Here is a 51,390-nt window from a genome sequence, read left to right on the forward strand (position 1 = left end):
AACTAATATTTATTGTTTGTTGACGTTTTTGTTTGTTTAGTTTTCAAAGAACAATTACTTTATCGCTCAAAGGCGACTTTGTTATCATAACAAGTTATCAACCTAAAGTCAACAACTTTTTATAATTTCTTTTTCTTTCGTGTTACTGTTTTGCAGCAACGAATAATAATATACCACCTTCAGAACTTGGATGCAATACCTTTTTTAAAGAAAAAATATTCACGCTACTTTTAATATAACAAATAAAGCACACGATTTTTGAAATACCGTGTGCTTCTTACTTTTATTAATATTAGAACTCTTATTTATGACGCATAAGCGGGAATAATAATACATCGCGGATGGATGGAGCATTCGTTAATAACATGACCAAGCGATCAATACCAATTCCTAATCCACCTGTAGGCGGCATACCATATTCTAAAGCTTCAACAAAGTCTTCATCCATTTGGTGAGCTTCATCATTGCCTTGCTCCCGTTCTTTTAATTGCGCTTCAAACCGCTCTCTTTGATCGATAGGATCGTTAAGCTCTGTAAAGGCATTCGCATGTTCACGCGCAACGATAAACAATTCAAAGCGATCAGTAAAACGTGGATCCTCTTCATTTTTCTTAGCAAGAGGGGAAATCTCCACAGGATGCCCATAAATGAAAGTAGGCTGAATTAATTTTTCTTCGACTCTCTGCTCAAAGAACTCATTCACGATATGACCATATTGCATGTGTTCTGTTATCTCGATATCGTGTTCTTTCGCTAATGCACGAGCTTCTTCAACAGTCATCTCTTTCCAGAAGTCGACTCCAGTATATTCTTTTATAGCATCAACCATATGAAGTCTTTTCCACTCTGGTTGTAAATTCACTTCATATTCACCATATTGAATGGTCGTTGTCCCTAAAACCTCTTGAGCAATATGTGCAATTAAGTTCTCTGTAAGACTCATAATATCCCGGTAATCCGCATAAGCCTCATAAAGTTCAATCATTGTGAATTCCGGATTATGACGAGTAGAAACACCTTCATTTCTGAATACTCGGCCAATCTCATAAACCTTTTCAAGACCACCAACAATTAGTCTCTTTAAATGAAGCTCAATGGCTATTCTCATGTATAACTCCATATCAAGAGCATTGTGGTGTGTTATAAATGGTCTTGCAGAAGCACCGCCCGCAATTGAATGCATCATCGGAGTTTCCACTTCTAAATAACCATGGCCATCCAAATAACGGCGCATCGATTGGATAATCCGGCTTCTCGTAATGAAGGTTTCCTTACTTTCCTGACTCATAATTAAGTCTAAATAACGCTGACGGTAACGCTGTTCTACGTCCTTCAAACCGTGGAATTTATCAGGAAGCGGGCGCAATGCCTTAGTAAGGAATACAAAATCTCCAACTTTAACGGACAATTCCCCTACCTTCGTCTTAAAAAGGGTGCCTGTCACTCCAATGATATCTCCTAGGTCGGCTGAATCAAATACCTTATAGGAGTCTTCTCCAACTGCATCTTGGCGGATATATAGTTGAATTTGACCTGTTAGGTCTTGAATGTGGGCAAATCCTGCTTTTCCTTTTCCGCGCTTTGTCATAATCCGTCCAGCTAGTGAAACAGGAACATTTTTTGCATCAAGCTCTTCTTTTTCCAGTTCCCCATATTGTTCGATTATTTCTTTTGTACTGTGAGTGCGATCAAAACGCTTGCCAAATGGATCTAATCCATTTTCACGCATTGCATTCATTTTTTCACGTCTGACCAAAAACTGGTCGTTTAATTCTTCCTGACTCATGCTTACTTCAACTCCATCACTTTCTGATTTATGTAAAACTCATGAATACTGACCGATTTTCTTGTCCAACTTCCGCTTTTTTACATACTATATTATTTTACACAAACATGACAGTTCAGACATCAAAAAAGTTTTTAAATACATAAAAACTGCCAGTATTGCTACCGGCAGTTAATTCATTAAACAAAATTATTATAGAAAATAGAAGATGACCTGTCAAATTAACCTATGATTAACTGACTCTTTTCCTGCTCCTCTACATCAGCTGCTAAACCATTCAAAAGGGTTACTAAGTCTTCTCGTGTATTGCACTCGTTAACCGCATTACGCACTCTTCCATTACCAGGGACCCCTTTTAAATACCATGCCGCATGCTTACGCATTTCACGAACGGCAATATACTCACTTTTCAAAGCAATCAGTCGATCCAGGTGAAGAATACATACATCCATCTTTTCTCTTACAGATGGCTCACCTAAAAGTTTGCCTGTTTCTAAATACTGGACAGTACGGTATATCATCCACGGATTTCCTAATGCGGCTCTTCCGATCATGACACCATCTGCACCTGTTTCATCAAGCATCCTTTTTGCATCCTGAGGCGTTTGCACGTCCCCATTACCAATAACAGGGATGTTAACAGACTGTTTGACTTCCCGTATAATATCCCAGTTTGCTTTCCCTTCATACATCTGTATCCTTGTGCGGCCATGTAAAGCAACTGCTTTACCGCCTGCGCGTTCAACCATTTGCGCGTTTTTCACAGCAAAAATATGCTCGTCATCCCAGCCCATACGCATTTTAACCGTCACTGGCTTTTCTACGGCATCTACAACAGCAGAAACCATTTCATAGATTTTGTCGGGATCTAACAGCCATCTTGCCCCTGCATCACATTTTGTAATTTTCGGAACAGGGCAGCCCATATTGATATCAATAATATCAGCATTCGTGTTCTTATCTACAAATTTTGCCGCCTCAACAAGGGTTTCTTTTTCACCGCCGAAAATTTGCAGGCTAAGTGGTTTTTCACGCTCATCGATATAAAGCATATTCATTGTTTTCTCATTCTTAAAAACAATCCCTTTATCACTAACCATCTCGGCACATACCAAACCAGCGCCAAACTCTTTTACAGTCAGTCGGAACGCAGAATTACATACACCTGCCATCGGTGCCAGCACAACAGGATTTTTTATCTCAATATCACCTATTTTTAACATCAGTAACCTCCTTTTCTCAATCTATTGGTTTTAAATCTTCTATACTAATTTTTAAAGAACGAGCAATTCTCTCGATTAAATCTTCTGCAGGCAGGCGATTTCCTCTTTCAATCTCGCCTAAAATAGATACTGATACACCTAGTTCCCTCGAAAAGCCTTCTTGTGTATAACCTTTTAGCTTTCGAAAGGCTCGAATACGTCTTCCCCATTTTTCCGCTTCCATAATCGGACCCCTTCTTTATCTGGTAGTTCATTTACTATTATGTTAAGAGGCTTATCCACCCCAGGCAATCTAAGGTTTTGATCAATTTCTACTAATGGAACTACTACAAACGACCGTTCTATCATCCTCGGATGCGGTACAGTAAGTTTTTCTGATTCAATATTTTCTTGGTTAAAAGTAAGAATGTCAAGGTCTATCGTTCTAGGCCCCCACTTAATTTCCCTTTTTCTCCCAAGTTCTTTTTCTATATTTAAACAAGTATCTAATAATTCCATTGCAGTCAGACTAGTTTGTACCTTGATTACCATGTTTAAAAATAAATCCTGATCTTCATACCCAACCGGATCTGTTTCATAAATAGATGAAAAATTTACCACCTTAACGGTTGAATATCCTATTAATTGGTTTATTGCATTTACGATATTATCATAACGGTTTCCTATATTTGAGCCAAGGGAAATATATGCTGTATTTTCCAATATTATCTTCCCCTCGTTATTTCTACGGCAACAGACTTGTAATGACCAGGTATTGGAGGGTCTGGTTTTATCACTTTAACAGTTACATCTTGTACAAACGGAAAAGTCTTCAAGATATTCGCTGAAATTGTTTCAGCGACCGCCTCAAGGAGATTAAAAGGCTGCCCTTCAACCACTTCCTTGCAAACTTGATACAATTCACCGTAATTAACAGAAAACGCAAGGTTGTCTGTCTCCCCCGCTTTCTTCACATCTACTGAAACTGTTAAATCCACCACGAACCGCTGACCGAGCCGGTTCTCTTCCGGAAACACACCGTGATAACCATAGAACTCCATTCTATTTACATATATCTTATCCACTGATTACATCCTTTCCTAACAAAACATCCATCATTCTTGCCATTCTGCTCATTTCTTTTACGTCGTGCACCCTGATTATTTGGCAGCCTTTTTGGATGCCATAACAAACAGTTGCCCCTGTCCCTTCCATCCTTTCCTGTACAGGAAGATCCAACGCTTGTCCAATCATTGACTTTCTGGAAGTCCCTAATAAGACAGGATAGCCGAGCATGGCGAACTTTTCCAGGTTTTGCATGGTTAAGATGTTTTCCTGATAATCCCTTGCAAAGCCAATACCAGGGTCAAGGATGATATTTTCATCCTTGACACCAGCCTTTTTTACAATAGCGATACTCTCATATAGATCGTTTAATACATCCCGAATAAAGAAATCATAATTACGATCATGCCGATTATGCATAAGGATGATTGGAACGTCATATTCAGCCGCCACTTGCGCCATTCTTCCGTCCGCTTTCGCCCCCCAGATATCGTTAATAATATGTGCCCCCGCTTCGAGTGCCTGCTTGGCTACCTCAGCTTTATAGGTGTCAATTGATATGGGGATGGGAACCTGTTCGGAAATGGCCTTAATGACTGGAACGACCCGCTCTATCTCTTCCTCATCGGATATTACCGTATAACCCGGTCTGGTTGATTCACCACCGATATCAATAATATCTGCACCATTTGCCGCCATTTCCCTTGCATGCTCAACTGCACACTCTATGTGGTTAAATTCCCCTCCATCTGAGAAGGAATCAGGGGTAACATTTAAAATTCCCATAACAAGAGTCTTTTTTGAATAATCCAAGGTATATGGCCCGCATGTGATCTTTCCTGAAGTTGTTTTCATTCCATATTCCCCCACAGCTTGTTTTTTCACATTTTATCATATATTTAACAAAAAAAAGAGGCACCGGCAAAAATGCCGGCGCCTCAACTAATTTTTACTCAGCATCATATTGGTAAAGCGGAGTACTTAAGTAACGTTCACCGTTATCCGGAATAATCGCAAGTACTTTTTTACCTTTTCCTAGTTGCTTTGCTACCTTTAGAGCCGCAGAAATAGCAGCACCTGAAGAAATTCCTCCAAGGATTCCTTCTTCTCTAGCAGCACGGCGAGATGCTTCGAATGCTTCTTCTGTGTTAATTTGAATTACTTCATCATAGATTTCTGTGTTTAATGTATCAGGAACAAATCCTGCGCCAAGTCCTTGAAGTTTGTGCGGACCAGGGTTACCGCCTGATAGTACAGGTGAATCCTTAGGTTCAACAGCCACAATCTTCACTTCTGGGAACTTTTCACGAATCACACTGCCTGCTCCTGAGATCGTTCCGCCTGTTCCAATACCGGAAACAAACGCATCTAGCTGATCCATTTGTTCAACAATTTCTTTACCTGTCGTTTTTCTATGTACTTCAGGATTTGCTTGGTTTTTAAATTGTTGCGGCAAGAAATAACCGTGTTCCTTTACTAGCTCTTCTGCTTTAGCAATAGCACCCTTCATACCTGCAGGACCAGGTGTTAAAACAAGCTCTGCTCCATAGGCACGAAGAAGGTTTCTTCTTTCTAAGCTCATTGTTTCAGGCATAACGAAAATCGCTTTGTAACCTTTAGCTGCAGCAATCATCGCTAGACCAATACCTGTGTTACCACTTGTTGGTTCAATGATGGTATCACCTGGTTTAATTAACCCTTGCTCTTCTGCAGCTTCAATCATCGCTAGACCAATACGGTCTTTAACACTGCTGCCTGGGTTAAAGTACTCAAGTTTTAAATAAACTTCTGCACTGTTTTCTTCTACTAATCTGTTTAATTTAACAATTGGTGTTTGGCCGACTAAATCAGCCACTGAATTTGCAACACGAACCATTAGGACACCCCTATTCCGAGTATTTTTATTGGATTTATATTATTAAATTTACCAGTTTTTAAGCTAATTTGTCAATTGTTTTGACCAATATATTTCGAATAAATTGAAAATATTTTTGGGAGATATCTACTAAGTATGAGTCAAAGGTACTAGAGACCGACTTATATGGTTTATTATACTTAATTAATACTAAAAAAACACAGAAAATAGTTCTGTGCTCTTAATTCATTTCATTATTTTTATAAAACCAATCTACTTTTGCTTCATCCCAGAAGATTGATGCTGAGACAGGTGTTTTCATTTGCTCTAGAGCTATTTGCCGGCGGATTTGATCCTTTACCTCGTTATAAGAATAGTTCTTTCCACTAATTTTTCCATCTAGTTTTAAAAGCGCATATCCTTCGTTTATTTTTATCGGCTTACTGACGGCTTTAATCTTTAAAGATTTAACAGTGGTTATATATTGTTTCGGATAACGTTCATCCCCATTACTAATATATCCAATATCTCCGCCTTCATTAGCTGAAAACTCCTCGATTGAGCGTTCCATTGCTAAAGCTGAAAAACTTGATCCGCGTTTAAGCTCTTTAGCAGCCATTTCTGCTTCTTTTTTTGTTTTGACAACGATGTGCGATAAATGATAGGCAGCTGGAACACTAAACTGGTTTTTATTTTTAAGATAATAACTTTTTAGTTCCTGTTCAGAAACAATTACATCTTTTGTCAAGAGTTCTTCCAAAAGCAGGCTGCTGCGGATTTGTTCCTTCCATTCAGCCACGCTTTGATGGTCTTTTTGACTAAATGAATTATAGGTGGTTTGAAGCATGCGATATTCCCGGTTAACATCTTTAGTTGATACCTTTATCTTATACTTACTTGCCATTTCTTCAATTACTTTCTGGTCTACCATTTCTTTCAGCACATCTTCACCATACCTGGCTTCTAGTTCATTAAGCCATGCTTGTCTGGTTATTTCCGACTTTCCAACGGTGGCCACAGCCTCTTCATTTGCGGCAATACCATTTACTCCATTTGCCTTTGTAAGAAAAAGGGCCACTGTCAAACAGTTCAAAAAGATAAGGGCTGCAATGATCATCCAAAGCTGTTTCTTTCCCAACCTTTTCTCCTCCAAATCAAAAAACACGCGCCCGTCAGTCAAATAACTAATTACCGGGCGCAGGTCTGAATATATTAAAAAACTACTTTGCTTTTTCTCTTAACACTTCCAGCTCTTCCTTTGAATACTGGTATCTCTCATTACAGAAATGACAGTGGGCCTCTGCCTGTCCGTCCTCTTCAATCATTGCTGTAATCTCAGCCGTTCCTAATCCAATAATGGCATTAGCAAAACGTTCTTTTGAACAATTACATTCAAATTTAACCGGCATTGTTTCTAGCACCTTTATATGTTCTTTCCCAAACAGCTCTTCAAGGATTTGTTCCGGTGTCAGGCCTCGTTCAACTAATTTTGAAATTGGCTCAATCGTTTTTAACCTCTCTTCTAACTGAGTTATAAGAGCATCTGGTGTACCAGGCATTAATTGAAAAATAAAACCGCCGGCAGCTAAAATTGAATCATCCGGATTGACCAATACACCGACTCCGACTGAAGAAGGTACTTGTTCAGAGGTCGCAAAATAATAGGTAAAGTCTTCGCCTAATTCTCCTGAAACAAGCGGTACCTGTCCAGAGAAAAAGTCACGTAACCCAGTATCCTTCACTACTGCTAGCGTGCCGTCAGTGCCGACCGCACGGCGGACATCAAGCTTGCCATGTTCATTGGATTCAAAATCAACCTCAGGATTGGTTACGTATCCACGGACTTCCCCTTTGGCATTACTATCGACAACAATCGGACCAAGCGGACCGCCTCCATTAATCTTAACAGTCAGTTTGTCCTCCCCTTTTAGCATAGCCCCCATCATGACGCTTGCGGTCATCGTGCGGCCAAGTGCAGCAGATGCAGTGCGCCATGTTTGATGCCGGCGCTGTGCTTCACTGATTGTATCCGTTGTTCGAACAGCATATGCCCGGATATTTCCCTCATAGGCCAAGGCCTTTACTAAATAATCTTTCATTTTAAAACTCCCTTCAAATGCAATAACTATAGGTTATCCCATGTTACGTTTATAGATAAGTGCAAGTCCTTTTAAAGTTAAAAACGGGTCTACGATATCAATAATAGTCGATTCCTGTGAAATCAAACCAGCTAGCCCGCCTGTTGCAATGACGGTTGGTTTTTTTGAGCCTTGATCCATCATCCTTTTGACAATGCCCTCAACTTGTCCCACATATCCATATACAATACCTGCCTGCATAGCGGAAATGGTATTTTTTCCAATAACCCCTTCAGGTCTGGCAATTTCAATTCGCGGTAACTTTGCAGCTCTAGAATAAAGGGCCTCGGTTGAGATGCCTATGCCTGGTGCAATTGCTCCCCCCATGTATTGACGCTCCTCATTCACATAGCAATAAGTAGTTGCCGTCCCAAAATCCACAATGACCAGGGGGCTTCCATATTCGTGGATCGCTGCAACGGCATTGACAATACGGTCTGCCCCTACCTCTCTAGGATTTTCGTATTTAATATTGAGCCCTGTTTTTATTCCAGGCCCAACAACAAGAGGTTTTAAGTGAAAATACTTTTGACACATTCTTTCTAAGGCAAACATAATCGGCGGCACAACAGAAGAAATAATAATGCCATCGATATCAGAGAACTTTAGACCTGAAAAATCAAACAGGGACTTTATATTCATTCCAAACTCATCTTCCGTACGATTGCGGCTGGTTTCTATCCGCCAATGATACTTGAGTTCATCCCCGTCATAAACACCTAAGACAATATTGGTATTTCCCACATCAAATACGAAAATCAAATCTATCACTCGCTTTTATTAATATTCTTATTCCTCATAAGCAACATCATATCATAAATAGTATGTGAGTAAAAAAAAGAGTGCTTCTCTTGAAGCACCCTTTCACTTTATTTACTTATTATCGTTATCATCGGAAGGAGTTTCTGAGGAAGGCTTTTCCTCAATACCGGATTCATCCTTCTTTTTATTGATATTGACCTTTACGTCATCCGTTTTTTTTGGTCCAATTTTAACCGTTTCTAAATGAAGAGACGGTTCTGGCATGTGGCCATTTTCAACTAGATATTTAATTTGTTCTGCAACAAGCGTTTCAACCTCAAGAAGTGTCGTTGCGATGAGGTCAAGCTTATCACGATTTTCAGTAAGGATTTTTCTAGCTCTCTCATAACATTCTTTAATAATGCTTTGAATCTCGAGGTCAATTTCATAGGCAATTGCATCGGAATAATTTTGCTCATTATGGATGTCACGTCCCAAGAAAACCTGACCGCCGGATCCTTGACCAAACTGGAGCGGCCCAAGCTTATCACTCATTCCATATTCCGTAACCATCTTACGAGCAATACCAGTTGCACGTTGGAAGTCATTATGTGCGCCCGTACTTACTTCTCCAAAAACAATTTCCTCTGCGACACGTCCGCCTAATAAACCAACAATTTTATCAAGCAATTCTGGTTTCGTCATAAAGTAACGATCTTCTCTTGGAAGCATAACAGCGTATCCACCGGCTTGCCCACGTGGAACGATGGTAACTTTGTGAACCATATCCGCTTCATCAAGCACCAAGCCAATTACTGTATGACCACCTTCGTGGAATGCGACGATTTTGCGTTCTTTTTCAGAAATAACTCTGCTTTTCTTAGCTGGACCTGCAATAACACGGTCTGTTGCTTCATCGATATCTTCCATATCGATTTTCTTTTTATTACTGCGAGCTGCAACAAGTGCTGCTTCATTTAATAAGTTCTCTAAGTCGGCACCAGAAAAACCAGGTGTACGCATAGCAATATTTTTCAAATTAACAGATTCATCTAATGGTTTATTGCGTGCATGAACTCTCAGAACAGCCTCACGTCCAACTACATCTGGACGGTCAACAGTAATTTGACGATCAAAACGTCCTGGACGTAATAATGCAGGATCGAGAATATCTGCCCGGTTTGTTGCAGCAATAATGATAATACCCTCATTGGCACCGAATCCATCCATTTCAACTAAAAGTTGATTCAATGTTTGTTCACGTTCATCATGTCCCCCGCCAAGTCCAGCTCCACGCTGACGACCAACGGCATCGATTTCATCAATAAAAATAATACATGGGGCATTCTTTTTTGCATTTTCAAATAAATCACGTACACGCGAGGCTCCAACCCCAACAAACATTTCGACGAAATCCGAACCGCTTATTGAGAAGAAAGGTACGCCTGCTTCACCTGCCGTAGCACGTGCTAGTAATGTCTTACCAGTACCCGGAGGTCCTACTAAAAGGACACCTTTTGGAATCCTTGCTCCTAGTTCAGCAAATCTTCTAGGGTCTTTTAGGAATTCAACTACCTCTACTAATTCTGCTTTTTCTTCATCTGCACCAGCTACATCTCTAAAACGAACCTTTTTCTTATCATCGTTATAAAGCTTTGCCTTTGATTTACCAAAGTTCATGACTCGGCTTCCGCCGCCCTGTGCTTGGTTTAGTAAGAAGAAGAATAAAATAAAGATAATCACGAACGGAATAATGGAAGTAAAGAAAGTAACCCAGCCGCTTGTTTCTTTTGCGGGCATTACCTCCACTTTAGAGCCTGATTTATCAATTCGGTCGAGAATCTTTTCACTGTTCGGAATATAGGTAATAAACTTCTTATCATTAGCTTCTAGTACACCCCGAACCTCATAAACACCACGTTCAGGCTGCATGGAAAATGATTTGACCTTATCACTCTCTAGCTGTGTTACAAACTTATCATAAGAGATATGATCTGTCGGTTCATTGCTTCCATTGAAGAAACTAACTACGCCAATAATGACTAAAAATATTAATAAATAAAAGATGGTATTACGGAAAATCCGATTCATCTCTTACCTCCTCCCGCGGATAAAAACTATATTAAATAGTATCATAGAAAATCTTACTAATTCAAGGAATTACTCTCAGTTAACAGGCTGTTTGAAAGAGTAGAGAATAATGTTTTTTGATCATTATTTGCTGTAAACTTCTGGTTTTAATACCCCAATATATGGAAGGTTACGGTATTTCTCAATATAATCCAAACCATATCCTACAACAAACTCATCCGGAACAACAAAACCTACATAATCAGCTTGTATGTCACTCCTACGGCCTGTTGGTTTATCAAGAAGAGTAACGATTTTTATTGATTTTGCTTTACGATACTTGAACAAATCAACCAAATAACTTAGTGTTAAACCACTATCAATAATGTCCTCAATAATTAATATGTCCCTTCCCTCAACAGAAGTATCGAGATCCTTTATAATTTTAACCTCGCCAGAAGATACAAGGGCTGTACCGTAACTGGATACATCCATAAAGTCCATTTCAAGATAACAGTCTATCCCTTTTAACAGGTCAGCCATAAATGGCATGGCACCTTTTAAAACTCCAATAGCCAGTGGAAAACGATCTTGATATTCTTCTGTTAACTTTCCAGCCAATTCTTTAATTTTCGCTTGAATTTCCTCTTCTGAAACTAATACCTTTTCAATATCATCTTTCATCATAAAAATGTGCCTCCTAGAAGATCATTACTTAATGTATGTGAGTTGTATATATTGTTTTGCTGTTGGATCAATACCTTCAAAAGATGACCTTTTTATATTTGGAAGCCAAATAATTAATCCCTCTCTATCAGTAATAACAGGCCATAGATTCCTCTCATGCCGTGGAATTTTTTGATCAATAAAGATATCCTTTAACTTCTTTGATCCTTGAATGCCTTTTAATGTCATTCGGTCGCCTTTTTCCCTAGTACGTACAATCAGTGGTAAATGGAGCAGGTCCGCATTAAAAATGGCACTATTCCATTTCACTTGAGGATTTTCTCCGCCTATATAATCGACTGAAATACTCCCTCCATTTGGGAGCCTAATCAATCCAGGTTCATTGATTTCAATATAGTATGGTTCAGCGTTTATTTGCTCATATTGGATAGAAAGTTGAAAATAAGAGCGAATAACCTTTAAACCATTAGGAAGATCAAGGATTCCTGAAGGCCCGTGCTGGTGAATTAAGGTAAAGATTTGATCAATATGTATGGCAGAAAGAGATGCAGGTTTTTCTTTGTAAAGATAGTTTAATATTAGTTGAAACCCTCTCCTTTGTAAAGGTAAAGGCATTGCAAGGAATAGTTTTATGTCAATAGTAATTTTGTCCTCTTCTCTCTTTGCCAATACTGTGTTCAATCGTTCAGCTGCCAATTCCATCAGAAACTCTTCATCACTTTGCAATTCTTCACTAAACCGTTGAAACTGCTCATGTACATGGCTGTTCTCATTCTTAAGAAAGGGTAGAACCTGTTTTCGAAAGCGATTTCTAACATAAAGTCCCTTTGCGTTGCTCGGATCGATTCTCGGGTTCAGATTATGATGATTACAATAGCTTTGTAACTCATCCTTAGTCAGGCATAGAAACGGCCGAAAGATTGTTCCTTCATAAAATTTCCGTGTAAATGGAATTCCCGCTCTAGCCTTTCCACTGCTTCCTCTTGTCAGCCGCATAAGCATCGTCTCTACTTGGTCGTCACCATGGTGTCCAAGTGCAAGGTAGGGCGATTGAAACTGCTCCATTATTTTATGGTAAAACTGATATCTTACTTCTCTTGCTGCAATTTGTGAGCTTTTCCCTGTTTCATTCATGATTTTAGTTACATCGATTTGAATCATTTCGAAATCGACCTTGTTCTGTTCACAAAAATCTTTTACAAACATGGCGTCAAGATAGGATTCTTCTCCGCGGAACATATGGTCCACATGAGCAACCACTAGAAACAGATTTCTTTTTTGTCTTTCTTTCAGCAAATAATGGAGCAGTGCTAATGAATCGGGTCCTCCTGAAACCCCAACGACGATCCTTTTGTTTTCCAGTGAAAAGGAATGGCGCTGCAAAAAGGACTCTACTTTTGATTCCAACATATAAATTGCACACTTTCTAAAGCAAATTTGTTTTGTCAGCTTTAGCGCCAAGGCGCCTTCGCTTTTCTTTTTGTCTAGCTCCGGCGCCTAGGGGCTCGGGTCACAAGCCAATCCATCAAGAAGGCTAAAATGCAGCCTTCTCGCCGGCTCGTCTTGTGCCTGTCGCCCCTGGTCAAGGCGCCTTCGCTTTTCTTTTTAGCTTACCACTTTTGATGATGAACTATCAAAAATAAAGACACTTCATTATTGTAAAATCTTAGTCACATTTTACTTTGAAAAATAGGGTTTCTTTTTATACGGATGAACTAAAATTTAGTTTCATTTTATTATGGTAAATTATTAAAAGTATACCAAGCATATAGGACACCTAGAACGATAATGATAAATAAAAATTCCATCCTGCCGCTTTTTTTCTTTTTCCGGCGATAGTTAACCCTTGAAAGAGGCATGCTTTGGCCGCTATTTCCGTGCCTTTGTGTCATTTGTTTCTGCTGCAATGGATTTGATTTATTCATTCTTGGTTTAATTTGAGCATTGGCATTATTATCAACCATGATCTCCAATAAGTCCTCTCGCATTTGTTTTGCACGAGTATATTGTCCCTGAAGAGCCTTTAGAATGACTGGCTCAAATTTCATTAACTCTGGTTTTTGAAGAATGGCATTCTTTAGCTGTGTTAATCCACCGGTCGTTTTCAAAAAACGTTTTGGATAAGCGGTATTGATCATTATCATTGCGACTGCAAATAAATCGTAAGATGGTTCAGCCTTTCTCGATCCTAATTCCCAATATCCCCGGTCATAAAACTCAGTGAATTCCTTAATCGCTCTTCCTTGAATCGTCGTACCGCCTACATCTATACACCTTATTTTCGGAGGCGGTCCTGTTACAAGTAAATTCTCTGGTTTAAGATCACCAAAGACCCATCCATTTTGATGAAGCTGCTCTAAATCATTTAACAGTTGTAAAAATAAAACACTTGTCCAAGAGGGTCCTTTCGATTGTAGAAAAGACAAAAAGTCCGGACCTTGAATAAATTCCATTGCATAAAAAGAGATACGATTATTATTCCAATGCCAATCATCGACATCAAGCAAACAAGGCCCGAGGGAATGCCCCTGGACCTTTGCAAAGGATTTTAAAACATTAACCTCTGAGGTGATTGACATGCCATTATCACTCATCTTCAAAGCCACCTGAGTGTCATTATGTCTGGCAAGATAAACCACACCATTTGCACCAAATCCTAGTTCCTTTATGATTGTATATTTCTGTGAATGCCACTTACCTGTAATGATCGTCCCTGGGCTTACCTTATATTGACTCTTCAAAGTATGATTCATCATCGCGAGACAGCAGGCTCCTTAATGATTGTTTTTTCTCTGTAAAAGCAGATAATGCGGTCTTTAATGCCGGACCAGTTGGTGTGATGCCTCCAGTCGATAGCTGCGAAAAGACACTTGTCAAAACTTGCAGCTTTGGAGTCCAATCAAGCAATTTTTCGACATCATTCTTTTTCCCGGGAAATACATAAACAGAAAACAAATTATCTCCCGTTCGGGCGTTCAAGCTTAGAGAAAGATCAAGGAGCGCTTCTTTTACTGTCGGGAGCTTATGTTTCATGCTTGCACTTGTATCGACAAGAATCAACACCTCTAATTCGACAGTTTCCCCTAATTCGTCCACTACTTCCATGACCTCACCGCGTTTTTCCGGCGGCAGGTCTTCCATTGTTTGTGAACGTCCCAATATTTCCTGAAGCTGACGGTTTACTACTCCCTGAATGGTTTGATTCATCGCTTTCCTAGTAACCATCTGGACCGTTTGTGAAAGTCTTTCTGCATAAACAATCTGACTGACCCCGCCGCCTGACAAGGCAATCCCCTCAATCTCGGTAATACCCTTTTCGTCAATCACATCCTGTTCCATTACACCAATAACATTCACAGTTATTCCTTGTTCGTTCGCTAGCGCTGCCATTGCAATGGGGTCTTCCCCCTGGTTAGAGCATCCATCTGTGATCAGTAATATTTGCCGAATCTTTCCTGTGTACATAACCTTCTCCCCTCCACAAATAGTATTGCTACCATTTTCGACGAGATGGGTTAGATTTATACATATTTTAACGGTGAGTTGGATAAATTAACCCGTTAGGCATGCCGTTTCATTTTATGGAGAGGAATGGTTGCCCATTTTGGGGTATTATGCTTAATCTTGGCCACCGTGACCGTCATATCATCATCAATTAATCCAGACCTTGAGCGGATTACCTCTTCCATAATTAAGTCAGCTACCTCTTGCGGGTCATCGGTTTCTAACTCCTGCACCTTGCGTTTCATCCATAAATCATAATTTTCAACATGCCTTGGCCCCTCAAAGACACCATCGCTCATCATAATCAGCAAGTCCCCCGCTTTTAATTGCTCGCTGACAACATCGACTTCAAATTCCTGAAGAATACCCATTGGCAGGTTGCTCGCCTGAATTTTGATGACCTTGTTTCCTCGTTTGATAAAACTTGGAGTAGAGCCAACTTTTAAGAACTTGGCAGATGCATTTTTTAAATCAATCATTGCTAAATCTAATGTAGAGAAAATTTCATCTGTCGTCCGGAGTGAGAGAATGCTGTTAACCGATTTGATTGCCACCTTTTCTTCGATTCCTGATTGTAATATCTTTTGTAGAAGCTGCAGAGTCTCCTTACTCTCGTAATGCGCCCGTTCTCCATTCCCCATTCCATCACTAATAGCAATAGCGAACTTACCTAATCCAAGCTCAATCGTGGAATAGCTGTCACCTGATACTAAGCCGCCGTCTTTCGCTGCATGGGCAACACCTGTCTCTACCGTATAGGCCTTAGATGATCGAAAGTTTACATTACTTAATTCATCAGGGATGCTGCCGTATTCTTCTTTATTTACGATAATTGTTTCCCCAAGGATATCTGATAGCATCGGGGCAATTAACTTTTCACACTCTCCGTGGCTATTGCCAAACGGAACGGCCATCTCAATATCAACATTGCCTGGTTCCAAACTGTAGATATCAACTTGTTCAATATGGATACCAAAATCCTGGATTGCCTCCATGATTTGTTCCTCTTGTTTGTAGTGATTCTCTCTTTCTCGCTGGATTTCTTTTGCAAAGTTATCCATAACTTCGGATACGCCTAATAATTGCTCTGCTACCAGCTTGCGGCTCTCCCTTACCTGCTTCTTCAGTTTTATATTTGCTTGGAAGAAGGTTAACTGCTGGCCGATCGTTTCATATACCTTCTTAGAACGGGAGCATATCTTATCCCATTCTCTTGATAGTCTCGGTGAAACCGAGCCATCGTTTTGGTCCATTTCACGAATAACTTCTTCCATCGCTGCATAGGTTGTATTAAAATTCTTTGCCCAGCATTGTTCTTTTTTGAAGCAGGTTTGGCAGGTCCGTTCCGTCACATTGCTCATGAAATAATCCATTTCCCGGTTCTGCTCTTCGTCCTCCTGCATCACTTCCATTTGAGAGAAGCTCTTTGAAAGGGCATCGAATACACTTGAGAATTGGGACACCCGTTGTGCCGTAACATCACGCATTTTCCGCATATATTTTTGCTGTTCAGCGGTGTGTTCCGGCGTTCCTGGAATATATTTTGCTAGTCTTGAAGTAAAGGCTTGTGGTGTTAAGAGGAATAAGAGAACGGCAGAACATGTCTCTAATACGGTTTGTAAGATGGAACCTTCTCCCTCTCCGTACATACCGATCAGTAGGGTAGCAATAAATAAGCCGAGGGAGACCCCAATTTTTTTCCCTTCCTTCAGCAATCCTCCAAGTACGCCTGAAAATGCTAATAAACTCATATGATAGAAGCTGGAAACACTCGCAAGACTAAATATCAATCCCGTGACCACGCCTACGGTGGAACCTACTGTTGCCCCGGCTACAAAGGAAAATACCAAAACCAGGTATCTCGACATGATGTGTTCAATCGACATATCATATACCTTCCAGCCAATCGTGCCTGACATAATGGAAGCCAGCATGATAATTAAACAGACGATTTCTTCGGTTTTTAAAAGCTGTCTTCGTTTATTTAAGGTTATTAATGGAATACTTTGTAAAAAAATGAGAGTTAGAATAAGGGCAAGGCTTGTCTGGACCCCTACCATCATTAAATCGTACATAGTCAATTGTCTTGATAGAATGAAGGTTTCGGCTAATTTCCCAAAGCCTAGAATCCCCCCGACAAAAAATGGCAGGGACTTTACTTCATTTGTCAGCCATTTTTCACTTATTCGATAGATTATAAGGAACAGTACCGTAACAGCAAAGGTAAATACCGCATTTCCTAATGAAATGGTGGCAGCTCCGACGATTAATCCAATCAATGCAAGCGGGGCCCGATCCCTTTTGATTAAGTAAACAGAAGCAAAAAATGGCAGACAGAATGGGGTTAATTTTGCCAAAATCAGTGCCCGTCCAAGCAAGAATCCTACTAATATTAAAATGTAACCCTTTTTTATAAAGAAGGATTCGAGCATTAATTGGACTTTCCGTAATCCTTTTCCCAAATCCAATTTAGATGAATGAAGGTTGACTTCTCCGACTGGTTCTATCAAAGTAACATTAGTCTTTTCCATAAATCACACTCCCCTATTCTTTCATCGTTGCAAACTATTATAAAATTAATAGATTTAAAAGTTTGTCAAAATAGTGAACGAGATTCAATAATCGTTCGACGGTTTCTACTATATTCATTCAAATAATATATTTATGTCGTTTAAAGTAGAAAAGGTGCCTGTCACCATGTGAATTCTTCACATGGTGACAGGCACCAAGAAAAGCGGAAGCGCCTTGACCAGGGGCGACAGGCATAAGACAAGCCGGCGAGGAGGCTGCTTTTTAGCCTTCTTGACGGATTGGCTTATGACCCCGAGCCCCTAGGCGCTGCAGCTGGACAATAATGTAAAGCAAAAAAGACAAGCTGCCGATGCTTGCCTTTTTTCTAATAAGTGAAACCTGCCTTATCCCCAGTAAGTATGCAGCAAGTTAACCGCGTCTAGCTCCTCTTCCTCCACGCTTAGACTCCGTGTTGCGCTTCAAGGAAGATAAACGATCTTCGCTATCCTTTAGGAATTTGGACATTTTGGACTCAAAAGTTTCCCCTTTATTGTTGTTATTACGATCGTTTGAACGGTTTTGACGAGGGCGTTGCGAATGTGAATATTGTTTTTTCTCCGACTCTGGGCGATCTTTTGCCTTTTTAATCGATAAGCCGATTTTTCCATCCTTCTCAACATTAAGAACCTTTACTTCAACTTGGTCACCGACCTTTAAGTGGTCATTGATATCCTTTACATAATTATCAGCAACCTCACTAATGTGTACAAGTCCTGTTGATCCATCTGGCAGTCCCACAAACGCTCCGAATTTTGTTATCCCTGTTACCTTCCCTTGTAGCTTGCTGCCTACTTCAATTGACATATAAAGAATGTTCCTCCTTAGATTTTAAAAAGTCAAACTTTCTATATATTATACAGAAACTAAAAAATCAGTGTCAATATCTCGTAAAACTGGCTCAATTTTCTTCTTTCTCATCAGGAATATTAAAAATAACCTCATTCTTTTCGGAGAAAAAGTACTCTTTTCTCGCCAGCTTTCCAATATAATCATCATCATTTAATTTAACGATATCTTCCCGAAGGAGGGATTCCTGCTTTTTTAAATCAGTAAGCTGATGTTCAAGCTTTTTCTTTTGTGCCAATTTAGCATCGAGTTTGGCGGTTTGGGAGAGGTAATTTGAAATCATCAAATAGGTTAGTAAGCTAGCAAGAACAAAAAATACCGATAAGCGTCTTAACACTAATTTCTTTTTTCGAGCTGAAGCAATCTCGGCGTATTCTTGCTGCTCTACATAGGTTGTCTGAATTCTTGATACATTTCTTTTTAAGTCCGCACCCATTTCCCTAAAAACCTCCTTACTCTTTCTTCCTTTTCCATTTGTCCAGCCATTTATTTATATAATTCCTTATTTCCTTAAAATTTCCTGCCGTTTTATTATATAACTTCTCGACTGTTTTTTTAATACTTTTCGGCAAAAGTTTCCAAAATAATAACAGGATTTTTTGCAATGGAAAAATGATAACTTTTAGGATAAATAGTAAAACCTTATAAACAAGTTTGACAAGGGTTAATAGTCCCCTGCCAATTGCAATAATAATCATAATCAATAGTTGGATAAGACTAACGATCGGTTTATAAATCAGCATTTGAACCATTTTGGTTATAAATTTATAAATTGCGATAACCGTCTGAATCCCAACTTCTAAGAGACGAAGATAAATACCTTTGAACAAAGCTTGATAGGCAGCAAATCCACAAAGCAGTGCGATAAAAATATAAAAACGCAACTCTCCGCTATTCACTAAAAATAACGTATAGAAAATAATTAAAGCTTGAATGATCCAAAATAAAATATCATTTATAAAGACAATCCAAGCTTTTTGTTTTGGCCGGTTTAAAAACCGCTGGTACGTATCAAACATTGCGCCAAACAACGAACCCATACCTATCATAGAAAGCATGGTAAGGAACTGCGTCGAAAGGGTCATTTGAATAACTTGCTAAAGAATCCTTTAGCTTTCTCCCCGTGCTGCTCATCCAGATAAACTAAATCAAAGATTTTTCCTTTAATGGAGACAATCCCTTTTTCAACATCAAGGTTTTTCATTTGCAGATTTTGCCCTTTAATGGCTAAAAAGCCCATAACTGTTTCTAATAAGAATTCCTCATTATCAAAACTTTCTACTTGTTTAACCCCGGTAATATCAAGCAGCTTTCTTCCTCTCATAATCACATCATGGTCTGGAACACTGCTCTTTGACGGATTGTTATCATAATATTGGCTCATCCTTCATCCCTCACAATCATTTGTACAACCCTTTTGTACATTTTTATGTGATGAAGGACATGATTAGAACTCCGAAAAGCGAAAGCGACTTGATCAGCCTAAGGCAAGCACAAGACGAGCCGGCCGAAAGGTTGTTCTTTAACCTTTTGGACGGATTGGCTTGTGACCTCGAGGGGCTAGGCGCTGGAGCTGGACATTAACCAGTGAAATTTAAAAAGGGTCTGGTGAGCCAAGCTTCTCTTCTTTTAAGATGGTATACATCTCAGCGGCCTCCTCCTTGCGGGAAGTCTCCTGAATTCGATCAATTCGAGCCGTTAATTTCCGCTGCCCAAGGCGGATGGTTAACTCATCCCCCACCTTGACAGTGGAACTTGCCTTCGCCTCTTTTCCATTGATTTCAATTCTTCCTTGGTCAGATACTTCCTTTGCCAAAGTTCTTCTTTTAATAATTCTTGAAACCTTTAAAAACTTATCTAAGCGCATGAATACTCCCCCTCAAATTATAATCCTTTTACTTTTGCTTCATCCCAGTATCGATCAAGCTGCTCAAGTGTATGCTCCTCAAAAGACCGTCCGCTCTCTTTCACCTTTTCCTCGACAAACTTAAACCGGCGGATGAACTTTTCATTGGTTTCAAACAACGCTTCCTCTGGATGAATCTTTAGGAATCTTGCTACATTCACAAAAGCAAACAGCAGGTCTCCAAACTCCTTTTTGGCAAGGAGCAAACCTTCCTCTGTCCCATCAAGCTCATTCACAAATTCATCAAGTTCCTCTTTCACTTTCTCCAACGCCGGCCCAATCTCCTGCCAATCAAATCCAACCTTCGCCGCTTTCTTTTGCAGTTCATAGGCCCGAAGAAGGTTAGGCTGATCCTTTGAAACCCCTTCTAATAGAGAGGCTTCCTTCTCCGTCTCTCCCTTTTCCTGCTTTTTAATCTCCTGCCAGTTCGCGACCACTTGTTCTGCATTATCTGCTGTCTTATTGCCAAAAACATGCGGATGCCTGCGAATCATTTTTTCTGATAGGCTTTCAATCACATCATCAATCGAAAAATACCCATCATCTTCGCCAATTTGGGCATGGAGCATGACTTGGAGCAGGACATCCCCAAGCTCTTCAACTAAATGATCAAGATCATCCTGATTAATCGCATCAATCACTTCAAATGTTTCTTCAATTAAATACCTTTTTAATGATTCATGTGTTTGTTCTTTATCCCATGGGCAGCCATTTGGCCCTCTTAAAATAGCAATAATATCACGAAGCTTCGTGAAGGTTTTCAACAATATTTGCTCATCCTTAACCGGCGGTACATAGACTGAAGTTAAATTGTTAAGTGATACATTCCGGTCCAGCTCATACAGGGCTACTTTTTCAATAGACTCTTGACTGCTCCCAGCTGCTGTTACGATAGACACTTCATAATCATCCGGCAATTTCTCCATCAAGGTTAGCTTTACTTCAGATGCAATAAATTGATCATATACTTGGCTGATAAAAATATGCTGTTCCAGCTGCAGCTGGCCGGCAGAAATGTCCGTACCATCAAGAAGCTGAAACCCCTCAACTGGATCAATTTTCAAGGCAGCGAAGATGCTATCCAAAAAGCTCTGCCCACCGCCAATCGTTATATGTACGTCTTCTTTTGAACTATACTCTAACAGGAGCTGAACTGTTCTCTCGGCAACAAGCGGATGTCCAGGAACCGCATAGATTACCGGTCCTGTTTGGGACTCTCTTAATAAGGTTTGCGCAATTTCCTCATAGACAGCCTCAAATTGATCATGTTTTTCATAGACAGAATCGAACGAAACATAGGTTAATCCCTCTTTTTCAAGACTCGAGACAACCGGATGTTCTTTTGTTCGTAAAAAAAGCCGATCTGCCTTCAATAATTTCTTGTATACCCCTACCGGCAGTTGCTCTAACTCTCCAGCCCCTAGTCCGAGCACCTCAATTTCTTTTTTCATATTCACTTCTATCCTTTCGTGCTAATAAATAGATTACTCTACTTCCAAACGGAAATAGTACTAGTTCTTCCTCGAGAAAAACCCTGCCCCGGATAATAATCAATAAAAAGGGAAATCCCCCGCATATGACCGCACTAACTGCCTGCAGAGCCGCCCCTAGCCGGTCCATTTCTAAATAATCAAAGAAATAATCCGTTATGTATAAATAACCCTTTAGAATCAAGACCATACCTAAAGTTGCTATCATCAGAGTTCTTAAGAATCCCTTGACTAACAGAGGACCCATCGACAACTTTCTAAAATACATCCATAAAATGAATGTAACAATTGCTAGTGTAATAAGAGAAGAAGCAGCTGCTCCCATAATCCCTGAGAGCGGGATAAGTATGAGATTTAATATATATTTTAACGGAAAAGCCATCATGACGGCAAAGGCTGGAAACCAGACCTTTCCCATTCCCTGCAAAATGGCAATTATTGTTGAAATAATCGATGTAAAGAATATGACATAACTTAGGGCACCCAATACAGTGGAACCTGAATGATCCTCAAACAGCATGATGTTAGTTGGTTCTATAATCGCCCAAAGGCCCGCAGAAGCCCCAACCCCTACAACGATACTAACCTTTAACGATAATTGAATCTTCCCAAGCAATTCCAAAGGCTTTGATGATAACCGGGCTTTAGTAATCAACGGCACCAGTGCCAGCGACATGGAGGTGGCAGCAACTGTTCCTAATTGAATTAATGGCTGTCCGCGGTCAAACACCCCCTTTATACTCTTAGCCAGTTCCGTTTCCATTCCATTTGCAACTAACAGTGAAAATAGATTTAAGGAATCAGCTAATTGCAGAAAGATCATCAGCATCCCGCTTATACAGACCATCAATCCCTGAAAGAACAAAGCCTTCCAAATGGCCGAAATCTCTCTTTTATAACTAATGAATATCCCTTTAACAGGAAGGATTATCTTCCATTCTTTACGTATCCATAAAAACATAAACAGTATAATAGCAGAAACGATACTGCCCGTAATCGAACCAAACATCGCTCCCCCGCCTACTAAATAAAGGGAGTAGCCTTTTTCCATGAATATCGTGGATAAGACTATAATCGTTATCACGCGGAAGGTTTGTTCTCCTACCTGTGATAAAGCGGTCGGCGTCATATACCCGGAGGCCTGATAATAGCCTCTTAACATTGAGCTAATCGGAAAGGCTAAAAAAACAATGGCTACAACCCGAAGTAAGATGGCTAAATGCGGATCGTTCATCCACCCGGCAATTCCTTCCGCACCCAGATAAAGGATCAAAAAACAGATAATGCCGAAGACTTGTAAAAAGATGAACGAGGCAAACAGGAGCAATCGCCTCTTGAGATCTTCTCCCTGTTCCTTTTGTTCTGCATAAAGCTTTGAAATGACAACAGGAAAACCAGTGGTTGACAATACCACAGCCATTCCATAAAAAGGGTATATTTGCTGATATATATAAAAGCCCACATCTCCGACAATGTTTTGAAAAGGAATTCGGTAAAAGGCGCTTAAAATCTTTGATAGGATTGCCGCAAGGGTTAAAATAAAAGCCCCTTTAAATACGGCTTTAGACGAATTGCTGGACTCTTGCATTTTTTCACCTGCTTATTAAAACTCCAAGGTATTATAGCATAAGAAAGGCAGAAGCGCCTTGAACAGGCGCTGCAGCTAGACATATAAAAAAGACAGCAGAAGCTGTCTTTTTTTAAATGTAAAGTTCTGATTTAAGATTCCATTTGTCTAGCGAGGAACCCAGCTGCTGTTTCAACAGCTTTTTGCTCTACTTCACCAAGGGTTCCTTCTTTAGAGAAGATAATTACAGCACCGATTGGATCACCATTTGCAATGATAGGACCAATAGTATAAGATGAGACCGCTTCATCATTTCCTTCAATTAATGCCATTTCACCCTGCTGCGTATGTAGAACAGAGTTACGCTCTTCCATTGTTTTTTCAATTAAATCACTGATGTTCTTATTTAAATAATCCTTTTTCGAACCACCAGCTACAGCAATATAAGTATCTCTATCACAGATTAACACAGGATTACCGAGGCTATCAAATAGGGCTTCTGCATATTCTTTGGCAAAATCGCTTAACTCGCTGATTGGTGAATACTTTTTCAAAATGACTTCTCCGTCACGATCCACAAAAATCTCTAACGGATCCCCTTCACGGATACGCAAAGTTCTGCGTATTTCTTTGGGAATAACAACACGACCCAAATCATCGATTCGACGAACAATTCCAGTTGCTTTCATCCAATGTTGCCTCACTTTCATCTGATGATTTTACTAACTTGGCAATGATGTTAATCATCACCAGCTTTGAATTTAGTATCTTTCATCTCGAAAGTTCTATTCACGAACATTATATTTTTTCAAATATAAGAGAAATATCACATCAATGGATAATGTTCCCGGTCTATTAAAGTGACCGAAGGAGCAACTGCTTCAGCAAAGGATTAATTGACAGGGTTCTCTTGCCCCCGCTTTGCGAGTGGGATTCCTTTCACCATCTCTCTCACTGCATGAAGCCACTGGGCTGTGTCATACTCTTTTGTCTTTATCATGATTTTTAATTTAGAGCCTTCCATTCCAGGGACAATATTTCTGCCAAACTGATTACCTATATGGAAAATTTTACTTCCATCAATTTGGCCGGTAACCTGTTCGTTCACCAGGATGGTTACTTCCTGTTTCAACTGCTTAATCTGTTCCACACCGTTTAAAAGGGCATAAACTTTCAATTCAGCTACTTGGAAGAGGTAATCTACTTCATCCGGGTATTCGCCAAACCGGTCGAGCATTTCCGACTGAAGTTCCTCAATATCCTCAAGACTTACGGCGCCTCTAAAACGTTTATACATTTCAATCTTCTGATGTCCATCTTTTATATAAGTATCAGGAATATAGGCATCAATTTCTAAATCGATTTCAACAGACTTTTTCACTTCACCAGCAAGGTCGCCTTTGCGCTCTTCAATTGCTTCCTTCAGCATTTGAGAATAAAGGTCAAACCCGACCGAATCGATAAATCCATGCTGCTGGGCACCTAATAAATTCCCTGCGCCGCGAATGGATAAGTCACGCATCGCAATTTTAAATCCAGAGCCTAACTCTGTAAATTCCTTAATTGCCTGAAGCCGCTTTTCTGCAACCTCTGTCAGGACTTTATCCTTTCGATAGGTGAAATAAGCATATGCAACACGATTTGATCTGCCTACCCTGCCGCGCAGCTGATAGAGCGTAGAAAGTCCCATCCGGTCTGCATCAAAGACAATTAAAGTATTTACATTTGGAATATCTACGCCAGTTTCAATTATTGTTGTGCTTACAAGCACATCAAACTCACCAGCCAAGAAACCGAGCATAACAGATTCCAATTCATTTTCTGTCATCTGTCCATGCGCAAAGGTTACACGCGCGTCAGGGACAAGCATGGAAATTTCCTCTGCTTTACGTTCAATATCTTCCACCCGATTATATAAAAAGAATACTTGTCCGTCCCTGGCAAGCTCACGTTCAATCGCTTCTCTTACCAATGAACCATTGTACTCCATGACATAGGTTTGCACTGGAAAACGATTCTCAGGCGGTGTTTCGATAACCGATAGATCCCGCACCCCCAGCATTGACATATGAAGGGTCCTTGGGATTGGTGTAGCTGTTAAGGTTAATACGTCAACATTGGTCTTTAACTTCTTAATCTTTTCTTTATGTGTCACACCAAACCTTTGTTCTTCGTCCACAATTAATAAACCCAAATCACGATAGATAATGTCCTTTGACAGCAGGCGATGGGTTCCAACGACAATATCGACTGTACCTGCTTTTAAGCCTTTCATCGTTTCCGTCTGCTGTTTTTTCGTACGGAATCGGCTTAATAAGCCAATATTAATTGGATAATCCTGAAAACGCTCCCTAAGCGTCTCAAAGTGCTGCTGGGCAAGGATGGTTGTTGGCACCAGGAAGGCAACCTGTTTTCCGTCTGCAATCGCTTTAAAGGCAGCCCGGATCGCTACTTCTGTTTTTCCATAGCCGACATCACCACATAATAGGCGGTCCATCGGCCGCGGCCGTTCCATATCTTTTTTGATTTCATGGATTGAGCGCAGCTGATCCTCTGTTTCCTGATACGCAAATGATGTTTCAAATTCACGCTGCAGGTCCCCGTCGGGCGAAAACGCATATCCCACAGCAGCTTCCCGCTCAGCGTATAGCTTAATAAGGTCATCCGCAATATCTTGTACAGAAGATTCGACTTTCTTTTTAACCTTTTTCCAATCACTGCCTCCGAGTTTATAAACCTTTGGCTCTTTCCCTTCAGAACCCACATATTTTTGAACTAAATCAATTTGTTCGACAGGAACGTAGAGTTTATCTGATCCCTGATATCGAATATGCAGGTAATCCTTATGAATGCCGTTAATAACTAGCGTTTCAATTCCTAAATACTTCCCAATTCCATGATTGACATGGACAACATAATCGCCAATTTTCAACTCAGAATAACTCTTGATCCGTTCAGCATTAGATAATTTTTGACGGCTGGTTGATTTTTTTACCCGTTTATTGAATAATTCTTCTTCCGTAATAATGGCGATCTTTTGAATCGAAAGCTCAAAACCGGCATGCAGGTTCCCACGCATAATTTGAACTTTCCCCGGTATAAGCTGCTGATTCTCTTTTATCGAACTTGCGCTAATTTCATAATCTTCTAAGACTCGTTCTAATTTCTTTACCCTTTCTTCATCAGGGCCCAAAAACAGGATGCAATAATTCCCTTTTTTCCATCGATCGATCTCTGCCTTTAATAAATGCATTTGACCATGGAAGTTTTGCATTTGTTTACAAGTGATATTAATAATATTTTGCGGATTGGTATTAGCTACATGCCGTAAAAATAAAGACATATAAAGCAGTGGAAATTCTTTTCTTTGCAGCATGGTCTGTAAGTCATGGGAGATATGCAGATCATGAATAATCTGTCCTTCTGCAAGCAGGCCTGTATACCATTCAGCCTCTTCTTTCACAAGTGAGTCATTCATTTCTTGCACTCTGCTAATTTCATCTACAAATACTAGACCATTACTTGGCAGATAGTCTAGTAAACTAGCAGGCCTGTCGTAGGCTAATGATAAGTATTTGTAGACTTGGTCTGGCTTTTGGCCATTTTTTAACTGTTCAAGTTCATAACTGATATTTTGGCTAAGCTGCATTTTAGCCTTATCATCCTTTAGTTTTCTTAAGGATAAGGCTAATCCCTCTTCAAGTTTGCCGATGATTCGGCTATAATCCTCGGATTCTAAAAGGATTTCTGTTGCTGGCCCAATGAATACCTCATTCACCTTTTCTTTAGACCGCTGATCCTCAAGGGAGAAATATCGGATGGAGTCAATTTCTGTATCAAATAATTCAATCCTTAGTGGGTCTCTCTCGGTAAGAGGATAAATATCAATGATTCCGCCTCTTACACTAAATTCCCCAGGGGTAGTGACCATTTCAGAGCGGACGTAACCCATTTTTACAAGGGTTGTTAATAACTTCTCTATATTGACATCTTCGCCTAGTTTTAATGACAGCTGGTGTTGCTGCCATGACGATTTAGGAGGAACAATTTTTTTCAAACCAGCAATTGGGACAATGAGAACCCCTTTACTTTGTCTGCTCCAGTAATTTAAAGTGTCAATTCGTTGGGCTTTTAATTCAGGACTGGCAATACCAAGCTCAGCGGCGATTAATTCATTAGCTGGAAATAGGAAGACTTCCTTTTCACTTAATAGATTGACCAAGTCATCATAGAGTTTTTGTGCTTGTAATAGATTATGGGTAACAAGCATGATCGGCCTATTCATCTGTTCATGGACGGCTGCCGTTAAAACAGTCCGTGATGATCCAGAAAGACCTGCAACTAGCTGCTCCTTTAAACCTTCTTCAATACCGGCAATAATGGAGTGAACATCTTCCTGTTTTAAAAATAGCGATTTTAAACCATTCAAGGTTTCTCCTCCCTTCCTGTGAATTAATTATATTAAAACAATATTTATATTCGTAAAATTTTAAACAGAAAAATGCTTTGGAGATCTTCCAAAGCTAAGTAGAATAGCAGAAAAGCCTATTAACGGCACATGCCTAGCCGCTATAAGGAGCTAAGCTAGACTATTATCTAAGTAAAATATTTTAACTCTTAATGAATTAAAAAGTCATATTGATGGTATTCTGGATTTCTTTCCAATGCTTCCTGACAATCTTCACATATGGCTGTGATATTGATATCACCAGAAGACTCATACGAGACCATTTCTTGTCTTTCTTGATCAGTTAATTTATGAAGGCCAATCGTTTCTGCGTGAATGGATGTCTGTTCAATTGAACCAAGTTTCGTACCACAATGTCGGCAATGATAATGAATAGCCACGCAATTCCCTCCCTCATCTAGGATTCCACTACTAGTATTAACCTAGCAGGAGGAACTTATTCAGCTAGACTATGGTCATGAGAGGTAATAGGCGTTTTTCTTCAATGTATGAATGAAAGACTTGTATCATGAACAATTATTATTGATTAAATTCATTCATTACCTGTAAGAATGGCTTCTTAAGCCAGGAAGCACACGCCTCGGCACTTCTAGTGACTGCATCATGAGTCAACGGCCTTTCCTCCGGGCGGAAACGTCCAAGTACATAATCAGGTACGCTCATCCCTGGGGTTGGACGATCAATGCCAATCCGGATACGATTGAACTCCTGTGTCCCTAGATGGGCCACAGTAGACTTGATTCCGTTATGCCCCCCAGGGCTCCCCTTTTGGCGGAGTCTTATTTTACCGACTGGAAGATCCAAGTCGTCATAGATGACTAATATGTCCTCTAACTCGATTTGATAATAATCCATTACTGCCCTGATTGATTCCCCTGATAAGTTCATATAGGTTAATGGTTTTAAAAGTAATACCTTTTCCCCGTTATGCAGCCCGATTCCATATAGCCCCTTAAATTTAGATTGATTTAAAGGAATGGAGAACTGTTCGGAGAGTGCGTCAATTACCTCAAAGCCTATATTATGTCTTGTTTGGTGGTACTGCTTGCCAGGGTTACCTAAACCAACGATTAATCTCATCTGTGTCCCCACCTCTTCCGGTTTAGTCATCCTTTTAAAAATTTTTCGGAACATTGCCATTCTCCCATAATAACATGATTTCCTTAATTATGCGTTAAAAGACGTAACCTTAGGCAGGTTACGTCTCAAATTTATTCTTCTCCGACAGGAGCAGTTTCTCTGCCCTCTTCATGGTCAGGGTGACCCTCCTGCTGTTGTTCACCGGAATTGATTTCTTCTTCCTGTCTCGGAGGCAGGATAGAAGCAACTACTTCCTCATCCTCATGATTAATGGTAAAGCCGCCTACTTCAGGGATATCGCCAACCAACACCGTTTCGCCAACTTGTAGGTTCGTTATATCCACCTCTATCGCCTGTGGGATATTATCCGGGGTAGATGTAACCGATAATTCATGAATGGACTGCTGTAAGACACCGCCATCTTTTACGCCAATTGCATCGCCCACAAGTGCGATTCTTACTTGTACATTAATCTTCGAGGACTTGTCAACTGCTAAGAAATCGACATGGACAATCTCATTCTTAATAGAATCCTGTTGATAATCAGATAGAATTACATCGTATTTGCTGCCATCGACATCAAGGGAGATGACACCGTTTCTGCCGACATCACGGATCGTTTTGGTTAAATCTGCCGAACTCACAAACACCGGTTTACTTTCCACTTTAGCTCCATATACCACAGCTGGGATATTCCCATTCGTCCGAAGTTTTTTCAATGCAGAGTGACGCAGTTCCGTCCGTTCCTTCGCTTGTAAAACAGTACTCATATGTTTAAATACCCTCCCAATTTTATACTTCTATATAAAATTGCCCTAAAAAAGGGAGGTCTAAACATTATTTATTAATCAAAAAAGTGTACTTACAGACATTTCTTCGTGAACACGGATAATCGCTTCACCAAGTAATGGCGCAACAGACAGATGAATAATTTTATCAATATCTTTCTCTTCAGGCAGCTCGATCGAGTTAGTAATGACCAACTCTTTTATTTTTGAATTTTGAATTCTTTCGATAGCAGGACCTGACAACACAGGGTGTGTACAGCATGCGTATACCTCTTTTGCGCCATTTTCTACTAAAGCATTAGCAGCAAGAGTGATGGTGCCTGCCGTATCAATGATATCATCGATTAAAATGGCCACTTTTCCTTCGATATTACCAACGATATTCATAACCTCGGCAACGTTTGGTCTAGGACGGCGTTTATCAATAATCGCAATTGGCGCCTTCAAGCGTTCAGCCAATTTACGCGCTCTAGTTACTCCGCCGTGGTCTGGTGAAACGATCACCACATCACCATCGAACTGGCGATTTTTAAAGTATTCTGCCAAAATAGGTACACCCATTAAATGGTCAGTTGGGATTTCAAAGAAACCTTGAATCTGCGGTGCATGAAGGTCTAAACAGATAACACGGTTCGCTCCGGCAGTCTCAAGCAGATTAGCTACCAGTTTGGCAGTAATCGGTTCACGTGCACGAGCTTTACGATCTTGACGGGCATAGCCGTAATAAGGCATAACAATGTTGATTGTCTTTGCTGAAGCTCTCTTTAGAGCGTCAATCATGATAAGCACTTCCATGATATGCTCATTAACCGGCTGGCTCGTTGATTGAATGACGTATACATCACAGCCGCGGATACTTTCTTCGATATTAATTTGGATCTCACCATCACTAAATCTTGTTACGGAGCACTTACCTAGCTCTACCCCAATAAAACTCGCAATTTCTTTGGCAAGGGACATATTTGAGTTTAAACTGAATACCTTTAAATTTGGATCTAAATATTGATTTGACATATTGTCCTCCAATTATAAATAGCTTTATTTCTTAAGATTAAGCCTCTCAACGTAACCTTCTTTATTGACTTGTTTCGCACGTGCAATCGCTAATGCTTCCTCAGGGACATTCTTCGTAATCGTTGAACCTGCTGCAACATAGGATCCCTTTTTAATGGTAACAGGGGCAACTAGGTTGGAATTACAGCCAATGAATACTCCATCTTCGATCTTTGTTAAGAATTTATTTTTCCCATCATAATTAACCGTAATTGAACCGCAGCCGATGTTTACATCACTGCCCACCTCGGCATCACCAATATAACTTAAGTGTGATGCTTTACTTCCTTTGCCGAATACAGCCTTCTTAATTTCAACGAAGTTTCCAATTTTAACTTCATCAAGAATCTTTGAATCTGGACGAATATGTGCAAATGGGCCGATATTGACATTTGAACCAATCGAACTGTTAAATGCTGCTGATTGACGAATGACCGTTTCATTCCCAATTTCACATGCATCAATTTCAGAGTTAGGACCAATTACACATTCCGTACCAATGACCGATTGACCTTTAATAATTGTTCCTGGATAGATAACAGTATCTTGCCCGATTTGAACATCTGCCTCTATGTAAGTATTTGCTGGATCAATAATTGTTACCCCATTTCGCATATGGGATTCATTAATACGCGAACGCATAATACGCTCAGCTTCTGATAAGGCAACCCGGTCATTTACACCTAGAGTTTCTTCAAATTCATCTGTCTGAAAGGCCGTAACGACTTCACCTTGTTTTTTCAAAATTTCAATTACATCTGGTAAATAGTATTCCCCTTGAACATTGTCATTGGACACATTATTTAATGCCTGGAACAATGCTTGATTATCGAAACAATAAGTACCTGTGTTAATTTCATTGATTATCCGTTCTTCTTCTGAAGCATCTTTATGCTCAACAATTTTTTCAACAAGTCCCTTTTCGTTACGAATAATCCGTCCGTATCCTGTTGGGTTATCGATTTTAGCTGTAAGGATTGTCGCTTTTGCATTCAATTCTTCATGGTGTTTAAATAGAGCTTCCATTGTTTCTGCTTTAATAAGCGGTGTATCGCCGCAAACAACAATAGTTATACCGTCTTTTCCTTGAAGCAATTCTTGAGCCTGCATTACCGCATGAGCAGTACCGAGCTGCTCTTTTTGCAATGCATACTGGCTCAGGTCACCTAGTTGAGTCTGAACCATTTCAGCTCCATGACCAGTAATTGTGACTATTTCCTTCACATTCAGCTTAGTGATTTGATCAACTACATGTTGTACCATTGGTTTGCCGCACACTGGGTGTAGTACTTTATAAAGCTTAGATTTCATCCGCGTTCCTTGCCCTGCAGCTAAAATCACAGCATAACGATTAGACATGGACAGTCCTCCAATTTACCTTTTTATCCATTAAAAATATTAACGTAAATGAACTATCTTTTCAAGGAATGAAGGGAAAGTGTCTAAATTTGTCATATTATGTCTTATTGATAATCAGAGGATTATGTATGAGAGGGATGTTAGGGGGCAAAAAATAAAAAGAGCCTTACATAGAAGAAAGGCCCTAGTTGTTAAGATCCTTAGGAAGCTCCGGCTTCTTCAAACTCTACTTCCAATTCGCCTAGCCTGTGATACTCAGCCAAAACTGCTTCTTGGATTTTGCCGCGTGTTCCTGAATTGATTGGATGCGCAATGTCACGAAATTCCCCATCTGGAGTACGTTTACTTGGCATAGCTACAAATAAACCGTTGTTTCCGTCAATAACCCGAATGTCATGAACAACAAATTCATTGTCCAAGGTGATTGATGCAATCGCTCTCATTCTTCCATCCGTGTTAACCCGGCGTAATCTTACGTCAGTTACTTCCATTTGCTCACACCCTTTTGAGTTATATAAAATGCTAGTTAAATAAATTCGGCAATTAACTCTATAATCCTTCTCTAATTTTAAAATTTTTTTAAAAATTAGGGCAAAATCGTGAACTGTTGTAAAAAATAGTGATTTCACTGCGTGTATAGTAGAAAACAGTCGATTATATAAGCCGATCGCCTTATTTTTTTCGAAAAAAAAAACGCCCGGATTATTTCACGAGCGCTACTACTTCGATTTCAACTAATGCATCTTTTGGCAGACGGGCCACTTCTACACATGAACGAGCGGGCTTATGTGTAGAGAAGTATTCTCCGTACACTTCGTTTACTTCAGCAAATTCTTCCATGTTCTTAATAAACACAGTTGCTTTTACTACTGTTTCAAGAGATGCCCCTGCTTCTGCCAGCACTGCCTGCAAATTTTTAAATACTTGGTGTGTCTGTTCTTTCACATCGCCAGTGACCATAACCCCTTCTGCTGTTAACGGAATCTGTCCTGAGCTATAGAATAAATTATTGACGACAATTCCCTGGGAATACGGTCCGATAGCGGCCGGTGCTTGATTGGTTTGAACTACTTTCATGTTAATCCCTCCAAATATTAAAATAGTTACCCGCTTGAACACTGATTCTTTTTTCTTTTACATCAACATCAGCTAATTGCACAAGCGATAGATATTCATCAACTAAGCGTTCTTGAATTTTTTCATCTTCTACTAACACCGCAATACCAGCCAGCTCTGAATTAAATTCCTCAAGCATACTGATCATGCCCATTACAGTTCCGCCAGCTTTCATAAAGTCATCCACAATGAGAACACGTGAATCCTGGCGCATGCTTTTTTTAGAAAGAACCATTGTTTGAATCCTTTTTGCAGATCCAGATACATAATTAATACTTACCGTCGGTCCTTCCGTTACTTTACTGTCTCTGCGAACGATGACAACAGGGACATTTAATTGGCTTGCAACCGCATACGCAAGTGGAATGCCTTTGGTCGCAACCGTCATCACCACGTCTATCTTTGTGTCGGCATATGCGGAGGCGATAATTCTGCCAGCCTTTTGAACAACTTGCGGGTCCCCTAAGATATCCGTTAAATACAAATAACCGCCCGGTAATAGTCGATCGGGATTGGCAATTAACTCACAAAGCTCATTCACAAATGGTTCCGCTTTTTCACGGCTTACTTTTACAAAAAATTTCACACCGCCGGCCGCACCCGGTACGGTTTGCAAAGTGCCAATTCCCCGTTGCTCAAAGGTCTCCTTTACAATCGCTAGGTCCTCACTAATCGAGGACTTTGCGGATTCATAACGATCCGCAAAAAAAGTGAGCGGCACAAGCTGGCGAGGATGGTCAAGTAAATAATTTGTCATATCAATCAAACGTTCACTACGGCGAAATTTCATAACAACCCTCCCAGAATCCGAATATTCTTATTAAAGAATATCACCAATGTACGCCTTTAATCAAGTGAATGTCGCTCCCCCAGCATCCGAACGGCAAAAACTTGGTCGCAAAAACCTCTTAATCCATTATAAATCCGATGCATTCTCGAATCATGCTGAACAATCCCAAAGACAGTCGGGCCGCTTCCGCTCATTAACACGGCGTCCGCACCGAAACGTTTCATTTGATCTTTAATTTGCGCGACTTCTGGATGAAGATGTAATGTTACATCTTCGAGAACATTTCCAACATTATGGCATACTTGATGATAATCATGCTCTTTTATGGCATTGATCATGCCGTTAATATCCGGATGCTTTGTTCCGTTCAAATCTAAACGGCGATAAACCTCAGCGGTTGAAACCCCGATAAAAGGTTTTGCTAAGATTACCCAGCATGTCGGCGGGGGTGGGAGCTCTGTAATCACTTCGCCTCTCCCTTTTGCCAGGGCTGTACCTCCGTAGACGCAAAAGGAAACGTCAGAGCCTATTTCACTGCCAAGTTCGGCTAATTCGTCTAAACTTAAACCAAGTCCCCACAGTTTATTTAATCCCCTTAAGGTTGCCGCTGCATCGCTGCTGCCCCCTGCCAGGCCGGCTGCTACGGGAATCGTTTTCTCAATTGAAATCAGTACACCCTTCCTGACTTTAAAACGGTCCTTTAACAATTGTGCGGCTTGATAGGCTAAATTGCGCTGGTCATCCGGAACATAACGATTATGGGAAAGAATATGTATTTTATCCTGTTCTAGTAATGTCAGTTCAACACGGTCGGCTAGATCAATCGTGGTCATGATCATTTCCACCTCATGATAGCCATCGGGGCGTTTATGCAATACATCTAATGCTAAATTTATTTTCGCCGGTGCTTTGACTAAAAGCTTCACTATGTCACCTACTTTTGTTATATCCTTCAAACACCTTTCAGGGTGTTTGAAGGATTGCTATCCAAATTCCACATTTTGTCCTATTTTACCACAAAAAGATAAATGTAAGACGTCCGATATGAGATATCTAACCAATTTATTATTATATCAGTCGTATTTCGTCGAAAAAAGCCATGTTTTCGACAAAATCGAAAAGCGTAAGCGCCAATTTAAATAAAAAGGACCAGTACAAAAAACTGCACTGGTCCCGCTGTGGTGTAATGTCAAGATTGGCGATTTTGATTTACTAGCTGCTGCTGCGCGAGTTCGATGGCCCGCTTCACCATATTCCCTGCATCTTTTGCCCGGATACCGCCCCATCCTTCTTTTTGGACGACATCATAAAAGCCAAGTTCTTTCGCTAGCTCCTCTTTAAAGTGATGAGACATAATTCCTCTTCTTCTGCCCATCCAAACAACCCCTTTCATTCCACAGCATTCTTAGTATGTAAATAACAATTCATTTTCATGAAGCTTTTTAAAAAAAGCAAAAAGCAGTAAACCTTTGTTTACTGCCACCCATTGCTTATATACTAGCTTAAAGCTACATGTCCTGCTGCATCATCATAGAAAGTGATTTGAACGGTTTCTGTTAAAACATCAGCGTAGCTGTAGGAAACACGCTCGAACGAGTTTTCATCTTGATCTAACTCAATTACAAAAACAGACGGGTAAGTTTCTGCTAAAACTCCGGAACGCTCAATTGTTTTCCTTCGTCCACCATTGGCTTTCAGCAATAATCTCTTTCCCAAATTCGTGTCTAGCGCCTTTTTAATATCGGCTAAGGTTTTTGGCATTCGGTCCACCTCACTGTGTAAAGTATAACACACTGACATAGTTCTGTCAAACAAAATAATAAATTATATCAGTCCAACAAAATGATTGTCAATATTTTTTGTTCTACTTTTTCTTCGAATTTTCAACATTGTTATAGTTGCCTTATTGGACGCTTAATATGTATAGTAAAAAAATAAACTGCCGATTAGATAAAGAGGAGCCAATGCCCTATCCATTACAGCTCCACTTTTCTAATCTTTTTATTCATCCTCTTCAGTGATTGGCCGGTAAGGCATTCCTGTCCGCAGTACTCCTCTTGTGTCGATTCCGCCAAGCCCCTTATCCCCTGTTAAGGTATTCCTTAAGACCTCCCATACATTGATACGTTCCATAAACGGTGTAAAACTCACCTTTGCCACTATATAGACTGGGTCGAGTGCATGAATATTAATTCTTGTTGGGGAACTGGCGAAGTTTGCTCCTGCATGAATGAGTGATTCAAAATGTGATTGACAGGCACCTGCAAAGATAACGAGTTGGTCTAAATGCGGAACCTTTCTGCGGGCTTCTCTGACAGTTTGGACGAAGTGCCTCGAATGTCGGTAGGCATTTAAATCTGACATCTTTCCCTTTGCCTTCGAATAGGCGTCATGTCCTGTTATAACAAGAATATCTGGACGGTATTGGTCCATTAAAATGCCTACTCTATCGGGCATCTCCTTTTCGTTACAATGGATCCCTACAACTGGTATGCCGATCTTTTCGTACACTGCCATACACTTTTTTAAATAGTTGGGGTCGCCATCCATGTGAAGCACCTTGCCGGGAATTTGAAAATAATTGCTTGGTTTTGCATAACCGCTGGTAGCATCGTACTCCTGCTGGTGTTTTAATAAGCTGACATCCTGCCTGAACAGCCTAAGTGATTGTTCTTCAAGTGTTCTATACTCCTGCTGCAGTTTTACGCGCTCATTTTGATTAAGGATGACCAAATCAGTGTAAGGTGCATCTGCAACCAGGCGGAAGTCTTCCCCGTAGAGTATGGCAACCTTTTGGTTGTTTATATTTTGAATATCGATAACCCGGAACATGAGATCACAGTTATACGATTTCCTCCCTACAATATCTTTTACCTTTATATCCACTGCTGTCACTCCAATAAGACCACTTAGGCCTTTTAATTATGGGTTCTCAATAGGCTATGCAGGGAATGTTGTCCTTGTTAAAAATTCAAGAAAATTGATACATAAGGAGCATATTAGCAGACATAAAAAATGCCCTCATGATATATTCCGAGGGCACTGAAAAAGTCTCTTGAATTTAGGGTGTGTGTCTAAATTGGGCTGTTGATTTCCGTTCCAGGCGGCTTCGCTTTCCGTGGGCGTGCCGGGGAGCCTCCTCGGCGCTAAAAGCGCCTGCGGGGTCTCCCCTGTCCCGTACTCCCACAGGAGTCTTCGCCGCCTTCCACTCCAATCAACAGTGTTCTTTTACACATGCTAATTTTTAATAAATGGACTTTTTCAGTGCCTTTGATATATTCCATGAGGACAACTGTCATTAATGAAAGTGCGGATAAAGTTCATCCGCTAAACGGCCAAATTCTTCTAAGGAAAGCGTTTCTCCTCTGCGGCTAGGATCGATTCCACTTGCACTTAATGCTGTGAGAATCTCCTCCTTTTTCTGTTTTCCATCAGGAAGCTGACTCGTCAAATTATTTAATAATGTCTTCCTTCGCTGGGCAAAGCTCGCTTTGGTTACTTGGAAAAAGAACTTTTCATCCCTAACTGCAACCGCAGGCTGTGTCCGCCTGGTCAATCTGATAACAGCAGAGTCTACATTAGGCTGCGGGACAAAAACGGTTTTTGGTACAATCATGACAGTCTCTGCTTCGGTATAGTATTGAACAGCAATCGAAAGTGAACCATAATCCTTTGTGCCTGGCTTAGCGGAGATCCGGTCTGCCACTTCTTTCTGAAGCATACAAACAATTCCGCGGATTGGAAGCTGTTCTTCAAGGAGTTTCATAATAATAGGCGTCGTAACATAATAAGGCAGATTGGCAACTACCATAATATCATTGATTCCTTGGAATTCTTCCTCCATCACCGTTTGCACATCTGCTTCCAAAACATCCCTATGTATGACCTTCACATTATCATAAGGTGATAATGTATCCTGCAGTATAGGCAGTAATCGCTGGTCAATTTCAAAGGCTGTTACCTTCTTGCTTGAACGTGCCAGCTGCTCTGTAAGGGCGCCTATCCCAGGTCCAATTTCAATAGCGCCTGAGTTTTCCGTTAAATCTGCAAAGCTGACGATTTTTTTCAATATATTCGTATCGATCAAAAAGTTTTGTCCTAAGCTCTTCTTAAAAGAAAAACCATATTTTTCAAGAATCGCCCGTGTTCTGACCGGTGTTGCTATATCCTTATTCATTCTGTCCCTCCTGACGTATCTTGCTTAATGCTTCTGCAAATTCTTCTCTGCTGATTTGAAACATCATTAGTCTCTTATGCAGTTGTTTTCCGTTCGTATAACCAATTTTCAGGAGCTTACCGAGCAAAATCCTCCGCTCCTTTGAACCTTCTCCCCCCATGAGCCCAGCCATAATCAAGTCCTCTTGGGTAATTTCCTCATGGATGACCTCGTGCATGATTTGCGCATCCTTTAACGCTTCTCTTATTGCCTCTGGACTTGCATGTTCTACCCCCAGCCCCTTGCCGCTTTTGGCGATGGCCGCTTCTTTTGGTAAAAAAGCATGCTTGCAGCCCGGAACCTCTGCCGCAATTGTTTTTCTAATCTTTTCACCAGGATAATCTGGATCGGTAAATATAATGACTCCTCTTGTACTTTGAGCCCGTTTTACCTTTTCAATAGTGGTTTGATTGACAGCGGAGCCATTTGTTTCAATCGTATCTGCATCAACAGCCCGTTTGATCCTTGCCGTATCGTCCTTGCCCTCAACGACAATAATTTCTTTGATTTTCATGATAAAAGTAAAAGCCTCCGTAAAAATAAAATTTAAAATGAAAAAATTGAAACATTTTTGTAATGTCATTCGTCTATATTATTGATGATATTCATACATTAAAATATAAACAGTGATAAAGAAAATAATAGCAAGTATTCGTTGTTAGTATAAAGAATTTTAAAGAAAAAGCAAAATGCAGAGGAATATAAATCCTCTGCACAAGTTCATTAATTTAAGACTGTAATCTTTACTTTTTTTCGTCCCCAGCGGTATGCATCCGCTTTCGTGGGCATTAATAAATCAATGATATACCCTTTAATGGCTCCCCCTGTATCAGCAGCCACAGCATACCCGTAACCGTCTACATACACTTTTGAGCCCAGCGGAATAATTCTTGGATCAACAGCAATTACCTTCATATTGGGATTAGCACGGACATTAAGTCCTGTAGCCGTACGTCCGGAACAGCCATTGCAATAGGCTGTATAAGCAGTTGCCGTCACATAAAACTCATGCCCTTTTGGTTCCTCACCACGGGAAACTTGTAACGCCAACTCCTTCGTACCGACAGCCACAACCTTATCTTGTTTCTGTAAAATACTTTGCTCGTTCATTAATTTTCTAGAAACTTCTTTGCCATTTTCAAGCACCACTTCGTATTGCCTTGAGACACGTCCTTGCTTGCCAGGGGCAATGACCTTTTCCTGCCCTTTTTGCAAATTCTCATCCTTTTTTGTAACCACGGCAAATTCAACGGGTTCTTCCACTACATCGGTGACTTTTTCTACTCGAATCACGTTTACAACACCATTCTCTGGTATATTTTCTGTTAATGGTGGTTCAACTCGGTCTAATTCAGTTAGTTTAATGCCCTGATGTGTTAAAAAGTCAGCGACCGTAGTCGAAGTGGTCCAAACCTTTCGTGCTTTTCCACCGTCCACGTATGTAAGTTGTGACGCAATAGTTAACTTTACATTCAACTTACCTCGTATTGCCGTTTCTGGATTTGGTGAAATTTGATCGTGTTCCTTTAATACAATCTTCTGCTCTTTTAGGAGCCCAGCCACCGTATCGGCTGTAGTCCAGATCGTTTTCTTCTCGTTGTCTTTGACAATGTGAACCATGTTCGCCTGTTTCCAAGTAACAGCAAGGTCATTCCTTATCTTCGTACTTGCTTTTGGATACAGGTAGTCTTTTGAATTGAGAGGTACATCCAGTTCATCTAAGAGTTCCTTGATGTTGTCTGCATGTGTGTTAACAACCATCTTCTTGCCATCGAGTGTCATTGCTACAGTATTCTTTGAGCCTTCGAATAAAAGAATTCCCAGAGTTGTAAGCAAAACTACAAAACTAGCAAATATGATGGTCCATGACCTCCCGCTCAAAGACTTGGGAAACAGGTTTTTCATGTTTTGGAATACGATGAAAAACGCCTCCTTTTCTTTGGAGAGATTATAGAGAACCATGTGCCGGCTGTAAATCCTTGCTAATCCTGTTAAGGTAGTTCTAATTATGCACAACCTTAGGAGCTTTGCAAAGAAAAACTTATCGACACGGTCATCCTATGTTGAAAAGGAGACTTGTAGAACTTTTTGTTATCAGAAAAAATTAGGACAGGCTTCTTATCATTTCGACAATTTCTCTTATCATTTTATGGCGAATAATTTTTTAGCATTTTCTGTCGTGACCTTGGCTACTTCCTCAAATGTCAAGCCCTTTATTTCGGCAATTTGTTCAGCTACAAGCTTCACATATCCAGGTTCATTCCGTTTTCCCCGGTATGGATGCGGGGCCAAATAGGGGCAATCTGTTTCAATTAACAATCTCTCAAGCGGGATCTCCGCAGCTACTTCCTTTGGTTTTTTCGCATTTTTAAAGGTTACGGGACCGCCCAAGGAGATATAGAAATTCATTTTTACACATTCTTTGGCAACCTCCGGGCTGCCGCTAAAACAATGCATGATTCCTCCTACTTCCTCTGCCCCTTCTTCTTTTAAAATTTCTACGATATCTGCTGTTGCTTCACGGTTATGGATGACTATTGGCAGTTTTACCTTTTTGGCCAAGCGAATTTGTCTGCGAAAAACCTCCTTTTGAATATCCTTTGGAGACTTATCCCAATGATAATCTAAGCCCATTTCTCCTAGGGCCACCACTTTAGGATGAGCAGCTAATTCCTCAATCCATGTTAAGTCCTCATCGGTCATGTCGATGGCATCGACTGGATGCCAACCTACGCAGGCATACATAAAGTCATAGCGTTCGACTAATTCCATCGCCCTTTCGATTGTTGGGCGGTCAAATCCCACGATTACCATGTTGCTGACTCCTTCTGTTTGAGCCCGCTGAATCACTTCTTCAAGGTCTTCATTGTATTGGGTGTCATTTAAATGGGCATGTGTGTCGAATAACATACTAAATTCACTTCCTCTGTTCTATGTAATTCTCTTAATTGTGTACTTCTACTACACCAATGTCAAAAAGCATCTAATAAAAAGGATAAATGTTCCACGTGAAACATTTAAAGAGAAAGTTTGACATTCTTCGAAGTAAAAAGCGCCCCAATAGGGCGCCTTTGTCAAAAATTATTTTACCTTTGAACCATTTGGCAAGGATTGATCGACGGTTGCGATAGAAAGCTGCCCATCTTTTGAGCCAGCCAAAATCATTCCTTGTGATAATTCACCGCGAAGTTTAACAGGTTTTAAGTTAGTTATACAAATAACCTTCCGTCCAACCAGGTCCTCCGGCTTGTAGTATTGGGCAATGCCTGATACTACTTGACGTTTTTCATATCCTAAATCCAGCTGAAGTTTTAGGAGTTTATCTGCCTTTTTAACGGGCTCGGCTTGAATAACCTCTGCTACACGCAGATCCACCTTCATAAAATCATCAATAGAGATTTCCGCAAGCTCCTCCGGCTTTTCTTCTTCCTTTTTCTCTTCAGCAGCTGGTGCGGTGCCCTGCATTTTTGTTTTAATAAATTCTACTTCTTCGGCAATTTCAAGTCTCGGGAATAACGGTGCATCTTTTTCAACCTTCGTCCCATTTGAAATCAAACCAAAACGCTCAAGGCTATCCCATGTTTTTAATTCCTCATCCTGAATACCAAGCTGTTTAAAAATCCCATCAGGCGTACGAGTCAGGAACGGCTTTAATAGAATCGCAGTACGGCGTAAAGATTCTGCTAAGTGCCCCATCACACTAGCAAGTTCTCCTTTTTTCTCCTCATCCTTCGCCAATGTCCATGGTTGTGTTTCATCAATATATTTATTCGTCCGGCTTACTAACTGCCAAATGGAAGTTAACGCCACAGAGAATTCCATTTTTTCCATTGCCTCTTCATATTTTGCAACTGTTTCACGGTTAACCTGAAGCAGTGATTCATCAAACGCACCAACAGAACCTGCATAATCAGGGATTACGCCAGCAAAATACTTTTCAATCATAGCTACGGTCCGGTTTAACAGGTTTCCAAGATCATTAGCCAAGTCAAAATTAATCCGTTCGACAAAACCTTCTGGTGTGAACACACCATCTGCGCCAAATGGTACTTCACGCAATAGGTAATAACGTAAAGCATCTAAGCCATAACGGTCGATTAAGGTAACTGGATCCACTACATTGCCTTTAGATTTGGACATTTTTCCATCCTTCATCAATAACCAGCCATGGGCGAATACCTTCTTTGGCAGAGGCAGGTCTAATGCCATTAACATAATTGGCCAATAAATGGTATGGAAACGAACAATTTCTTTACCAACAAGGTGAACATCAGCCGGCCAATAATTTTTATATTTGGAGTCATCTTCCGTACCATACCCGAGAGCGGTAATATAATTAGAAAGCGCATCAATCCAAACATAGATTACGTGTTTAGGATTGCCGGGCACTTTAATACCCCAGTCGAACGTGGTTCTTGATACCGCTAGATCCTCAAGACCTGGCTTTATAAAATTATTAATCATTTCATTCTTACGGGATTCCGGTTGAATAAACTCTGGATTTTCCTCATAATATTGCAGCAGTCTGTCTACATACTTACTCATTCTAAAAAAGTATGATTCTTCTTTTACCTTTTCTACTGGCCGTCCGCAGTCAGGACAATTCCCATCTACTAACTGACGATCTGTAAAAAACGACTCACAAGGTGTACAATACCATCCCTCATATTGATCAAGATAGATATCTCCCTGCTCTAATAATTTAGCAAAGATGTTTTCAACCACCTGTTTATGTCTATCTTCGGTAGTTCGGATAAAATCATCATAAGAAATATCAAGCTTGTTCCAAAGGTCTTTAATTCCTCCTACAATCTCATCCACATACTGTTGTGGTGTAATCCCCTTTTCTTCTGCCTTACGCTGGATTTTTTGTCCGTGTTCATCCGTACCCGTTAAATACATCACATCAAATCCGCGCAGCCGCTTATAACGAGCCATCGCATCACCAGCTACAGTGGTATAAGCATGTCCAATATGTAAATTCCCACTTGGATAATAAATCGGTGTGGTTAAATAGAAAGTCTTTGACTTTTCCGCCATTATATTCCCTCCTAAAACAATACAATTCCCATTAATCCATTATTGCCTCTTTTTAACACTTCTATCATCAAAATATACCGAAAAATAAACTTTTGTGCAAGAAAGCGCATTGCTAGACTTCCAGATTTTAAAAATTATTTCCTATAACACCCATAAAGGCTTTTACAACTACGAAAGATATGAAAGAAGAAGGTTTTTGTTGAAGTTTGTCGAATAGATAATGAAATTGTAATCATAACGGTTTACACAACAATAGTATTGTAAACCTGGATTTTTAGGAAATTTTAATGAAAAACCAATGAAACCAACAATTTTGTGAATGGAAAAAATTTCATAGTTACTTTTAAAATAAAATAATTGACGGATATGGGAACTACTGGTATTATGGGTATATAAGAAATTTGTCGAATTGTGGCGAATACGATTGAAAGATAAATAGATAGATACTTTTATTGATTTTGAGAGGAGATATTTAAAATGAAATCTACTGGTATTGTTCGTAAAGTTGATGAGTTAGGCCGTGTGGTTATTCCGATTGAACTAAGACGTACACTAGGTATTGCTGAAAAAGATGCATTAGAGATCTATGTAGACGACGAGCGTATTATTTTGAAAAAATATAAGCCAAATATGACTTGCCAAGTAACTGGTGAAGTATCTGATGATAACATGGCTCTTGCAGGCGGTAAATTAATCCTTAGCCGCGAAGGTGCAGAACAATTAATCGAAGAGATCCAAAAGAATTTTGAACATGTAAAATAAAAAAGCTCCGGCACTGTATAAGTGCTGGAGTTTTTATTTTTCATCAATATGGTAGACCTGATATACCTCGCGTTTATTAAGGCCGCGATCCTTTGCTGTCTGCTTAATGGCCTCTTTTGAAGTACTATTTTGGACGGTTATGTAATGGTTGACATGTTCCTCCACCGATAATTCCTGCCACCAGCTTAACTCTTCCTCGTTTTCCACTAGGTCTGTCCCTTCAACAATCAGACAGAACTCTCCTCGAATTTCATCAGAATGTGCCCACTCATTAATCTCTTCCAGTGTTCCTCGGATAAATTCTTCAAACTTCTTTGTTAATTCCCTGCAAATGACGATTTTACGGTTGCCAAGGACTTCAAGCATGATGCTCAACGTTTCTTTTAAACGGTGTGGGGATTCATAAAAGATCAATGTAGCCTTCTGACTCCTCAATGTTTCTAATTCCGACCGCTTCTCTTTTTTATTTCGATGTAAAAATCCATAAAAGTAAAAGGGCTGGCACGATATTCCTGAAGCAATTAATGCAGTGAGAGCTGCATTTGCTCCCGGTAATGGAACCACCGCTGCTAGTTCACTTATTGCCGCCTGAACAAGCTCATAGCCAGGATCTGAGATAGCCGGCATGCCGGCATCACTGACTAGTGCAACCTTAAAGCCTTGTTTAATCTTCTCGATCAGTTTTTCTCCGCTTGTTTCTTTATTATGCTCATGATAGCTGACAACCGGAGTATCAATTTCAAAGTAGTTGCACAGCCTTTTTGTATTTCTTGTATCTTCCGCAGCAATCACGTCTGCTTCTTTTAAGATTCGAATGGCCCGAAAGCTCATGTCTTCTAGATTTCCAATCGGTGTAGGAACAAGATAAAGAATTCCTTTATCAGCCTCGTTCTCAAAGCTTTTCTGCTGCCACATCGAATTCACCTGCCCTCTTTATATACTCAAGCTTTTTCTTTCTTGTGAATTGCTTAAACCTGTACTCTGCCTTTAATGCCTCGCCTTTAGTGGCAAAGGCTTGATAGAAGGTAAGTTCAACCGGTCCTCTTCCCCGTGTATACTTTGCTCCCTTTCCGTCATTATGCTGGGCAATCCGCCGTTTAAGATTATTGGTATAACCGCCATATAAACTGTCATCACGGCATGTCAGCACATAAAAATAATGACCATTACTCTCCATATAAAATTCCTTTAATCTCAGGAGTGTATTCACCATCATCTTGATAGACAAACAATGGTGGAAGGATCTTTAAATCGGGGCTCCCATCCTTGATTGCCTCTACTAAGAGGATATTTGCATCCTTACCCTGTTTAGGATAGACAAACTGAATCCTTTTAGGCTCAAGCCTGTACTGACGCATTAATGTGATTATATCAATCAAGCGGCCAGGCCGATGGACAAATGCCACTTTCCCTCCCTGCTTTACTAGCTGGCTTGATGCCTTTATCGCATCTTCAAGTGTACAGAGAATTTCGTGGCGGGCTATTGCCAAATGCTCATTTGGATTGATTTCTTCCACCGATGGAGTTGTAAAGTAAGGAGGATTACAGGTAACCACATCAAATTTCCCATGGCCTAATAATGCAGGCATTTCTTTGATATCTCCATGGATCATTTTTATTCTATCCTCTAGACCATTATATCCAATGCTTCGAACAGCCATATCATATAAACGCTCTTGTATTTCCACACCTGTTATATTCCCTTTTGTCCGTACACTTAAAAATAAAGGAATGACCCCATTGCCGCTGCAGAGATCAATGAGGTTTCCTCTTTGAATTGGCACATAAACAAACCGTGCCAGTAATACTGCGTCGAGAGAAAAAGCAAATACAGATGGGCTTTGAATGATTCGCAGTTTTTCAGCTAGTAAATAATCAAGCCGTTCATCCTCTATTAACTTCACCATACTAAACCATCCTAACTACAAAGATATGAAAACAGAGGCTGCATCAATCAGCCTCTGAAGATTATTTCTTATTAAGAAAAGAAAGACAAAATAAACAATCGCCTTCTTTACGCAAACTGCCGAAGTGAAGGTTACAAATATGAAATCCCTCTTGGTAGAGCCTAGCGAGGTTATCATATCCTTCACCAACATCAAAATGTTTTCCTCTTGGAGATTCCACAGTCGCTGCGGCACCCTGCTTCGTTTCTATTTCTTTCTTTTCTTCTTCCGTGGTCACATCTAAACGGCGCCTTAGATGCTCATTTTCCAGTTTTAAATAATGATTCTCTTCTAGTATCTCGGCTAAATGCTGCTTTAATTCCCCTAATTGCTGGTAAAGATGGCCAATTTGTGTTTCCATATTACTTACTGATTCAAAAATTTCCTTTTTATCCACGGCTTCCACCTCTTAATCTGTGGATTGTATAGAAAAGGCACCTTCTTTAATGATTTCATCCAAAGTATACTCCAGAACCCGCTCTTGTTCCTTTAGTTCCACCTGAAGTACCCGCTCTAATATATTTAGTCCTACCACTTTTCCTTTTCCTAGCGGCGTTTCAATGATTTCCCCTAAATCAGGCAAAGCTTCTTTAGCAGTTTCATATTCATCATTTTCATATTTCAAGCAGCACATAAGTCTTCCACATAATCCAGAAATCTTTGTTGGGTTTAATGAAAGGTTTTGATCCTTCGCCATTTTTATGGATACAGGGTCAAAATCACCTAGAAAGGTGGAACAGCATAACATTCTTCCACATGGCCCAATACCGCCAAGCATTTTGGCTTCATCACGAACACCGATCTGCCGAAGCTCGATACGTGTTCGGAAAATCGCAGCTAAGTCTTTCACAAGCTCTCGAAAGTCCACTCTTCCATCTGCTGTAAAGTAAAAGATTACCTTATTGCGATCAAATGTATACTCAACATCCACTAGTTTCATATCCAGCTGATGTTCATTTACTTTTTCGTTACAAACCTCATAAGCCTCTTGGGCTGCTACCTTATTTTCCTCTACAATCATCCGATCTTTTTGGTCGGCGATTCTGACCACCTTTTTTAAAGGTAAAACTACATCATTTTCTTCCACTTGTTTACGGGGAATCACTGCCCTGCCATATTCTACACCGCGAACTGTTTCGACAATGACAAAGTCATCCTTTTCAATTAAGAGGTCTCCCGGATCAAAATAATATATTTTCCCCGCTTTTTTAAAGCGTACTCCTACAACATCATACAAATGAAGATCCCTCCTGCAATTTTAACACAAGCTGTTCCATCATCAGCTGAGGATTCATATTTGCCTGCAGCTTCCTTTTGGCATCAAGAATAGCTGACATTTGATCCGATAAGCGCCGTCCAGATGTTTGCAGGGCAAATTGTCTTAACCGTTCATTCTCCTCTATGAAAACAAGCTGCTCCTGCTTATCTAATTGTATATATAGTAAATCCTTAAAGATTAGAAGTAAAAGATCTAAACCACGTTGAATCTGTTCTTTCTCTTTAAAGTGTAAAAACCAATCTCCCTGGAGAGTAACCATAGCTTCCAGTGGATTTTTTTTTAACACCTCATATAATTTTACCACTATTTTTTGGGCTTGTGCAAACCATTCATCAACATTTAATTTGAGAGCTTCTTCCATATTATTGGTTAACTGGGCCAACAATGGCGCTTTTGCAGGCTGAACACCATGTTCAATTAATTGTTTGATCATAATCTTCGGTGCCAATGGCTGGAAGACCAATACTTGACATCTTGATAGAATAGTTGGAAGAAGCTGTTGAACTTGCTCGGTTAAAAGAAAGGCAACAGTACCTGGATTGGGTTCCTCAAGGAATTTCAATAGGCTATTGGAGGCACTCACACTCATTTTATCTGCATGAGAGATGACATATACTTTATTTAAAGATTCTACTCCCTTTTTTGCAAACTCAGCTTGAAGGTTTCGAATCTGCTCCACTTTAATCGATAATCCATCAGGCTCAACAATATGGACATCCGGATGATTTCTATTATTTATCCGAAGGCAATTATTACATGACTCGCAAGGTTTATAGCCTTCTGTTAATTGTTCACAAAATAAAGATTTTGTAAGTAATAAGGCTATTTCTTTTTTACCAGTCCCTCTCATGCCTTCAAAAAGGTATGCATGGGCCACTCGATTTTTCAGCAAGCTGTTTTTTAACATTCGGAGTACGGTTGGCTGCAGTTCTTGTAGTTGATCCCATGTTTTCACCAAATTAATCACTCACATTTCTTTTTTAAAAATGCATATATTGCTCGATTGGCAGGACGAATACAGTTGCTCCGCCTACCTCCACTTCCACTGGATATGGGACATAGGAGTCGGCGTTTCCTCCCATTGGTGAAACGGGGGCCACCAGCTGATCTCTTGATTTACAATTGTCCTTAATTATTTGCAAGGCCCGATCAACCCGGATGTCCTCGGTACCAATCATAAACGTAGTGTTCCCCGACTTCAAAAACCCCCCCGTACTAGCTAATTTGGTTGCTCTAAAATTATTATCTACTAATGCTTTAGATAAACGATTGCTATCTTGGTCTTGAACGACGGCTATGATCATTTTCATATGGAACACCCTCTCCTCTAATTCTTTTAATTTTATTATAACAGGTTATCTCCCAGCATACCTTGTGTTTAATAAAAAAAGCCTTATATTAAAGGCCTTCACTACATGCTAATCTTGTTTTAATTATATTGATTGTGCTGTTGAATACTTCATCCACTGTGCCTGAAGCATCAATAGAGATAATTCTATTTGGGAATCGCTGCATTAGTTGATGGTAGCCTTCCCTGACCTTATGATGGAAATCGAGATTTTCTAAATCCAAGCGGTTTACTTCTCTTCCCTTGTTTTGATTGATCCGCTTCATGCCTAATTCCGGTTCAATATCGAAGTAGATTGTAAGCTCAGGCATTAAATCTTCTATAGCAAATTGATTAATCGCATATACTTCATCGATTCCTAAGCCCCGGGCGTATCCTTGATAGGCCAATGAACTATCCACAAAGCGGTCGCATAAGACCACTTTCCCATCCATTAATGCAGGTTTTACTTTTTCTATTAAATGCTGTCTCCGGGCTGCTGCATATAACAATGCTTCCGTTCTAGGGTCCATAGCGGTGTTTTCCTTATCCAAAATCACTCTTCTAATTTGTTCTGCTATTTCAATTCCGCCTGGTTCTCTAGTTAAAAGAGCACCAGCCAATTCTTTTGCTACAAGATTAATAATCGTTGTCTTTCCTGCCCCATCCGGGCCTTCAAATGTAATAAATATTCCCTTTTCTTTCAAGATAAAAACCTCCGTATGCATGTATCTTAGTTTGTGCTATATACCTTTATATAACCTGTTTTTATTAGTGAGTCTTCTCCTTGGAATCTTGCACCTGTTTGTAATAGCCGTTTAAGTTGTAAAAGCTTGTCGTCCGTTATCCTTTCACCTTTCAGTAATAAAGGAATCCCGGGCGGATAGGGTATAATGGTCTCTGCACATATTAAACCTAATGCACTTTCTGCCAGAACCTGGCCCATACCTAGTTCTTCCATTTCGCTATAACTGATGGCCAACTCTGAAATCCTTTGAACACCTGGATGGAATTCTTCGTCTATCTCTTTAATCGTGAGTCCTTCAAGCGCCCTTTTCATTTTTTCTAACGTTTCCTGTAATGGATACGCTTGTCCTTTTTTCAGCAAAGGAAGAATAAATAAGACGTTATATGGGTCGGCTAATTCCGTAAAAATACCAAACACTTCAAACCTTTTTTGTAGGTCAAAACCGCTTAAGCCGCATCTGGATTGTACAGTAATCCTTAGAGGATCGCCATGTCCCTCTGGAAATGTTAATACTTTAATTGTTTCAAGTTTAACTAATTCATTCTTAAAATGATTAATCTCAGCCAGGAGGCAGTCTAAGTCCTCCTGGTCATATAGAGCTAAATAATTTCTGGATATGTCAAGCGATGCCATAATCGGATAGGAAGGACTGCTTGATTGAAATATCCCTAGATATTCTTTTACCTTTCCCAAGTTTACCAGGTTGGTATTTACATGCAAAAAGGAACCCATCGTCATCGCTGGAAGGGTCTTATGTGCAGAGTGAACAACCAAATCTGCCCCCAAGTTCAGAGCTGAAACTGGAAATGGGTCTCCAATGATAAAATGCGGTCCATGAGCCTCATCTACCAAGACAGGAATATGATTGATATGGGCTAATTCAATGATTTCTTTTAATTCATAGACTATTCCATAATAATTCGGATACGTCAGGATCATTGCTTTCACTTCTGGATAGCGGCTGATAGCCTGTTGGACCGTTTTGACACTGACACCTCCCGCTGTCCTCCACTCTTGGTTTATTTCCGGTTCAAGGAATATCGGTCTAACTTTTGCTAGCTTAAGACCATTTAAAACCGATTTATGACAGTTTCTTTGAACAAGGACAGTTGAACCCTCCTGGCAAGCTGCCATGATCATGGCGAGGTTGCCTGCAGTAGAACCATTAACCAGAAAGAAACTCTTTTTAGTGCCATATAAACCAGCCAGCAGTTCTTCAGCTTTCATAATGGGCCCCTCTGGTGAATGGAGGTCATCTAATCCTGTTAATTCGGTTGCATCTATTTTTAATATTTCTTTAAAAAACGGATCTTCAGGGTATGTACTAATCCGGCCATATTTATGTCCAGGGACATGAAACGAAATTGGATTTTTACTAATATGTGACTGCAGAGCCTCGTATATGGGTATTTGTTGCTGCTTGCTCATTTTTAATCTTCCTTATCTTTTATCCAAACGGACTTAAGTATCACTTTATTTTAACAAAAAAATAAAGCCCATAAAGGACTTGTTATGAGAATATTTCCGGTGTGTTAATCTTTTTTAGCTGCTTAAGGAAATATTTATATCTAGGATCATTCGTATCTGTATGGATTAAATCATTCTCGCAGTCTGTACAAATAAATGAAGTGTATAGATGTATGCCTTTTGTTTTTTGACTTTCACAAATAACGCACGTTTCCTCAAAGTGATTATGTGCAAATAATGAACTCAATCCCCTCCACCTCCATACATCCATTGTTTCCGATACTGTAAATTTGTATACAATTTTTTGAATAATCTTTTTCAGCCGGCTCCTGTATTATCTTATGTTAAGTCCGCTGTTTGGGTGTATGTCTATGTGCGTTTTCTTTGTAAACACTTCGTACTTTTTACTTTTTAGTCAACTTTTTAATGGTAAACACAAAAAGACAATCCTTTCGGATTGTCCCTTATTTTGCCTGGCAACGTCCTACTCTCACAGGGGTAAAACCCCAACTACCATCGGCGC

The 51,390-nt window shown here is 40.0% G+C and carries 53 protein-coding genes; 1 reads left to right on the forward strand and 52 read right to left on the reverse strand.

The window, feature by feature from the left end:
• Nucleotides 1–301 precede the first annotated feature (301 nt).
• The 42 genes from lysS to metG form a co-directional block, all read right to left on the reverse strand.
• Nucleotides 302–1,786 (reverse strand): lysine--tRNA ligase, encoded by a 1,485-nt coding sequence (gene lysS, locus GXK58_RS23720; protein WP_160725651.1) that lies wholly within the window; start codon nt 1,784–1,786, stop codon nt 302–304.
• Nucleotides 1,787–2,007: 221 nt separating this feature from the next.
• Nucleotides 2,008–3,009, reverse strand: coding sequence for a tRNA dihydrouridine synthase DusB (dusB, locus tag GXK58_RS23725; RefSeq protein WP_160725652.1), 1,002 nt, complete (start codon nt 3,007–3,009; stop codon nt 2,008–2,010).
• A 16-nt stretch (nt 3,010–3,025) separates the two neighbouring features.
• A complete protein-coding gene (locus GXK58_RS23730) occupies nt 3,026–3,232 on the reverse strand; it encodes a helix-turn-helix domain-containing protein (RefSeq protein WP_160725653.1) in 207 nt (68 codons plus the stop codon).
• A complete protein-coding gene (folK, locus tag GXK58_RS23735; RefSeq protein ID WP_160725654.1) occupies nt 3,184–3,711 on the reverse strand; it encodes a 2-amino-4-hydroxy-6-hydroxymethyldihydropteridine diphosphokinase in 528 nt (175 codons plus the stop codon). The genes GXK58_RS23730 and folK overlap by 49 nt, the downstream gene beginning before the upstream one ends.
• A 2-nt stretch (nt 3,712–3,713) precedes the next feature.
• A complete protein-coding gene (gene folB / locus GXK58_RS23740) occupies nt 3,714–4,073 on the reverse strand; it encodes a dihydroneopterin aldolase (protein ID WP_160725655.1) in 360 nt (119 codons plus the stop codon).
• Complete coding sequence (folP, locus tag GXK58_RS23745; RefSeq protein WP_160725656.1) at nt 4,066–4,908, reverse strand: dihydropteroate synthase; 843 nt, start codon at nt 4,906–4,908, stop codon at nt 4,066–4,068. Before folP ends, folB begins: the two co-directional genes overlap by 8 nt.
• Nucleotides 4,909–5,002: 94 nt before the next feature.
• The gene (gene cysK / locus GXK58_RS23750; RefSeq protein WP_160725657.1) at nt 5,003–5,929 is read right to left on the reverse strand and encodes a cysteine synthase A; all 927 of its coding nucleotides are present in this window, start codon (nt 5,927–5,929) and stop codon (nt 5,003–5,005) included.
• Nucleotides 5,930–6,149: 220 nt separating this feature from the next.
• Nucleotides 6,150–7,046 carry a peptidyl-prolyl cis-trans isomerase gene (locus GXK58_RS23755; protein ID WP_160725658.1) on the reverse strand — a complete coding sequence of 299 codons (897 nt, stop codon included), beginning with the start codon at nt 7,044–7,046 and terminating at the stop codon, nt 6,150–6,152.
• Between the two features lie 82 nt (nt 7,047–7,128).
• Nucleotides 7,129–8,007 (reverse strand): Hsp33 family molecular chaperone HslO, encoded by an 879-nt coding sequence (gene hslO, locus GXK58_RS23760; RefSeq protein WP_160725659.1) that lies wholly within the window; start codon nt 8,005–8,007, stop codon nt 7,129–7,131.
• Between the two features lie 33 nt (nt 8,008–8,040).
• Nucleotides 8,041–8,808 (reverse strand): type III pantothenate kinase, encoded by a 768-nt coding sequence (locus GXK58_RS23765; protein WP_160725660.1) that lies wholly within the window; start codon nt 8,806–8,808, stop codon nt 8,041–8,043.
• Between the two features lie 111 nt (nt 8,809–8,919).
• A complete protein-coding gene (gene ftsH / locus GXK58_RS23770; RefSeq protein ID WP_160725661.1) occupies nt 8,920–10,878 on the reverse strand; it encodes an ATP-dependent zinc metalloprotease FtsH in 1,959 nt (652 codons plus the stop codon).
• Nucleotides 10,879–11,001: 123 nt separating this feature from the next.
• Nucleotides 11,002–11,544, reverse strand: coding sequence for a hypoxanthine phosphoribosyltransferase (hpt, locus tag GXK58_RS23775; RefSeq protein ID WP_160725662.1), 543 nt, complete (start codon nt 11,542–11,544; stop codon nt 11,002–11,004).
• A 24-nt stretch (nt 11,545–11,568) separates the two neighbouring features.
• Complete coding sequence (gene tilS / locus GXK58_RS23780) at nt 11,569–12,954, reverse strand: tRNA lysidine(34) synthetase TilS (RefSeq protein ID WP_160725663.1); 1,386 nt, start codon at nt 12,952–12,954, stop codon at nt 11,569–11,571.
• Nucleotides 12,955–13,280: 326 nt separating this feature from the next.
• Nucleotides 13,281–14,300, reverse strand: a complete 1,020-nt coding sequence (locus GXK58_RS23785) for a protein kinase domain-containing protein (protein ID WP_160725664.1) — start codon at nt 14,298–14,300, stop codon at nt 13,281–13,283.
• Entirely contained in the window at nt 14,269–15,009 is a 741-nt protein-coding gene (locus GXK58_RS23790; protein ID WP_160725665.1) for a vWA domain-containing protein, read from the reverse strand. The genes GXK58_RS23785 and GXK58_RS23790 overlap by 32 nt, the downstream gene beginning before the upstream one ends.
• A 95-nt stretch (nt 15,010–15,104) precedes the next feature.
• A complete protein-coding gene (gene spoIIE / locus GXK58_RS23795) occupies nt 15,105–17,579 on the reverse strand; it encodes a stage II sporulation protein E (protein WP_160725666.1) in 2,475 nt (824 codons plus the stop codon).
• Nucleotides 17,580–17,988: 409 nt separating this feature from the next.
• Entirely contained in the window at nt 17,989–18,423 is a 435-nt protein-coding gene (locus GXK58_RS23800; RefSeq protein ID WP_160725667.1) for a S1 domain-containing RNA-binding protein, read from the reverse strand.
• Nucleotides 18,424–18,517: 94 nt separating this feature from the next.
• Nucleotides 18,518–18,901: an FtsB family cell division protein gene (locus tag GXK58_RS23805; RefSeq protein WP_160725668.1), complete on the reverse strand. Its 384-nt coding sequence runs from the start codon at nt 18,899–18,901 to the stop codon at nt 18,518–18,520.
• Between the two features lie 16 nt (nt 18,902–18,917).
• Nucleotides 18,918–19,550, reverse strand: coding sequence for a spore cortex biosynthesis protein YabQ (yabQ, locus tag GXK58_RS23810; RefSeq protein ID WP_160725669.1), 633 nt, complete (start codon nt 19,548–19,550; stop codon nt 18,918–18,920).
• On the reverse strand, nt 19,547–19,849 hold the full coding sequence (yabP, locus tag GXK58_RS23815; protein ID WP_101648650.1) for a sporulation protein YabP: 303 nt from the start codon (nt 19,847–19,849) through the stop codon (nt 19,547–19,549). Before yabP ends, yabQ begins: the two co-directional genes overlap by 4 nt.
• Nucleotides 19,850–20,059: 210 nt before the next feature.
• The gene (locus GXK58_RS23820) at nt 20,060–20,332 is read right to left on the reverse strand and encodes an RNA-binding S4 domain-containing protein (protein ID WP_160725670.1); all 273 of its coding nucleotides are present in this window, start codon (nt 20,330–20,332) and stop codon (nt 20,060–20,062) included.
• Nucleotides 20,333–20,349: 17 nt separating this feature from the next.
• Nucleotides 20,350–21,822 (reverse strand): nucleoside triphosphate pyrophosphohydrolase, encoded by a 1,473-nt coding sequence (gene mazG, locus GXK58_RS23825; protein ID WP_160725671.1) that lies wholly within the window; start codon nt 21,820–21,822, stop codon nt 20,350–20,352.
• Complete coding sequence (locus GXK58_RS23830; RefSeq protein ID WP_160725672.1) at nt 21,806–23,449, reverse strand: putative polysaccharide biosynthesis protein; 1,644 nt, start codon at nt 23,447–23,449, stop codon at nt 21,806–21,808. Before GXK58_RS23830 ends, mazG begins: the two co-directional genes overlap by 17 nt.
• A 131-nt stretch (nt 23,450–23,580) precedes the next feature.
• Nucleotides 23,581–24,117, reverse strand: a complete 537-nt coding sequence (gene spoVT, locus GXK58_RS23835; RefSeq protein ID WP_160725673.1) for a stage V sporulation protein T — start codon at nt 24,115–24,117, stop codon at nt 23,581–23,583.
• Nucleotides 24,118–24,320: 203 nt separating this feature from the next.
• Nucleotides 24,321–27,857, reverse strand: coding sequence for a transcription-repair coupling factor (mfd, locus tag GXK58_RS23840; protein ID WP_160725674.1), 3,537 nt, complete (start codon nt 27,855–27,857; stop codon nt 24,321–24,323).
• 188 nt (nt 27,858–28,045) lie between these two features.
• Complete coding sequence (locus GXK58_RS23845; protein WP_160725675.1) at nt 28,046–28,276, reverse strand: anti-sigma-F factor Fin family protein; 231 nt, start codon at nt 28,274–28,276, stop codon at nt 28,046–28,048.
• 139 nt (nt 28,277–28,415) lie between these two features.
• Complete coding sequence (gene pth / locus GXK58_RS23850; protein WP_160725698.1) at nt 28,416–28,976, reverse strand: aminoacyl-tRNA hydrolase; 561 nt, start codon at nt 28,974–28,976, stop codon at nt 28,416–28,418.
• Nucleotides 28,977–29,107: 131 nt separating this feature from the next.
• Entirely contained in the window at nt 29,108–29,746 is a 639-nt protein-coding gene (locus GXK58_RS23855; protein WP_160725676.1) for a 50S ribosomal protein L25/general stress protein Ctc, read from the reverse strand.
• Between the two features lie 78 nt (nt 29,747–29,824).
• The gene (locus GXK58_RS23860; RefSeq protein WP_160725677.1) at nt 29,825–30,778 is read right to left on the reverse strand and encodes a ribose-phosphate diphosphokinase; all 954 of its coding nucleotides are present in this window, start codon (nt 30,776–30,778) and stop codon (nt 29,825–29,827) included.
• A gap of 24 nt (nt 30,779–30,802) precedes the next feature.
• Entirely contained in the window at nt 30,803–32,176 is a 1,374-nt protein-coding gene (glmU, locus tag GXK58_RS23865; RefSeq protein WP_160725678.1) for a bifunctional UDP-N-acetylglucosamine diphosphorylase/glucosamine-1-phosphate N-acetyltransferase GlmU, read from the reverse strand.
• Between the two features lie 200 nt (nt 32,177–32,376).
• Nucleotides 32,377–32,667, reverse strand: a complete 291-nt coding sequence (gene spoVG, locus GXK58_RS23870) for a septation regulator SpoVG (protein ID WP_003347151.1) — start codon at nt 32,665–32,667, stop codon at nt 32,377–32,379.
• Between the two features lie 211 nt (nt 32,668–32,878).
• Complete coding sequence (gene ridA, locus GXK58_RS23875) at nt 32,879–33,253, reverse strand: 2-iminobutanoate/2-iminopropanoate deaminase (protein WP_160725679.1); 375 nt, start codon at nt 33,251–33,253, stop codon at nt 32,879–32,881.
• A 1-nt stretch (nt 33,254) separates the two neighbouring features.
• Nucleotides 33,255–34,082: a pur operon repressor gene (gene purR / locus GXK58_RS23880; protein WP_160725680.1), complete on the reverse strand. Its 828-nt coding sequence runs from the start codon at nt 34,080–34,082 to the stop codon at nt 33,255–33,257.
• 56 nt (nt 34,083–34,138) lie between these two features.
• Complete coding sequence (ispE, locus tag GXK58_RS23885) at nt 34,139–35,008, reverse strand: 4-(cytidine 5'-diphospho)-2-C-methyl-D-erythritol kinase (RefSeq protein ID WP_160725681.1); 870 nt, start codon at nt 35,006–35,008, stop codon at nt 34,139–34,141.
• Between the two features lie 263 nt (nt 35,009–35,271).
• Nucleotides 35,272–35,457: a small, acid-soluble spore protein, alpha/beta type gene (locus GXK58_RS23890; RefSeq protein ID WP_160725682.1), complete on the reverse strand. Its 186-nt coding sequence runs from the start codon at nt 35,455–35,457 to the stop codon at nt 35,272–35,274.
• A 122-nt stretch (nt 35,458–35,579) separates the two neighbouring features.
• Nucleotides 35,580–35,843 (reverse strand): biofilm formation stimulator Veg, encoded by a 264-nt coding sequence (gene veg / locus GXK58_RS23895; protein ID WP_007084178.1) that lies wholly within the window; start codon nt 35,841–35,843, stop codon nt 35,580–35,582.
• A 240-nt stretch (nt 35,844–36,083) separates the two neighbouring features.
• A complete protein-coding gene (gene yabG, locus GXK58_RS23900) occupies nt 36,084–36,968 on the reverse strand; it encodes a sporulation peptidase YabG (protein WP_160725683.1) in 885 nt (294 codons plus the stop codon).
• A 412-nt stretch (nt 36,969–37,380) separates the two neighbouring features.
• The gene (gene rsmA / locus GXK58_RS23905) at nt 37,381–38,259 is read right to left on the reverse strand and encodes a 16S rRNA (adenine(1518)-N(6)/adenine(1519)-N(6))-dimethyltransferase RsmA (protein WP_160725684.1); all 879 of its coding nucleotides are present in this window, start codon (nt 38,257–38,259) and stop codon (nt 37,381–37,383) included.
• Nucleotides 38,252–38,812 carry a ribonuclease M5 gene (gene rnmV / locus GXK58_RS23910; RefSeq protein ID WP_160725685.1) on the reverse strand — a complete coding sequence of 187 codons (561 nt, stop codon included), beginning with the start codon at nt 38,810–38,812 and terminating at the stop codon, nt 38,252–38,254. The genes rsmA and rnmV overlap by 8 nt, the downstream gene beginning before the upstream one ends.
• Before the next feature lie 209 nt (nt 38,813–39,021).
• Nucleotides 39,022–40,203, reverse strand: a complete 1,182-nt coding sequence (locus GXK58_RS23915) for a G5 and 3D domain-containing protein (RefSeq protein WP_160725699.1) — start codon at nt 40,201–40,203, stop codon at nt 39,022–39,024.
• Between the two features lie 237 nt (nt 40,204–40,440).
• Complete coding sequence (locus tag GXK58_RS23920; RefSeq protein ID WP_160725686.1) at nt 40,441–41,208, reverse strand: TatD family hydrolase; 768 nt, start codon at nt 41,206–41,208, stop codon at nt 40,441–40,443.
• Nucleotides 41,209–41,379: 171 nt separating this feature from the next.
• Complete coding sequence (metG, locus tag GXK58_RS23925) at nt 41,380–43,338, reverse strand: methionine--tRNA ligase (protein WP_160725687.1); 1,959 nt, start codon at nt 43,336–43,338, stop codon at nt 41,380–41,382.
• Between the two features lie 477 nt (nt 43,339–43,815).
• Here metG and GXK58_RS23930 point away from each other — a divergent pair, with 477 nt between their 5' ends.
• A complete protein-coding gene (locus GXK58_RS23930; RefSeq protein ID WP_160725688.1) occupies nt 43,816–44,100 on the forward strand; it encodes an AbrB/MazE/SpoVT family DNA-binding domain-containing protein in 285 nt (94 codons plus the stop codon).
• 33 nt (nt 44,101–44,133) lie between these two features.
• Here GXK58_RS23930 and rsmI read toward each other — a convergent pair whose 3' ends face one another.
• The 10 genes from rsmI to GXK58_RS23980 form a co-directional block, all read right to left on the reverse strand.
• Nucleotides 44,134–45,015 (reverse strand): 16S rRNA (cytidine(1402)-2'-O)-methyltransferase, encoded by an 882-nt coding sequence (gene rsmI, locus GXK58_RS23935; RefSeq protein ID WP_160725689.1) that lies wholly within the window; start codon nt 45,013–45,015, stop codon nt 44,134–44,136.
• A complete protein-coding gene (locus GXK58_RS23940; protein WP_160725690.1) occupies nt 44,993–45,277 on the reverse strand; it encodes a GIY-YIG nuclease family protein in 285 nt (94 codons plus the stop codon). The genes rsmI and GXK58_RS23940 overlap by 23 nt, the downstream gene beginning before the upstream one ends.
• A complete protein-coding gene (locus GXK58_RS23945; RefSeq protein WP_160725691.1) occupies nt 45,267–46,007 on the reverse strand; it encodes a tRNA1(Val) (adenine(37)-N6)-methyltransferase in 741 nt (246 codons plus the stop codon). The genes GXK58_RS23940 and GXK58_RS23945 overlap by 11 nt, the downstream gene beginning before the upstream one ends.
• Nucleotides 46,008–46,068: 61 nt before the next feature.
• Complete coding sequence (gene yabA, locus GXK58_RS23950) at nt 46,069–46,443, reverse strand: DNA replication initiation control protein YabA (protein WP_160725692.1); 375 nt, start codon at nt 46,441–46,443, stop codon at nt 46,069–46,071.
• A gap of 12 nt (nt 46,444–46,455) precedes the next feature.
• A complete protein-coding gene (locus GXK58_RS23955; protein WP_160725693.1) occupies nt 46,456–47,283 on the reverse strand; it encodes a PSP1 domain-containing protein in 828 nt (275 codons plus the stop codon).
• Nucleotides 47,276–48,283, reverse strand: coding sequence for a DNA polymerase III subunit delta' (gene holB / locus GXK58_RS23960; RefSeq protein WP_160725694.1), 1,008 nt, complete (start codon nt 48,281–48,283; stop codon nt 47,276–47,278). The genes GXK58_RS23955 and holB overlap by 8 nt, the downstream gene beginning before the upstream one ends.
• Before the next feature lie 22 nt (nt 48,284–48,305).
• On the reverse strand, nt 48,306–48,635 hold the full coding sequence (locus tag GXK58_RS23965; protein ID WP_098530279.1) for a cyclic-di-AMP receptor: 330 nt from the start codon (nt 48,633–48,635) through the stop codon (nt 48,306–48,308).
• An 88-nt stretch (nt 48,636–48,723) separates the two neighbouring features.
• Nucleotides 48,724–49,359, reverse strand: a complete 636-nt coding sequence (tmk, locus tag GXK58_RS23970; protein WP_237389765.1) for a dTMP kinase — start codon at nt 49,357–49,359, stop codon at nt 48,724–48,726.
• A 26-nt stretch (nt 49,360–49,385) separates the two neighbouring features.
• Entirely contained in the window at nt 49,386–50,828 is a 1,443-nt protein-coding gene (locus GXK58_RS23975) for an aminotransferase class I/II-fold pyridoxal phosphate-dependent enzyme (RefSeq protein ID WP_160725696.1), read from the reverse strand.
• Between the two features lie 82 nt (nt 50,829–50,910).
• Nucleotides 50,911–51,114, reverse strand: coding sequence for a sigma factor G inhibitor Gin (locus GXK58_RS23980; RefSeq protein ID WP_442862502.1), 204 nt, complete (start codon nt 51,112–51,114; stop codon nt 50,911–50,913).
• Nucleotides 51,115–51,390: the final 276 nt, after the last annotated feature.

Origin of the sequence: Bacillus sp. USDA818B3_A, from assembly GCF_009928415.1 — a bacterium.
Taxonomy (GTDB): domain Bacteria; phylum Bacillota; class Bacilli; order Bacillales; family Cytobacillaceae; genus Neobacillus.

Bases quoted from the DNA above. Each gene is read 5' to 3' on its own strand.
- lysS (WP_160725651.1), bottom strand. From the start codon at position 1,786: ATGAGTCAGGAAGAATTAAACGACCAGTTTTTGGTCAGACGTGAAAAA.
- dusB (WP_160725652.1), bottom strand. From the start codon at position 3,009: ATGTTAAAAATAGGTGATATTGAGATAAAAAATCCTGTTGTGCTGGCA.
- GXK58_RS23730 (WP_160725653.1), bottom strand. From the start codon at position 3,232: ATGGAAGCGGAAAAATGGGGAAGACGTATTCGAGCCTTTCGAAAGCTA.
- folP (WP_160725656.1), bottom strand. From the start codon at position 4,908: ATGAAAACAACTTCAGGAAAGATCACATGCGGGCCATATACCTTGGAT.
- cysK (WP_160725657.1), bottom strand. From the start codon at position 5,929: ATGGTTCGTGTTGCAAATTCAGTGGCTGATTTAGTCGGCCAAACACCA.
- hslO (WP_160725659.1), bottom strand. From the start codon at position 8,007: ATGAAAGATTATTTAGTAAAGGCCTTGGCCTATGAGGGAAATATCCGG.
- ftsH (WP_160725661.1), bottom strand. From the start codon at position 10,878: ATGAATCGGATTTTCCGTAATACCATCTTTTATTTATTAATATTTTTA.
- hpt (WP_160725662.1), bottom strand. From the start codon at position 11,544: ATGATGAAAGATGATATTGAAAAGGTATTAGTTTCAGAAGAGGAAATT.
- tilS (WP_160725663.1), bottom strand. From the start codon at position 12,954: ATGTTGGAATCAAAAGTAGAGTCCTTTTTGCAGCGCCATTCCTTTTCA.
- GXK58_RS23785 (WP_160725664.1), bottom strand. From the start codon at position 14,300: ATGATGAATCATACTTTGAAGAGTCAATATAAGGTAAGCCCAGGGACG.
- GXK58_RS23790 (WP_160725665.1), bottom strand. From the start codon at position 15,009: ATGTACACAGGAAAGATTCGGCAAATATTACTGATCACAGATGGATGC.
- spoIIE (WP_160725666.1), bottom strand. From the start codon at position 17,579: ATGGAAAAGACTAATGTTACTTTGATAGAACCAGTCGGAGAAGTCAAC.
- GXK58_RS23800 (WP_160725667.1), bottom strand. From the start codon at position 18,423: ATGTCAATTGAAGTAGGCAGCAAGCTACAAGGGAAGGTAACAGGGATA.
- GXK58_RS23805 (WP_160725668.1), bottom strand. From the start codon at position 18,901: ATGGGTGCGGACTTAAAAAGAAATGTATCAAGAATTCAGACAACCTAT.
- yabQ (WP_160725669.1), bottom strand. From the start codon at position 19,550: ATGACCCTTTCGACGCAGTTCCTTACCATGCTTTCTATGATAGGTATG.
- yabP (WP_101648650.1), bottom strand. From the start codon at position 19,849: ATGAGCCAATATTATGATAACAATCCGTCAAAGAGCAGTGTTCCAGAC.
- GXK58_RS23820 (WP_160725670.1), bottom strand. From the start codon at position 20,332: ATGCGCTTAGATAAGTTTTTAAAGGTTTCAAGAATTATTAAAAGAAGA.
- mazG (WP_160725671.1), bottom strand. From the start codon at position 21,822: ATGAAAAAAGAAATTGAGGTGCTCGGACTAGGGGCTGGAGAGTTAGAG.
- GXK58_RS23830 (WP_160725672.1), bottom strand. From the start codon at position 23,449: ATGCAAGAGTCCAGCAATTCGTCTAAAGCCGTATTTAAAGGGGCTTTT.
- spoVT (WP_160725673.1), bottom strand. From the start codon at position 24,117: ATGAAAGCAACTGGAATTGTTCGTCGAATCGATGATTTGGGTCGTGTT.
- pth (WP_160725698.1), bottom strand. From the start codon at position 28,976: ATGAGATTAATCGTTGGTTTAGGTAACCCTGGCAAGCAGTACCACCAA.
- GXK58_RS23855 (WP_160725676.1), bottom strand. From the start codon at position 29,746: ATGAGTACTGTTTTACAAGCGAAGGAACGGACGGAACTGCGTCACTCT.
- GXK58_RS23860 (WP_160725677.1), bottom strand. From the start codon at position 30,778: ATGTCAAATCAATATTTAGATCCAAATTTAAAGGTATTCAGTTTAAAC.
- glmU (WP_160725678.1), bottom strand. From the start codon at position 32,176: ATGTCTAATCGTTATGCTGTGATTTTAGCTGCAGGGCAAGGAACGCGG.
- spoVG (WP_003347151.1), bottom strand. From the start codon at position 32,667: ATGGAAGTAACTGACGTAAGATTACGCCGGGTTAACACGGATGGAAGA.
- ridA (WP_160725679.1), bottom strand. From the start codon at position 33,253: ATGAAAGTAGTTCAAACCAATCAAGCACCGGCCGCTATCGGACCGTAT.
- purR (WP_160725680.1), bottom strand. From the start codon at position 34,082: ATGAAATTTCGCCGTAGTGAACGTTTGATTGATATGACAAATTATTTA.
- GXK58_RS23890 (WP_160725682.1), bottom strand. From the start codon at position 35,457: ATGGGCAGAAGAAGAGGAATTATGTCTCATCACTTTAAAGAGGAGCTA.
- veg (WP_007084178.1), bottom strand. From the start codon at position 35,843: ATGCCAAAAACCTTAGCCGATATTAAAAAGGCGCTAGACACGAATTTG.
- rsmA (WP_160725684.1), bottom strand. From the start codon at position 38,259: ATGAATAAGGATATAGCAACACCGGTCAGAACACGGGCGATTCTTGAA.
- rnmV (WP_160725685.1), bottom strand. From the start codon at position 38,812: ATGAAAATCAAAGAAATTATTGTCGTTGAGGGCAAGGACGATACGGCA.
- GXK58_RS23915 (WP_160725699.1), bottom strand. From the start codon at position 40,203: ATGAAAAACCTGTTTCCCAAGTCTTTGAGCGGGAGGTCATGGACCATC.
- GXK58_RS23920 (WP_160725686.1), bottom strand. From the start codon at position 41,208: ATGTTATTCGACACACATGCCCATTTAAATGACACCCAATACAATGAA.
- metG (WP_160725687.1), bottom strand. From the start codon at position 43,338: ATGGCGGAAAAGTCAAAGACTTTCTATTTAACCACACCGATTTATTAT.
- GXK58_RS23930 (WP_160725688.1), top strand. From the start codon at position 43,816: ATGAAATCTACTGGTATTGTTCGTAAAGTTGATGAGTTAGGCCGTGTG.
- rsmI (WP_160725689.1), bottom strand. From the start codon at position 45,015: ATGTGGCAGCAGAAAAGCTTTGAGAACGAGGCTGATAAAGGAATTCTT.
- GXK58_RS23940 (WP_160725690.1), bottom strand. From the start codon at position 45,277: ATGGAGAGTAATGGTCATTATTTTTATGTGCTGACATGCCGTGATGAC.
- GXK58_RS23945 (WP_160725691.1), bottom strand. From the start codon at position 46,007: ATGGTGAAGTTAATAGAGGATGAACGGCTTGATTATTTACTAGCTGAA.
- GXK58_RS23965 (WP_098530279.1), bottom strand. From the start codon at position 48,635: ATGAAAATGATCATAGCCGTCGTTCAAGACCAAGATAGCAATCGTTTA.
- GXK58_RS23975 (WP_160725696.1), bottom strand. From the start codon at position 50,828: ATGAGCAAGCAGCAACAAATACCCATATACGAGGCTCTGCAGTCACAT.